This is a genomic window from Caulobacter sp. GW821-FHT10C03, from assembly GCF_059415485.1.
This window is the reverse complement of record NZ_JBWKNI010000007.1, coordinates 94,883-150,599: the sequence shown is the minus strand read 5'-3', so window position 1 is coordinate 150,599 and position 55,717 is coordinate 94,883. Positions and strand designations below refer to the sequence as shown.

55 protein-coding genes and 2 tRNA genes (1 of these 57 only partly in view) are annotated in these 55,717 nt (G+C 68.0%); 23 read left to right on the top strand and 34 right to left on the bottom strand.

From position 1 onward, the window contains the following. Window positions 1-311 carry the final stretch of a FecR family protein gene (locus AC07NG_RS11705; RefSeq protein ID WP_494594217.1) on the top strand. It extends 727 nt beyond the left edge of the window, so only the last 311 of its 1,038 coding nucleotides appear in the window; its start codon lies beyond the left edge, outside the window; the stop codon is at window positions 309-311. 61 nt (window positions 312-372) lie between these two features. On the opposite strand, the gene AC07NG_RS11700 is transcribed toward AC07NG_RS11705, so the two are convergent. The 4 genes from AC07NG_RS11700 to AC07NG_RS11685 all read right to left on the bottom strand — a co-directional run bounded on the left by AC07NG_RS11700 (window position 373) and on the right by AC07NG_RS11685 (window position 6,872). Beyond that, window positions 373-864 (bottom strand): cupin domain-containing protein, encoded by a 492-nt coding sequence (locus AC07NG_RS11700; RefSeq protein WP_494594216.1) that lies wholly within the window; start codon window positions 862-864, stop codon window positions 373-375. Continuing rightward, on the bottom strand, window positions 861-1,727 hold the full coding sequence (locus AC07NG_RS11695) for an alpha/beta fold hydrolase (protein WP_494594215.1): 867 nt from the start codon (window positions 1,725-1,727) through the stop codon (window positions 861-863). Before AC07NG_RS11695 ends, AC07NG_RS11700 begins: the two co-directional genes overlap by 4 nt. Before the next feature lie 169 nt (window positions 1,728-1,896). After that, window positions 1,897-5,046 (bottom strand): TonB-dependent receptor domain-containing protein, encoded by a 3,150-nt coding sequence (locus AC07NG_RS11690; protein WP_494594214.1) that lies wholly within the window; start codon window positions 5,044-5,046, stop codon window positions 1,897-1,899. A 143-nt stretch (window positions 5,047-5,189) separates the two neighbouring features. Beyond that, entirely contained in the window at window positions 5,190-6,872 is a 1,683-nt protein-coding gene (locus tag AC07NG_RS11685) for a thiamine pyrophosphate-binding protein (protein WP_494594213.1), read from the bottom strand. Between the two features lie 188 nt (window positions 6,873-7,060). Here AC07NG_RS11685 and AC07NG_RS11680 point away from each other — a divergent pair, with 188 nt between their 5' ends. The 3 genes from AC07NG_RS11680 (at window position 7,061) to AC07NG_RS11670 (ending at window position 12,797) form a co-directional block, all read left to right on the top strand. Next, window positions 7,061-8,305 (top strand): MFS transporter, encoded by a 1,245-nt coding sequence (locus AC07NG_RS11680; RefSeq protein WP_494594212.1) that lies wholly within the window; start codon window positions 7,061-7,063, stop codon window positions 8,303-8,305. A 153-nt stretch (window positions 8,306-8,458) separates the two neighbouring features. Further along, on the top strand, window positions 8,459-10,324 hold the full coding sequence (locus tag AC07NG_RS11675; protein ID WP_494594211.1) for a hypothetical protein: 1,866 nt from the start codon (window positions 8,459-8,461) through the stop codon (window positions 10,322-10,324). A 352-nt stretch (window positions 10,325-10,676) separates the two neighbouring features. Continuing rightward, window positions 10,677-12,797, top strand: a complete 2,121-nt coding sequence (locus AC07NG_RS11670; protein ID WP_494594210.1) for a TonB-dependent receptor — start codon at window positions 10,677-10,679, stop codon at window positions 12,795-12,797. 227 nt (window positions 12,798-13,024) lie between these two features. Here AC07NG_RS11670 and AC07NG_RS11665 read toward each other — a convergent pair whose 3' ends face one another. From AC07NG_RS11665 to AC07NG_RS11650, 4 genes are all read right to left on the bottom strand, one after another. Beyond that, window positions 13,025-14,035 (bottom strand): aldo/keto reductase, encoded by a 1,011-nt coding sequence (locus AC07NG_RS11665; RefSeq protein ID WP_494594209.1) that lies wholly within the window; start codon window positions 14,033-14,035, stop codon window positions 13,025-13,027. Window positions 14,036-14,059: 24 nt separating this feature from the next. Continuing rightward, window positions 14,060-15,223 (bottom strand): lactonase family protein, encoded by a 1,164-nt coding sequence (locus AC07NG_RS11660; protein ID WP_494594208.1) that lies wholly within the window; start codon window positions 15,221-15,223, stop codon window positions 14,060-14,062. Between the two features lie 69 nt (window positions 15,224-15,292). After that, complete coding sequence (locus AC07NG_RS11655; protein WP_494594207.1) at window positions 15,293-15,742, bottom strand: hypothetical protein; 450 nt, start codon at window positions 15,740-15,742, stop codon at window positions 15,293-15,295. Between the two features lie 84 nt (window positions 15,743-15,826). Further along, entirely contained in the window at window positions 15,827-17,050 is a 1,224-nt protein-coding gene (locus AC07NG_RS11650) for a LysR family transcriptional regulator (RefSeq protein WP_494594206.1), read from the bottom strand. A gap of 500 nt (window positions 17,051-17,550) precedes the next feature. On the opposite strand from AC07NG_RS11650, the gene AC07NG_RS11645 reads away from it, so the two are divergent. The 6 genes from AC07NG_RS11645 to AC07NG_RS11620 all read left to right on the top strand — a co-directional run bounded on the left by AC07NG_RS11645 (window position 17,551) and on the right by AC07NG_RS11620 (window position 24,075). Then, window positions 17,551-18,522 carry an ABC transporter substrate-binding protein gene (locus AC07NG_RS11645; protein WP_494594205.1) on the top strand — a complete coding sequence of 324 codons (972 nt, stop codon included), beginning with the start codon at window positions 17,551-17,553 and terminating at the stop codon, window positions 18,520-18,522. 20 nt (window positions 18,523-18,542) lie between these two features. Further along, complete coding sequence (locus AC07NG_RS11640; RefSeq protein ID WP_110118528.1) at window positions 18,543-19,568, top strand: amidohydrolase family protein; 1,026 nt, start codon at window positions 18,543-18,545, stop codon at window positions 19,566-19,568. Between the two features lie 201 nt (window positions 19,569-19,769). Continuing rightward, on the top strand, window positions 19,770-20,621 hold the full coding sequence (locus AC07NG_RS11635) for an amidohydrolase family protein (RefSeq protein WP_494594204.1): 852 nt from the start codon (window positions 19,770-19,772) through the stop codon (window positions 20,619-20,621). A gap of 25 nt (window positions 20,622-20,646) precedes the next feature. Further along, complete coding sequence (locus AC07NG_RS11630) at window positions 20,647-21,948, top strand: MFS transporter (RefSeq protein ID WP_494594202.1); 1,302 nt, start codon at window positions 20,647-20,649, stop codon at window positions 21,946-21,948. A gap of 96 nt (window positions 21,949-22,044) precedes the next feature. Then, window positions 22,045-23,058 (top strand): DODA-type extradiol aromatic ring-opening family dioxygenase, encoded by a 1,014-nt coding sequence (locus AC07NG_RS11625; protein WP_494594200.1) that lies wholly within the window; start codon window positions 22,045-22,047, stop codon window positions 23,056-23,058. Between the two features lie 159 nt (window positions 23,059-23,217). Beyond that, window positions 23,218-24,075: an HpcH/HpaI aldolase family protein gene (locus AC07NG_RS11620; protein WP_494594198.1), complete on the top strand. Its 858-nt coding sequence runs from the start codon at window positions 23,218-23,220 to the stop codon at window positions 24,073-24,075. A 72-nt stretch (window positions 24,076-24,147) separates the two neighbouring features. On the opposite strand, the gene AC07NG_RS11615 is transcribed toward AC07NG_RS11620, so the two are convergent. Continuing rightward, complete coding sequence (locus AC07NG_RS11615; RefSeq protein WP_494594196.1) at window positions 24,148-24,555, bottom strand: hypothetical protein; 408 nt, start codon at window positions 24,553-24,555, stop codon at window positions 24,148-24,150. 223 nt (window positions 24,556-24,778) lie between these two features. Between AC07NG_RS11615 and AC07NG_RS11610 the strand changes: the two genes are divergently transcribed. The 3 genes from AC07NG_RS11610 to AC07NG_RS11600 all read left to right on the top strand — a co-directional run bounded on the left by AC07NG_RS11610 (window position 24,779) and on the right by AC07NG_RS11600 (window position 30,356). Further along, window positions 24,779-26,320 carry an acetolactate synthase large subunit gene (locus tag AC07NG_RS11610; RefSeq protein ID WP_494594194.1) on the top strand — a complete coding sequence of 514 codons (1,542 nt, stop codon included), beginning with the start codon at window positions 24,779-24,781 and terminating at the stop codon, window positions 26,318-26,320. A 24-nt stretch (window positions 26,321-26,344) separates the two neighbouring features. Further along, window positions 26,345-27,244, top strand: a complete 900-nt coding sequence (locus AC07NG_RS11605; protein ID WP_494594192.1) for a substrate-binding domain-containing protein — start codon at window positions 26,345-26,347, stop codon at window positions 27,242-27,244. Window positions 27,245-27,503: 259 nt separating this feature from the next. Further along, window positions 27,504-30,356 carry a TonB-dependent receptor plug domain-containing protein gene (locus AC07NG_RS11600; protein ID WP_494594190.1) on the top strand — a complete coding sequence of 951 codons (2,853 nt, stop codon included), beginning with the start codon at window positions 27,504-27,506 and terminating at the stop codon, window positions 30,354-30,356. A gap of 519 nt (window positions 30,357-30,875) precedes the next feature. On the opposite strand, the gene AC07NG_RS11595 is transcribed toward AC07NG_RS11600, so the two are convergent. Together AC07NG_RS11595 and gph are read right to left on the bottom strand one after the other, a co-directional pair. Next, a tRNA-Val gene (locus AC07NG_RS11595) sits at window positions 30,876-30,950 on the bottom strand. 51 nt (window positions 30,951-31,001) lie between these two features. Beyond that, window positions 31,002-31,727 carry a phosphoglycolate phosphatase gene (gene gph, locus AC07NG_RS11590; protein WP_494594188.1) on the bottom strand — a complete coding sequence of 242 codons (726 nt, stop codon included), beginning with the start codon at window positions 31,725-31,727 and terminating at the stop codon, window positions 31,002-31,004. Window positions 31,728-31,792: 65 nt separating this feature from the next. Between gph and glmU the strand changes: the two genes are divergently transcribed. The 9 genes from glmU (at window position 31,793) to AC07NG_RS11545 (ending at window position 41,904) form a co-directional block, all read left to right on the top strand. After that, complete coding sequence (gene glmU / locus AC07NG_RS11585) at window positions 31,793-33,175, top strand: bifunctional UDP-N-acetylglucosamine diphosphorylase/glucosamine-1-phosphate N-acetyltransferase GlmU (protein WP_494594186.1); 1,383 nt, start codon at window positions 31,793-31,795, stop codon at window positions 33,173-33,175. Then, a complete protein-coding gene (gene rpiA, locus AC07NG_RS11580; protein WP_492854753.1) occupies window positions 33,172-33,852 on the top strand; it encodes a ribose-5-phosphate isomerase RpiA in 681 nt (226 codons plus the stop codon). The genes glmU and rpiA overlap by 4 nt, the downstream gene beginning before the upstream one ends. A gap of 51 nt (window positions 33,853-33,903) precedes the next feature. Further along, window positions 33,904-35,301 (top strand): glutathione-disulfide reductase, encoded by a 1,398-nt coding sequence (gene gor, locus AC07NG_RS11575; RefSeq protein ID WP_494594184.1) that lies wholly within the window; start codon window positions 33,904-33,906, stop codon window positions 35,299-35,301. After that, window positions 35,298-36,542: an O-antigen ligase family protein gene (locus AC07NG_RS11570; protein WP_494594182.1), complete on the top strand. Its 1,245-nt coding sequence runs from the start codon at window positions 35,298-35,300 to the stop codon at window positions 36,540-36,542. Before gor ends, AC07NG_RS11570 begins: the two co-directional genes overlap by 4 nt. Window positions 36,543-36,625: 83 nt before the next feature. Further along, window positions 36,626-38,005 carry a class II 3-deoxy-7-phosphoheptulonate synthase gene (locus AC07NG_RS11565; protein WP_487291551.1) on the top strand — a complete coding sequence of 460 codons (1,380 nt, stop codon included), beginning with the start codon at window positions 36,626-36,628 and terminating at the stop codon, window positions 38,003-38,005. A gap of 216 nt (window positions 38,006-38,221) precedes the next feature. After that, window positions 38,222-40,012, top strand: a complete 1,791-nt coding sequence (locus AC07NG_RS11560; protein WP_494594180.1) for a long-chain-acyl-CoA synthetase — start codon at window positions 38,222-38,224, stop codon at window positions 40,010-40,012. 73 nt (window positions 40,013-40,085) lie between these two features. Then, window positions 40,086-40,940 carry an alpha/beta hydrolase gene (locus AC07NG_RS11555; protein WP_494594178.1) on the top strand — a complete coding sequence of 285 codons (855 nt, stop codon included), beginning with the start codon at window positions 40,086-40,088 and terminating at the stop codon, window positions 40,938-40,940. 146 nt (window positions 40,941-41,086) lie between these two features. After that, window positions 41,087-41,443 carry an aspartate 1-decarboxylase gene (panD, locus tag AC07NG_RS11550; protein ID WP_110118544.1) on the top strand — a complete coding sequence of 119 codons (357 nt, stop codon included), beginning with the start codon at window positions 41,087-41,089 and terminating at the stop codon, window positions 41,441-41,443. Then, window positions 41,443-41,904, top strand: coding sequence for a hypothetical protein (locus tag AC07NG_RS11545; protein WP_494594176.1), 462 nt, complete (start codon window positions 41,443-41,445; stop codon window positions 41,902-41,904). The genes panD and AC07NG_RS11545 overlap by 1 nt, the downstream gene beginning before the upstream one ends. Before the next feature lie 22 nt (window positions 41,905-41,926). Here AC07NG_RS11545 and AC07NG_RS11540 read toward each other — a convergent pair whose 3' ends face one another. Beyond that, window positions 41,927-42,667, bottom strand: coding sequence for an SIMPL domain-containing protein (locus AC07NG_RS11540; protein WP_492854760.1), 741 nt, complete (start codon window positions 42,665-42,667; stop codon window positions 41,927-41,929). Between the two features lie 160 nt (window positions 42,668-42,827). On the opposite strand from AC07NG_RS11540, the gene AC07NG_RS11535 reads away from it, so the two are divergent. Next, window positions 42,828-42,903 (top strand) — tRNA-Ile (locus AC07NG_RS11535). Window positions 42,904-42,973: 70 nt separating this feature from the next. On the opposite strand, the gene AC07NG_RS11530 is transcribed toward AC07NG_RS11535, so the two are convergent. From AC07NG_RS11530 to AC07NG_RS11425, 22 genes are all read right to left on the bottom strand, one after another. Then, entirely contained in the window at window positions 42,974-44,035 is a 1,062-nt protein-coding gene (locus AC07NG_RS11530; RefSeq protein WP_494594174.1) for a tyrosine-type recombinase/integrase, read from the bottom strand. Continuing rightward, window positions 44,035-44,328: a hypothetical protein gene (locus AC07NG_RS11525; protein ID WP_494594172.1), complete on the bottom strand. Its 294-nt coding sequence runs from the start codon at window positions 44,326-44,328 to the stop codon at window positions 44,035-44,037. The genes AC07NG_RS11530 and AC07NG_RS11525 overlap by 1 nt, the downstream gene beginning before the upstream one ends. 165 nt (window positions 44,329-44,493) lie before the next feature. Next, entirely contained in the window at window positions 44,494-44,685 is a 192-nt protein-coding gene (locus tag AC07NG_RS11520; protein WP_494594170.1) for a hypothetical protein, read from the bottom strand. A gap of 476 nt (window positions 44,686-45,161) precedes the next feature. Then, complete coding sequence (locus AC07NG_RS11515; RefSeq protein ID WP_494594168.1) at window positions 45,162-46,301, bottom strand: hypothetical protein; 1,140 nt, start codon at window positions 46,299-46,301, stop codon at window positions 45,162-45,164. Further along, the gene (locus AC07NG_RS11510) at window positions 46,301-46,450 is read right to left on the bottom strand and encodes a hypothetical protein (protein WP_494594166.1); all 150 of its coding nucleotides are present in this window, start codon (window positions 46,448-46,450) and stop codon (window positions 46,301-46,303) included. Before AC07NG_RS11510 ends, AC07NG_RS11515 begins: the two co-directional genes overlap by 1 nt. Next, window positions 46,447-47,697, bottom strand: a complete 1,251-nt coding sequence (locus tag AC07NG_RS11505; protein WP_494594164.1) for an RNA-guided endonuclease InsQ/TnpB family protein — start codon at window positions 47,695-47,697, stop codon at window positions 46,447-46,449. The genes AC07NG_RS11510 and AC07NG_RS11505 overlap by 4 nt, the downstream gene beginning before the upstream one ends. Further along, window positions 47,690-47,986 carry a hypothetical protein gene (locus AC07NG_RS11500; RefSeq protein ID WP_494594162.1) on the bottom strand — a complete coding sequence of 99 codons (297 nt, stop codon included), beginning with the start codon at window positions 47,984-47,986 and terminating at the stop codon, window positions 47,690-47,692. The genes AC07NG_RS11505 and AC07NG_RS11500 overlap by 8 nt, the downstream gene beginning before the upstream one ends. A gap of 2 nt (window positions 47,987-47,988) precedes the next feature. Further along, window positions 47,989-48,174, bottom strand: coding sequence for a hypothetical protein (locus AC07NG_RS11495; RefSeq protein ID WP_494594160.1), 186 nt, complete (start codon window positions 48,172-48,174; stop codon window positions 47,989-47,991). Window positions 48,175-48,176: 2 nt separating this feature from the next. Then, on the bottom strand, window positions 48,177-48,986 hold the full coding sequence (locus AC07NG_RS11490; protein WP_494594159.1) for an NUMOD4 motif-containing HNH endonuclease: 810 nt from the start codon (window positions 48,984-48,986) through the stop codon (window positions 48,177-48,179). Next, window positions 48,983-49,645: a hypothetical protein gene (locus AC07NG_RS11485; protein WP_494594157.1), complete on the bottom strand. Its 663-nt coding sequence runs from the start codon at window positions 49,643-49,645 to the stop codon at window positions 48,983-48,985. Before AC07NG_RS11485 ends, AC07NG_RS11490 begins: the two co-directional genes overlap by 4 nt. Next, window positions 49,642-50,184: a hypothetical protein gene (locus tag AC07NG_RS11480; RefSeq protein WP_494594155.1), complete on the bottom strand. Its 543-nt coding sequence runs from the start codon at window positions 50,182-50,184 to the stop codon at window positions 49,642-49,644. Before AC07NG_RS11480 ends, AC07NG_RS11485 begins: the two co-directional genes overlap by 4 nt. Continuing rightward, window positions 50,181-50,765, bottom strand: coding sequence for a hypothetical protein (locus AC07NG_RS11475; RefSeq protein ID WP_494594153.1), 585 nt, complete (start codon window positions 50,763-50,765; stop codon window positions 50,181-50,183). Before AC07NG_RS11475 ends, AC07NG_RS11480 begins: the two co-directional genes overlap by 4 nt. Then, window positions 50,756-51,307, bottom strand: a complete 552-nt coding sequence (locus AC07NG_RS11470; RefSeq protein ID WP_494594151.1) for a hypothetical protein — start codon at window positions 51,305-51,307, stop codon at window positions 50,756-50,758. Before AC07NG_RS11470 ends, AC07NG_RS11475 begins: the two co-directional genes overlap by 10 nt. Continuing rightward, window positions 51,304-51,816 (bottom strand): hypothetical protein, encoded by a 513-nt coding sequence (locus tag AC07NG_RS11465; protein ID WP_494594149.1) that lies wholly within the window; start codon window positions 51,814-51,816, stop codon window positions 51,304-51,306. The genes AC07NG_RS11470 and AC07NG_RS11465 overlap by 4 nt, the downstream gene beginning before the upstream one ends. After that, on the bottom strand, window positions 51,813-52,145 hold the full coding sequence (locus AC07NG_RS11460; protein ID WP_494594147.1) for a hypothetical protein: 333 nt from the start codon (window positions 52,143-52,145) through the stop codon (window positions 51,813-51,815). The genes AC07NG_RS11465 and AC07NG_RS11460 overlap by 4 nt, the downstream gene beginning before the upstream one ends. After that, window positions 52,145-52,777, bottom strand: a complete 633-nt coding sequence (locus AC07NG_RS11455; RefSeq protein ID WP_494594145.1) for a lambda exonuclease family protein — start codon at window positions 52,775-52,777, stop codon at window positions 52,145-52,147. The genes AC07NG_RS11460 and AC07NG_RS11455 overlap by 1 nt, the downstream gene beginning before the upstream one ends. 2 nt (window positions 52,778-52,779) lie before the next feature. Beyond that, window positions 52,780-53,562: an ERF family protein gene (locus tag AC07NG_RS11450; protein WP_494594143.1), complete on the bottom strand. Its 783-nt coding sequence runs from the start codon at window positions 53,560-53,562 to the stop codon at window positions 52,780-52,782. A gap of 11 nt (window positions 53,563-53,573) precedes the next feature. Then, window positions 53,574-54,593, bottom strand: coding sequence for a hypothetical protein (locus AC07NG_RS11445; RefSeq protein ID WP_494594141.1), 1,020 nt, complete (start codon window positions 54,591-54,593; stop codon window positions 53,574-53,576). Then, window positions 54,590-54,763, bottom strand: coding sequence for a hypothetical protein (locus AC07NG_RS11440; RefSeq protein ID WP_494594139.1), 174 nt, complete (start codon window positions 54,761-54,763; stop codon window positions 54,590-54,592). Before AC07NG_RS11440 ends, AC07NG_RS11445 begins: the two co-directional genes overlap by 4 nt. Before the next feature lie 14 nt (window positions 54,764-54,777). Then, entirely contained in the window at window positions 54,778-55,122 is a 345-nt protein-coding gene (locus AC07NG_RS11435) for a hypothetical protein (RefSeq protein ID WP_494594137.1), read from the bottom strand. Further along, window positions 55,119-55,322 carry a hypothetical protein gene (locus tag AC07NG_RS11430; protein ID WP_494594136.1) on the bottom strand — a complete coding sequence of 68 codons (204 nt, stop codon included), beginning with the start codon at window positions 55,320-55,322 and terminating at the stop codon, window positions 55,119-55,121. The genes AC07NG_RS11435 and AC07NG_RS11430 overlap by 4 nt, the downstream gene beginning before the upstream one ends. Continuing rightward, the coding region (locus AC07NG_RS11425) for a hypothetical protein (RefSeq protein WP_494594134.1) at window positions 55,298-55,717 on the bottom strand (420 nt) is incomplete at its 5' end. The genes AC07NG_RS11430 and AC07NG_RS11425, both read right to left, overlap by 25 nt.

Sequence of the window (55,717 nt, the reverse complement as noted above, 5' to 3'; positions counted from 1 at the left end):
GCCAGGCCTTCACCGCCAGGAACGGCGCGCAGGGCACGGTGGCGCCGGTCGATCTCGACGAGGCTCTCGGCTGGAAGCAGGGCGTTCTGGAGTTTCATGACCAGCCGCTTTCCGAAGCCGTCGGCCTGCTGAACCGCTACACGCGAGCCAAGATCGTCATCCGCGATCCGAAGGTCGCGGCCCTGCGCATCACCGGCGTCTTCAGGACGGGCGACGCCAGGCGGTTCGGACGCTCGGTGTCGCAGGTGCTGCCGGTCCGGATGGTCGCCCGCGACGCCGACACCTACGAGCTCGTCTCCACGCGGCGCTGAACCTCGTTCCGATCGAACTCCGGGGGCAAGGCGTCGGCCTTGCCCCCCAAGGTCGATGTCGTCACGGCTTGGGTGCGTCGGCCGCCTCGACATAGTTGGTGCTGGTCGGGCCGAAGCCGGAGATGTAGACGCTGGCACCCTCCGGTCCGGTCATGGCGAAATGCTCCACCCCGGCCGGCTCGCTGTAGAAGCTGCCCGGCGGCAGGATCTTGACCAGGGTCTCGTCGGCCTTGCGCCCATAGCCGAAGCGCCAGACGCCGGCGACGACCACGGCGGTGCGGTCGTCGCGGTGCCCGTGGGCGGCGATGCGGGTGTTGGGCGGGACTTGCAGCGCGATCGTGTAGGGGCCGGCCTTGGTCGGGTCGCCGTACAGGACCGTCGTGCGGATGCCCGATACGCCCGAGGTGCCGGCCGTGGCGCCGCCCTTGGCCAGGCCGTCGATCTCGGACGGCGTCAGGCGAACCAGGGGCTCCGCGGCCCAAGCGCCGCCCGCGATGGCGAAGGTCGCCAGCAGGATCGCGGCGCCGGCCGATATCGCGACGGGGCGGCTCACGGCTTGGCGTCCAGGAAGTCGCGCACCATCGCCACGGTGGCCTTGGGGTTTTCCTCCATGATCCAGTGGCCGGAGTCCGGAACGACGCCCTCGGTCACGTTGCTGGCCGCGAAGCGCATCACCGTCGCCATCATCGGCCCGAACGACTTCTCGCCGCCCAGCGCGAGCACCGGCACGGTCAGCTTGCCCTCGGCGACGAAGGCCTTGTTGTCGATGGCGTCCTGGTCGAAGGCGGCGAACTGCGAGAAGCCGCCGTGCATGGCGCCAGGTTGGGCGTAGAGCTTGGCGTAGTGCTGGCGCGAAGCCTCGGTGAACCGGGAGGGATTGGCCGAGAACTCGTTCCAGAAGCGATCGAGATAGATGCGCTCGCGGCCGGCGACCAGGCGCTCCATGTCGGGACCGCCGAACCGGAAATGCCACAGCAGCGGGTTCTTCAGGATCTCGTCCCACGGCCCGACGCCGGGCAGCGGCGCGTCGATCAGCACGAAACGGCCGACGCGATCGCGATGCTCGGCGGCGAAGGCGTAGCCGACCATGTTGCCGATGTCGTGGGTGACCAGATCGGCCTTGGTGATCTTCAGGGCGTCGAGCACGCCGGCCACGTCCTGGCCCTGGTTCTTCTTGTCGTAGCCGCCGGAGGCGGGCTTGGACGACAGGCCAAGGCCCCGCAGGTCGGGCACGACGACGGTGTGATCCTTGGCCAGTTCGACGGCCAGCGGCTCCCACATGTCGCCGGTCTCGCCATAGCCGTGCAGCAGCACGACGGCCGGTCCCGAACCGCCGACGCGGACGTGGATCGTCGCGCCGTTGGTGGCGATTTCCTGGATCTTGAAGCTGGCCGGGAACGGCTTGACCTGCGCCATGGCGGGGGTCGCGAGAAGTAGGGTCGCCAAGGCGATTGGCGCGAGCTTGAACACTTGCTGTCCTCCAGGGATGAGGCGCGGCGCAGGGCCGCGTCCGGACGTCCAGGCGGACGCCTTCAGCGGGGGGAACGCAGGTTTTCCAGGAACCCTCATCCTGGCTTGCCCAGCCCTAGAAATGACCGACCAGGCCGAACTCGAAACGCCGCCCGCGCGGGTCGCCATAGGGGCTGTAGGGCAGGGAGCGGTCTGACGGGCTCGACTGCGCGATCAGGGGCGGATCGTGATCGAGGACGTTCTGTACGCCGAAGCGCAGCTGTACTTCCCGCAGGCCGCCGGCCGTGGTTTCGAGCGCCACGCGACGGGTCGCGTAGAGATCGACATAGGCCTGCGGCGGAACCCGGCTCGCGCCCTGCTGCAACACCTTCCTCGCAACCGTGTCAGCGCTGTCGGTGCTGTCGAACACGCGATAGCCGTCGTAGAAGGCGATGTTCACCCCGAGCGTCGTGGCCCCTTTCGCCCAGTCCAGGCCGCCGTTCGCGCGCCAGACCAGCGGACCGTCGGCGTAGCCCGCCGCTTCGACCGCCTCGCTCCGCGGATCGGCCCGCCGTCTCAGATGCGGCTGCCAGGTCGCCGCCGCGCGCAGCTTGAAGTCCCCCAGGCGCGCGGTCGGGATCAGGTAGTCGCCCTGCAGGTCGATCGCTTCGACCAGCGTCCTGCCGATGTTCAGGGCCGTGGTGTCCACGGCGGTGACGACCCCGGCGGTAAAGCCCTTGGCGCGATCGGCGTCGCTGAGCGGCGCGCGCGTCACGCGTCCCGGAAACAGCGCCTCGTTGTCGAGGAAGTAGTCCACGTCATGGGCGCTGGCGCTGACGATCTCCCGCCGCTTGTCGATCCGGGTGTAGTCGATGGAGACCCGCAGCCGCTCCAGCCAGGTCGGCGTCAGCACCACCCCCGCCGACAGGCTGCGCGCGCGCTCCGGCAGCAGGTTCGTCGATCCGCCCTCGACGATGTCATAGCCGCCCGCGAGGCCCAGGGCCTCACCGCCACGCTGGGGGTCCTTCGGGGCGAACGAGGCCGGCAGGTAGAGATAGCGCGACGAGTTCGCGAACGTGTCGGGGTCCGAGGTGTAGGCGCCGGTCGTCGACCACAGCTGGTCGGTCCGAGGCGGCAGGAAGCCCGACGCCGCGCTGGCTCGGATCATCACGCCGGTGACGGGAAGGAACTTGAAACCCGCGGTGTAGACCGTGGTGGTCTGGGCGGCCTCCTTCGTCGTGGCGTAGCGTGGGTCCTCGGAGGCGAGGTTGGCGGCCAGGCGTTCCCGGTTGCGCTCGCGGCTGAGGGCCAGCTGGAACTCCAGTCCCTTCAATCCGGTCGGGCCGTCGCGTCGGTCCGTCAGCGGCGCGCGGAGCTCTGCGTAGTAGTGGCGCGCCGATTGGGTCAGGCTCGTCATCGGCGTCTCGGTGGCGAGGCCGGTCAGCGGGTCCCATCGACGATAGATGGAGCTTGGGACATGGTCGCGCCGGTCCTCCGCCGTCAGCGACAGGGTCAATGGACCGCCGCCCAGGTCGAGGATCGGTCCCGCCAGCCGGATCGACCGGTCCTGGAAGCGGTCGACCTGCGAAAACGCATAGCCGGCGTCGACGGTATGACTGGCCAGCGCGCCGAGCAGCGCCTCCAGCCCGCCCAGGGGACTGAGCGCCGCGCCGCCATCAAGGCCTCGGCCCTGCATGACCGCGGTGGAGACGATCGGCCCCGGCGGTCTGGCGGTCAGGGCGACGTCGATCCGCGCGCTGCCGGCGCTGTAGTCGGCGCTGAGCTTCCAGCCGCGCGACAGCTCCGCGATCACCCCGACCGTTCCTCTCGTCGTCCGGCTGCGGTTGCGGACGACCGGGTCGAAGCCGGGCGCCGGAAAGGTGACGTAGATGTCCTGCTGGAACGGATTGGTCGGCGCGCCCGCGACGATGCGGACGGCTTGTGACGTGTTCCATGGGATCACCGCCTCGCCGTCGTTCTGCAGGACCAGCAGGTCGGCATAGGCCTCGATCGCCTCGCTGAACCGGCGGCGGACGCTGCCGATCAGGGACGAGGTCTCGCGCTTGCTCAGGAGCGTCTGGCGCTCGCCGCTGACGTCCGGCGACAGGCTGAGGTCCAGCCGTCCGGCGTTGGCCAGCAGCAGGGCGGCGCCGTCGGTCGTCGCGCCGCCGTAGGACGCTGGCGCGAAGGTCGTCGCCGCGCCCAGGCTGGCGCCGCCATAGGCGGGATCGAGCACCAGGGCGGCGCCGGAGGCGCTGAAGATGTTGATCGACCGGCTGACCGGGTAGTCGGCGAGGGCCGAGGCCGGATCGTTCGCGAAACGTCTCGTGCGGGCCCTGGCGCTGTAGGCGCGGTCTCCGGCGCTCAGGGCGTCGGCGCGCAGCAGGCCGAACGCGACCATCACTTCCGTGCGGCCGTCGTCAGGGGAAAAGCCGACGCGCCCGTCGAGCCGGCGGGTCGCGGCGTCGCCGCCGTCGGTGATCCCGTAGGCGCCGGAGAGGTCGGCGCCCTGATAGTCGCGTTTGAGCACGACGTTGATCGCGCCGGCGGTCGCTCCCGACCCATAGACGCCGCCGGCCGTGGAATTCAGGACCTCGATCCGCTCGACCGCCGCGAGCGGCAGGCCGTTGAGGTCCGATTGCAGGATGGAGGCGGATGCGCCCGAGGGCAGGGCGGGCATCCGCCGGCCGTCCACCAGGACGAGCGTCTGGTTGGAGCCCAGACCCCGCAGGTCGACCTCGGAGCGGTTGCTGGCGTTGGTGTCGGCCGGGGTCTGCAGCGCCGACGCGATCTGGGCGTTGGCGGTCGTCGTCACGCGCAGGAAGTCGTTGATGTCGGTCGAGCCGGTCTGCTCGATGCCGCGACTGGTCCAGACCTTGTAGGGCTGGATGTCGTTCTCTGTGCGCTGGATGTCGCTGTTCTGGGTGCGCGCGGTCACGAGCAGTTCGGGCAAGGCGACCGGAACCTCTGGCGCTGGCGGCGGCAGCCTCGGCGCGACCTCGATGATGTAGACGCCATCGGCGGAGCGGCGGTGGCCAAGGCCCGATCCGGCCAGCAGCAGCGGCAGTGCCTGGTCGAGCGTGTAGCGGCCCTTGAGGCGGGGCGCGTCCCGCCCGCCGATCGTCGGCGCGGCCAGCAGCAATTCGCGTCCCGATCGCCGGGCGATGTCGGTCAGGGCCGTGGCCAGCGACTGGCCCGTCGTGTCGATCTGCAGGGCGCGCGCGCTCTGCGCCTGCGCCTGCGCCGGCGACACCGTGCTCGCCGCCGCGGCAATGCCCAAGGCCAACAGCGCTGCGTATGCACCGTTCCTGCGCATTAGGGATCCCCTCACGCGCCGCCCACTAGCAGGTAGAGTAACGACGATCAATCAACCGCGCCGCAAGAAAGCTGCGACCATGGGATCCGGCGTCCTAGGTGCGGCGCAGCCGGTCAGCCCATCCAGCGGCTGACCGGAACGGCGGCTTCTTCCAGCGGTTGGGAGATCACGTCGATCAGGGTCGGGCCGTCATGGGCCAGGGCTTGGCGGACCACGTCGTCCAGCTGAGCCGGATCGCTCACCGACCAGGCCTTCAGCCCGAAGGCCTCGGCGATGCGGGCATGGTCGGAGCGGCCGAAATCGACCGAGAAGTAGCGCTCGCCATAGCCGCTCTTCTGGCTGGCCTTGATCCAGCCGTACGAGGAGTTGGAGAACACGATCAGGGTGATCGGCAGTCGCTTGCGGACGATGGTCTCCAGCTCGCCCACGGCAAAGCCGAAGCTGCCGTCGCCCATCACCGCCACCACCTTGGAATTGGGCGCGCCATAGGCCGCGCCGATCGAGGCGGGGAGGGAGAAGCCCAGCGCCCCATGCGCCCGGTTGGTGATGAACCGCCGGCCGGTGACGTTGAAGTCGAAATAGCCCGAGAAGTAGGGGCAGGGCGTGCCTGGGTCGGCGACGATGATCCCGTCGCGGGGCAGGGCGGCTTGCAGCGCCGCCAGCGCGCGCTCGGGGCGGATCGGGCGATCCGTGGACCGGGCCAGGTCTTCGAACCGGGCGCGCTTGGCCAGACGCATGGCCTTCAGGCGTTCGGCCGAGCCCGTGTCACGCGCCTCGCCGTCCAGCCGGCGGGCGATGACCGCGCCTAAGGCGGCCAGGCACAGCCGGGCGTCGCCGACCAGACCGGCCTCGACGCGATAGTTGGCCCCGACCACCATCGGATCGACGTCGATATGGACGATCGGCACGTCGCGCCCCGGGACCTCGCCATGCTCGGTGGTGGTCGAGCCGGCGCGGCAGCCGACGAAGATCACGGTGTCGGCGTTCGCCACGATCTCGCGGGTCTGGTCCACCCCGCCATTGGCCCCCACCACGCCGACAGCGAGCGGATGGTCGTCGGCGATCGCGCCATGGCCGCTGACGGTCGAGGCGACCGGCGCGTCGAGCAAGGTCGCCAGGGCCGCCAGCTCGGCGCTGGCGCCCGAGATGATCACGCCGCCGCCGACCACGAACACCGGCCGCTTCGCCGCAAGGATCACCTCGGCCGCCGCCGCCACCAGATCGGGCGACGGCCCGGTCCGGAAAGCGGGAAAGGACCCATGCTCGGCCTGGGCCCAGAGGTCGAAGTCCGCCGTCTGCTTCTGCAGGTCGTAGGGCAGGCCGATATGGGTCGCGCCGGGGCGGCCGGTGGTCGCCGCGCGGAAGGCGGTGCGGAAGACGTGCGGGATCTGGCCGACGTGATCGACCACGGTGTTCCACTTGGTCAGCGGCCGAAACAGGGCCTTCTGGTCCAGCTCGGTCAGCGGGTAGCGGCCGCGCGCGGTCACCGGCACGTCCGAGGTGATGGAAAGCAGAGCGATCGAAGACTCGTTGGCCTCGACCACCCCGGGCAGGATGTAGGTCGCCCCGCCGCCGCTGGGGCCTTCGCAGACCCCGACCTTGCCGGTCACGCGAGCATAGGCGTCGGCCATGTAGGCGGCGCTGCGCTCGTCGCGGGTAAGCACGTGCTCCATGCCATGATCCAGGCGCGCCAGCGCGTCGTAGAACGGCAGGCTGGTGTCGCCGCACAGGCCGAAGATGTGCTTCACGCCGTGATGCTGCAGCATCCGCACGGCGGCTTCCGCGCCCGTGGTCATGGTCCTGGCTCCTACCGTAGCCGTCCTTGGTACGGGGGCGCGCCATACGCCGGCCATTCAAGACGGGCCGGCGGCTATCGGTTCTGTGCGAAAGAACGCGCCCCAAGGACGCGCCTGGCGTGACTGTCCCGTCCGGGCGGCGCTAAAGGTGCGCGCCGCCGCCGTCCGATCGCGGCCAGGAGTATTCGATGGCCCAGCCGCGCCACCCCTTCGCGTTCGCCAGCTTCCGCTATTTCTGGACGGCGCGGATGTGTTCGGTCCTGGCCCAGAACATCCTGGTCATCGTCGTCGGATGGCAGGTCTACGACCTGGCGCGCGCCACCATGGACACCAAGGACGCCGCGCTTCAGCTCGGCTTCGTCGGCCTGGCCCAGTTCGCGCCGCTGTTCGCCCTGACCCTGGTGACCGGCTGGGCGGCCGACCGCTACGATCGCCGGCTGATCGTCTGCCTCACCACCTCGCTGCAACTGCTGTGCGCCGTCGCCCTGGGCTGGCTGACCTGGTCGGGGGGAGCGACGATTCCGGCCCTGTTGGGCGTGGCGGTGTTTCTCGGCGTGGCGCGGGCCTTCTCGATGCCGGCGTTGAACGCTCTGGGCCCCAACATCGTACCGCCCGAGGTGCTGCCCCTGGCCATAGCCACCAACGCCATCGCCGGCCGTGTCGGCTCGATCCTCGGCCCGGCCGCCGGCGGTTATCTCTACGCCTGGTCGCCGCCGGTTCCCTACGTTGTCAGCGCCTTGCTGTTCGCCCTGTCGCTACTGTGCATGCTGCTGGTGCGCCCGGCCGCCCGTACGATCGGCCCGCCGCGCAAGCCCTGGAAGCTGATGATCGAGGGCCTGTCCTACGTCCGGGCCAACAAGCTGGTGCTGGGGGCGATCTCGCTCGACCTCTTCGCCGTGCTGCTGGGCGGGGCCACGGCCATGCTGCCGATCTTCGCGCGCGACATCCTGCATGTCGGGCCGGAGGGACTGGGCCACCTGCGCGCCGCCCCGGCCGCCGGCGCCATGGCCACGGCGCTGCTGTTCTCCTGGCGGCCGCTGAAGCACGATGTGGGCGTGAAGATGCTGGTCTCGGTCGCCGTCTTCGGCGTCGCCACCGTGGTCTTCGGCCTGTCGCGCTGGCTGCCGCTGTCTCTGGCCTGCCTGGCCGTGCTGGGCGCGGCCGACATGTTGTCGGTCTATGTCCGCCAGTCGCTGATCCAGCTGTCGACGCCGGACGCGATGCGGGGACGCGTGGCGGCGGTCTCGTCGCTGTTCATCTCGGCTTCCAACGAACTGGGCGAGGCGGAGTCCGGCTTCCTCGCCGCCGCCATCGGACCGGTGCCGGCGGTGGTGTTCGGCGGCGTTGGCGCGATCATCGTCACCGGCCTCTGGGCCTGGTGGTTCCCGGCCCTGCGCCGGGCGCGGACCTTCGAATCCGCCCAGGTCGAGTAGGCTCCGCGCCGAAATGGATAGGGCCGGACGCAATTGTGATCGACACGCCGGGCCTTCCTCCGGCTTAGCCTAGAAGAACAAGAAGACGGAGCCGACGCCGTCCGACGAACACCAAGCCGCCGCGTGACAGGCGGCGCGTACCAGGAGGAATACATGGACCGCCGACACTTCCTCGCCGCTGTCCCGGCCGCGTTGATGGCGGGCAAGGCGATGGCCGCGGCGCCCGCATCGTCTCCGGCGAGGGGCAAAGGCGTGATGCTGATGAACCGCATCGGCCCGTCGTCGTCCGAGCTCTACATCGCCAATGCCGACGGCTCCAACGAGCGCAAGCTGCTGTCGAACTCGGTGTTCGACTATCACGCCAGCTTCAGCGCCGACGGCAAGTCGGTGGTCTTCACCTCCGAGCGCAACGGCGACGGCCAGTCGGACCTGTTCCGCGCCAATCTCGACGGCTCCAACATCCAGCCGCTGGTCGTCGGCTCGGCGGTCGATGACTCCGGCGAGCTGTCGCCGGACGGCTCGCGCCTGGCCTTCGTCTCGACCCGCCAGGGCTATGTCGCTAACGTCTGGATCCTGGACCTGAAGACCAAGCGCCTGACCAACCTGACCGGCGCGCCAGAGGTGCAGGGCGATCCCAGCCTGCCCAACGGCTTCTTCCGCCCGTCCTGGTCGCCCGACGGCAAATGGATCGCCTTCTCGTCCGACCGCAACACCGACTGGCGCGGCCACCACGAGGGCAAGGGCTGGGAGCACACCCAGGAGCTGTCGATCTACGTCATCGGCGTGGACGGCAAGGGCTTCCGCCGTATCGCCTCCAAGCCCGGCTACTGCCTGGGCTCGCCCAAGTGGTCGCCGGACGGCAAGCGCTTGGCCTTCTACGAACTGACCACGGAAGACACCTGGTTCACCCGCCGGCCCGACACCGTCGGCGGCGTCACCTCGCAGATCGTCTCGGTCGACGTGACCACCGGCGCGCGCACCGAACTGACCTCGGGCCCAGGCTTCAAGCTCTTCCCGCAGTTCCTGAGCGCCGACGTCGTCGCCTACCAGCTGAAGGGCGGGTCGGAGGAGGGGCTCTACACCACCGATGGCAAGCCCCCGGTGAAGCGCGTGGTGCGTTCGCCCGTCTGGTCGCCCGACGGCAAGAGCGTCATCTACGAGAAGGTCGGCTTCAAGGCCCGTGGGCAGTTCAAGCCGCTCTACAGCTGGGACTCGAAGTTCGACTACCTGCACACCGACGTCTTCCCGGTCGTCTCCAAGGACGGCGTCCTGGCGATCACCGAGAAGCAGCAGGGCAATTCCTCGCTGGTGACCATGAACCGCGACGGCTCCAACCGCCGCGTGGTGTTCGACGTCGAGGGCAAGGGGCTGGACCCGGTGCTGCTCAAGAAGGGCCTGGCCGGCGCCTTCATGCCGGGCTGGTCGCCCGACGGCCAGTGGCTGACTTTCGGCATGGGCGTCTGGTTCCAGGAACGCGCCAAGGGCAAGGCCACGCTGATGCGCGTGCGCGCCGACGGGACCGACTACGAGCCGCTGACCGACGGCACGATCCATTCGGGCTTCCCCAGCTACTCGGCCGACGGCAAGGAGATCGTCTTCCGGGTCTGGGGCGAGAGCGAGAAGGGCCTGCGGGTCATCAATCTCGACACCCGCCAGATCCGGGTGCTGACTACCGGCTATGACAACCTTCCGTTCTGGTCGCCGGACGGCAAGCGCATCGTCTTCACCCGAAAAGTGGACGCGGTGAACTTCGACGTCTTCACGATCCGGCCGGACGGCTCGGATTTGCAGCGCCTGACCACCAACCGGGGCAACGACGGCCACGCCGTCTGGAGCGCCGACGGCCGCATCCTGTTCAGCACCGGCATGTACGGCTTCCGCGAGGAGGCCGCGCTCTATGACAACACCTTCCAGCCCTACGGCCAGATCATGGTCATGAACGCCGACGGCACGGGCAAGCGCCTGCTGACCGACAGCCTGTGGGAGGACTCCATGCCCATGTACCTGCCGGCCGGGTAAGGGAAACGGCGTTCGGTAAAGCTATCGGGCGCTGCGGGTTTTCGATCCCTCTCTTCCGCCTTCCGCCTGATCTACTTCAACTCGGAGATCAGCGGGGGCGGGAGAGACCTCAGAGGATCGTCAGCAGGACATCGAGAGCGCGTCTCGGCGCAGGGCTCCGTCGCTTGTCGCGGCGGGCGTGCGAGGCTTCGCGTCTTGATCTCTGGCGATCCTCCGGGGGCTCGGACCCCGCGAAATTCAGGTCGGCGACCGGTCGTGTGCGGGGCCGTCGATCCAAGAACCAATCAACGACCCCAGTCCAAAGAGGCGGGGCGATGACATATGAGGGAGGTTACGAATGAGGGGTCAAACCATGCCCGGACGTCGCCCGCTGAAGGCCGCGCTGCTCGCCGGGGCCGGCATCGCGATCGGCTGGAGCGCCGTCGCCAACGCCCAGGCCGCCGGCCAGGCGCCGGTCGAGCCCGCCGCGCTTGAAGAGGTGGTCGTCACCGCCCAGAAGCGCAGCGAAAATGTCCAGAACATCCCCGTGGCCGTCACGGCCATCAGCGCCGACAGCCTGGAAAAGCAGGCCGCGCCGAACCTGCAGGCGCTGCAAGGCTCGGCTCCCAACGTCGAGATCAATTCCAGCAACGCCGCCACCGGCGTCGCCATCCGTGGCATCTTCAGCACCAATGACGGCCCGCAGGGCGACCCGGCCGTCGCCTATCACATCGACGGCGTCTATCTGGGCCGGCCGCAATCGACCGGCGGGCTGATCTACGACATCCAGCAGGTCGAGGTGCTGCGCGGTCCGCAAGGCACGCTCTACGGCCGCAACGCCACCGCCGGCGCCATCAACGTGATCTCGGCCCGTCCGCGCTTCGACTTCGAGGCCGCCCTGGGCGCCGAATACGGCTCTTACAACCAAGTCGGCGTCAGCGGCATGGCCAACCTGCCGCTCAGCGACAAGGTCGCCGCCCGGGTCGCCATGCGCACCCTGAAGCGCGACGGCTACGCCGCCGACGGCAAGAGCGAGGACCAGGATTCCCGCGCCTTCCGCGGCCAACTGCTGGTCAAGCCGACCGACGACCTGTCGATCCTGCTGGGCGCCGACTACGACCTGCGCACGGGCGTGGGGCCGGCCGCCTACAAGCTGAACGTGGCCGGCGTGGATCCGCGCTCGACCAACACCACCAACCCCGGCGCCCACATCGACAACCGCAACTGGGGCGTCCACGGCGAGATCACCTGGGACTTCGGCCCGGCGACCCTGACGGTGCTGCCGGCCTATCACGAGATGAAGCTGGACAACCTCTACGCCAGCGACCGCCGCATCCAGCTGAACCAGGAAGCCAAGCAGCAGTCGGTGGAAGTGCGCCTGGCCTCGCCCGGCGACCAGACCGTTTCGTGGATCCTCGGCGCCTACTACTGGGGCGAGGCCCAGAGCTCCTACCAAGTGTTGCTGGCGCCGCCGACCCAGGTCACCTTCGGCTATCCGGACATCGACGCCTTCTCGCGCGCCCTGTTCGGCCAGGCCACCTGGCATGTCACCGACAAGCTGCGCCTGACCGGCGGCCTGCGCTACACCAACGACCAGAAGAAGCAGACCGGCAGCACTCAGGTGCGCAACGCCGCGGGCGTACTGCTGTCCAACATCACCAACTCCGCCAGCGCCGAGTGGAAGGCCACCAACTGGAAGGCCTCGGCCGAGTACCAGCTGGCCGAGCGCTCGCTGATCTATGTCACCGCCGCGACCGGCTACAAGGCCGGCGGCAACTACGACGGCCTGCCGCCCAACTCCTACGAGCCCGAGAAGGTGCTGTCGTTCGAGGCGGGGTCGAAGAACCGTCTGTTCAGCAACGCGCTGCAGCTGAACCTGACGGCCTTCCACTACGGCTACAAGAACTACCAGGCCAGCCAGCTGGGCTGCCTGAACCTGCCGTCCAACCTGGCGGCCTGCACCGCCTCGGGTCGGATCACCTACAACGCCGACAAGGCGACGGTGTACGGCCTGGAGCTGGAATCGCAGTGGGCCATCAGTTCCGCCGACCGTCTCGGCGTGGTCGCGGCCCTGACCCATTCGGAGTTCAACGACTTCGTGCTGCCGGTCACGCCCTATTCGTCGGGCGGGAACTTCTCGGGCAATCCGCTGCCCAAGTCGCCGAAGTCGACGGTGACGGTGGACTACTCGCACCGTTTCGACCTGCCCAACGGCGGCAGCCTGACGGCGGCGGCCCGGGCCCGGTTCGTCAGCAAGCAGTACCTGCTGTTCGACATCCGCAGCCCGATCATCCGCCAGGACGCCTACACCACGGGCGACCTGAACCTGAGCTACGACTCGCCGGAAGGCGTGTGGTCGGTCACGGCCTACGCCAACAACGTCACCGACGAACTGGTGAAGTCCTACGCCTTCGCCACCTCGACCGCCGGCGTCTACTACGGCTCCTACCTGCCGCCCCGCACCTACGGCCTGCGGGTGGGCGCGAAGTTCTAGCGCAAGGCCTGGCCGGAGGCGCCTGGGCGCTTCCGGCCGCTTTTTCGAGAATGCAGAAAGGGCGAAGCCGGCAAGGCTTCGCCCTTTTCTCATTCCGCTTCCACCAACCGCCGAGCATCCCCGCGAAGGCGGGGATCCAAGCCGAGTCCATGAGCGGCAGGGCGTCTGCAGATCATCCTGAGAGCCTGCTTGGACCCCCGCCTTCGCGGGGGACTATCGGTAAAAAGCTAAGCCAGCACCTCGTCCGGAAGCAGCTCGGTGTCGATCTGCGCCTGGGCCTCGGCCGGATAGCGCGGGCCCCGCACGGCGTCGCCGGAAAACAGCGCGTCGATGCGCGCAATCACCTCGACCGAAAGCTCGACTTCAGCCGCGCCGAGGTTCTCCTCCAGGTGCGCCAGGCTCGTCGTTCCCGGGATCGGGATCACATGCTCGCCGCGCGCCAGGGTCCAGGCCAGCGACAGCTGCGCCGGCGTCAGGCCAAGCTCGCCGGCCAGGGCGTCGAAAGCCCGCACGGCGACCAGGTTGTGGGCCAGGTTCGGCTCGACGAAGCGCGGCATCCAGGCGCGGATGTCGCCCTTGGCGTAGGCGGCGCTGGTGACGCCGCCGGCCAGCAGGCCCCGCGCCACCGGAGAGAAGGCCACGAAAGCGACGCCCAGCCGCTCGCAGGCCTCCAGCACAGCCACCTCGGGATTGCGCACCATCGGCGAATATTCGCTCTGCATGGCGGCGACCGGATGGATGGCGTGGGCCCGCTCCAGCGTGGCGGCCGACATCTCCGACAGGCCGATCGCCCGGATCTTCCCGGCTTCGACCGCGCGCGACAGGGCGCCGATCGAGTCTTCGATCGGCACGTTCCGGTCCAGGCGGTGCAGGTAGAAGAGGTCGATATGGTCGACGCCCAGCCGCTGCAGCGAGCGGTCCAGGCTGGCGGTGATCGCCTCGGGCGAGCCGTCCAGCACCCGTCTGGCGCCGTCCATGTCGAGCACGCACTTGCTGGCCAGCACATACTCGTCGCGGCGATGGCCGACCGCGCGGCCGACCAGCTTCTCGTTGTTCCCGCCGCCGTAGAGGGCGGCGGTGTCCAGCAGGGTGACGCCCAGGTCCAGCGCCCGGTTCAGCAGCCGCTCGCCATCCTCGGCCGGCGGCGGCGCGCCGTAGGCGTGGCTGAGGTTCATGCAGCCCAGGCCGATCGGGGCGACCTCGAACGGGCCGAGCTTGCGGGGTGGGGAAGCTTTCACAGGATGTCCGTCGATGGGCGCGATCTAGCGGGCGGCCAGGAACGCGATGCTGATGGGCTTGCCGACCGCCAGGGACTGGTCGGTGGCGGCGAGGCAGCCGGTCGCCGGATCCCGCGCCAGGACGGTCACCGTATTCGAGCCCTGGTTGGCCGCCAACAGCCAGCGGCCGGTCTGGTCGATTCCGAAGCTCCACGGCGTTTGACCGCCCGAGACTATGCGTTGAATCTCGGTCAGGGCGCCGGTGCGCTGATCGACAGCGAAGGCGACGATGACGTTCTCCACCCGCACCGAGGCGTAGATGAAGCGGCCGTCGCGGCTGATCGCGATCTCGGCGCCGCTGGCCTTGGGCGTCTCGGACAGCGGCGGCGTCGCATGCGTCGGCGTCAGGCGGCCCTTGTGGGCGTCCCAGGCGTAGGTGCGAAGTTGCGGGACCAGTTCGGTGATCAGAAAGACGAAACGGCCGCCCGGATGGAAGGCCAGGTGACGCGGTCCCGAGCCCGGCGGCAGGGCGAGGCTGCCGGCGCTCGCCGGTCCCAGCCGCCGCGCGCGGCGATCGTAGGGATAGACGAACACCCGGTCGGCCCCGAGGTCGGCGACCAGCGCGAAGCGGCCCGACGGATCGACGACCGAGCCATGGGCGTGCGGACCCTTCTGGCGCGGCGAGGGGCCGGAGCCCTGGTCGGCCTGCACCGACGCTGGCGGCTCCAGCCCGCCATCGGCGCGGACGGGCAGGGCGGCGACATGGCCCGAGGCGTAGTTGGCGACCAGCAGGCCCTTGGCCGCCGCATCGAGCGCCAGGTGGGTCGGCCCGCCGCCGCCCGAGTCCACGGTCGAGATCGGGCTCAGCCGACCCGTGGCCGGATCGGCGCGCAGGGCGTGGGCCTTGCCCTGCACCTGGCCGTCGGCGGCGCCGGTCTCGCTGACGGCGTAGAGCACCGGACGCGAGGGATGGGCCAGCACCCAGGTCGGGCGGGCGATCTCGGCCACGACGCCGAGCGGCGTCAGCCGGCCGGTCTTCGCGTCCAGCCGCGCGGCGACCACGCCCTGGCCGGCCTCGTTGGCCTGGGTCCCGACATAGACCAGCGTCTCGGTCGGCGGCGCGGCGCGCGCGGCCCCGGCCGTCAGCAGCGACAGGGCGCCGGCGCCGACTGCTCGGCGGGTCGGCGTGCGATGTGGGGAACCGGTCATGCTTTTCCTTCGTCCGGCTTTAACGGGGCGGGTCGCGCCGGGCTTTGCGAACCGGCGCGCTTTTCGGGATCAGGGGTCGACCCGCAGTTCGACGCCGGCTTCCACCAGCGCCTCTTGCAGGCGGGCCGTCTGGTCGCCCGCGCCATGGACGGCGGCCTTGCCGTCCTTCAGGTGCAGGAAGGGAACCTCCCCGGTAGACGGATCCAAGACGTTGTTCAGCAGCCCGACGCCGATCATCGCCGCGTTGTAGAGCTGGCCAAGCCAAGCGCCGCCCTGACTTTGCAACGCGGCGGGGCTGGACCACACGAACGGTTGGGCGGCGTTCGTCGCCGGTTCCGGCGTCAGCACCGCATATCCGGACGACGCCAGTCGTTCGGCGATCTCCTGCGCTCGGGGCGCGCCGTCCGGCTCGTCCACGTGGAGGAACACCCCGGGCCAAGGGCCTTCGCCGGCGGGCGTGTGGAGGAAGGCTGGGTGCGGGCCGTCGGCCGTTTCGAGTTCCACGGTCTGGATGGGCATGTTCGAAGTGTCCCGGATTACCTGTGCGGGCGTCGATGCTAGCCGCCTTCAGTCAAGCTGGCGACGAAAGGGGCGGAAGGACCGTCAGCCGGCGTGCCGCACCAGGGTCGGTGTCGTGGTGTCGGCGGTGTGACGGCGCAGCAGGTCGATGAACTCCTGGTGCAGGGCCGTCGGCAGCCAGCCGGCGCGCATGGTCACGCCGATGGCCGGCGCCGGTCCGGCGGGGCCGAAGGGCAGGGCGGTCAGGTCGCTTTCGTGCATCACCTCGTACGAGGTCATCAGCGCCAGGCGGTCGCTGCGTAGCAAGAGGTGGCGGACGATCGGCAGGGCGCTGGTGGCGATCGAGGTCTTGGGCCCCGGGCCGCCCTCGAACATCCGCTCGAAACAGGCCCGGCGGCTGGAGCCGGGCGTGCCGACCACCCAGTCGTATTGCAGCAGGTCCTCGAGCCTGATCTCGCCCTGCCGCGCCAGCTTGTGGCCGCGGCGGGCGACGACGGTGTAGGGCGTGCGGGCCAGGGCCTCGTTGACCAGATCGTCGGCCGTGGTCTCCTGCACCAGGCCGATGACGAAATCGACCTCGCCGTCTCTCAAGCGCTTCAGCATCTCCGAAGCGCTTTCGTTGACGATCTTGACATCGACCTTGGGGTTGGCCTGCACGAAGGCGTCGAGCACCGAGGCCAGCAGCATGCTGCCGCCGAACGGCATGGCCCCGATGGCGATCTGGCTGGCGACGCTGCCGCGCGCGGCCTCGATCTCCTGGATGCCCCACTCGATCTCCTGGGTGGCCAGCTTGATGCGGCGGCCGAACTCGACCCCGGCCGGCGTCACCATCACGCCGGCGGCGGTGCGGTAGTAGATCGACTTCTTGAGGTTGCCCTCCAGGTCGCGCGCCGCCCGTTGCAGCGAGGCCTGCGACAACTCCAGAGACTGCGCCGCCTGGGCGAACGAGCCGCTCTCGACGATGGCGATCAGGCTGCGGGCCTGGGAGCGGGAGATGCGCTTGGCGATCACCGGCGCGGTGTCTTCTGGCACGCCCAGGATCGTCAGCGCCTGCTCGAACTGCTCGAACAGGCGGGTGGTGCGGCGGTGGAAAATCTCGCCCAGCTCGTTGAGGTAGCTGCCGCTGGCGCGGCGCTCCAGCAGGACGGCGCCGATCTGCTGCTCCAGCTTGGCCAGGGCCTGGGTCACGGCGGGCTGGGAGAGATTGCACTCCTCCGACGCCCTGCGGACGCTGCAAAGCCGCCCCACGCTTTCGAACAGCTTCAGCTGGCGAAAGCTCAGCGACGCGGCCCTGTGTTCAGGATCCATGTCGATCATTTTTCTTCCTCCGATCGCCAACGGGTAACAGGAATCAATCGGGGTGCAAGTCGGGCGGGAAGGGGCCGAATACGGTCGGTTCGGGTGCCGATCCGGCCATAACGACGCCTTTGAAGGCCTCCATCTCAAGAGCGAAAACAGCGAAAAACATCGGGAATTCCACAATCATTCCGGGCTCTTGGCCAGGGTGTTTTGTTGCGGTCGAAACGCGTGCGTTTGCGCTGAAGTGGATCTCCGGGGTGATAAGAAACCCGTCTCCAGGCGCACGATCTATGACGCCGCGAGGCGCAAAACTTATCACCCGTCGCGCCGAACCTATCGCGGGCCTCGCACGCCGCCGATAGGAAATGGAGCGCGCCCTCAAGGTTTCGCGGTGCGTCGGTTGCGATCGTTCGAGCGTCAACGCCTCTGTCGGTGCGAACGGGGACGACGCCTTGGTCCGATGACCGCCGGCCATTCCCCGGATACAGACAGATCCAAGGAGAGGAACTTTGGCCGGGAAGAAGGTGCCCCTTAAGATCGCCGTGGCGGAACATCCGCACACGTCGGCCATCCGCGACGGCTCGATCCCCATCGAGGGCGTCGAGGCCGAGATCATTACCGTCAAGCCGCAGATCGGGGCGTTCCGGCGGATGGTGCGCGACGTCGAGTTCGACGTCTGCGAGATCGCGCCCACGACCTACATCATCGCGCGGGCCTATGGCGCGCCGTTCAAGGCGCTGCCGATCTTCGTGGTCCGCCGCTTCCACCACTCGGGGATGCTGATCCGCCCCGACGCCGGCATCGTCACGGCCAAGGACCTGGAAGGCAAGAAGGTCGGGGTGCGCGCCTACTCCGTCACCACCGGCGTCTGGCTGCGCCAGGCCCTGATGGACGACTGCGGCCTGGATCCCTCGAAGGTCACCTGGGTGGTCGACGACGAGGAGCACGTTCGCGAGCTGAAACTCCCGGGCAACGTCATCCACGCCACCCGCCCGCTGGCCGACATGATGGCCGATGGCGAGCTGTCGGCGGGCGTCGAGGGCGCGGCCGGCATCGGTCGCACCGGCGCCCCGACCGGCGGCTGGCAGGAGGTCGAGGCCGACTATCCGGACCTGCTGCCCAACGCCGCCGAGCTCGAGGCCGACTACTTCCGCCGCACCGGCGTCTATCCGATGCACGGCACCATCGTGGTCAAGGACTCGGTGCTGGAAGAGCATCCGTGGGTGGCCCAGTCGCTGTACAAGGCCTTCAAGCAGGCCAAGGACGAGTGGCTGGAACGCGTGCGCGCCGATGGTCCGCAGAACGCCACCGAGAAGAAGTACGTCAAGCTGACCGAGATCGTCGGTCCCGACCCGCTGCCCTACGGCGTCGAGGCCAATCGTCCGACCATCGAGGCGCTCGAGCGCACGGCCTTCGCCCAGGGACTCACTCCCAAGCGGATGAGCATCGACGACCTGTTCGTCGATCCGGACAAGCAGTGAGCGTTGGGGAAGACACGACCATGATCATCGATTGCCACGGCCACTTCACCACCGTTCCGAAGTCGTTCCGCGACTGGCGCCAGCGCCAGGTCGACGCCGCCGACAGCCCTTCCACCGCGCCGCCCGTCTCCGAGGCTCACGTCAGCGACGACGAGATCCGCGAAGGCGTCGGCAACGGCCAGCTGAAGCTCCAGCAGGAGCGGGGATCCGACGTCACCCTGTTCTCGCCGATCGCCGGCCTGATGAGCCACCACCTGGGCAACGAGCGCACCAGCCTGCAATGGGCCGAGGTCTCCAACAACCTGGTCAAGCGGGTGACCGAGATCTATCCGGACAACTTCGTGCCGGTCTGCCAGCTGCCGCAGTCGCCCGGCGCGCCGCCGGCCAACTCGATCCCCGAGCTGCGCCGCTGCGTTGAGGAACTGGGCTTCGTCGGCGCCAACGTGAACCCCGACCCGACCGGCGGCTACTGGACCGGCAAGCCGCTGACCGACCGCGAGTGGTATCCGCTGTTCGAGGCCCTGTGCGATCTGGACGTGCCGGCCATGGTGCACGTGGCCGCCTCGTGCAATCCGAACTTCCACGGCACCGGCGCCCACTACCTGAACGCCGACACCTCGGTGTTCATGCAGATCCTGCAGAGCGACCTCTTCAAGGATTTCCCGACCCTGCGCCTCGTCATCCCGCACGGCGGCGGCGCGGTGCCCTACCACTGGGGCCGCTATCGCGGCATGTCGCTGGAGATGGCCAACCGGCCGCTGGAAGGTCTGCTGGACAACATCTTCTTCGACAGCTGCGTCTATCACCACCCGGGGGTGGACCTGCTCACCAAGGTCATCCCGTCGAAGAACGTGCTGTTCGGTTCGGAGATGATCGGCGCCGTCCGCGGCAAGGATCCGGACACCGGCCACTACTTCGACGACACCAAGCGCTATGTCGACGCCTGCGTGGGCCTGACCGACGAGGACCGCTTCAACATCTATGAAGGTAACGCCCGACGGGTCTATCCGCGCCTCGACGCCCACCTGAAGGCGCAGGGGAAATAGGCTAGCATATCAAGGTGCTAGGAGGGCGTGGCGCGGGTGATCCGCGCCGCGCCCTTTGTCGTTCCGGCGGGCTTTCGGAGCGGCCCGAAACTTATACCTCGCCGCATAGCTTCGACTGCTCCCAGCCTGCGATCTCGCGTTCCATGGCCCTCGAAACAACGGCGGCGAACAACCCGCCGGAGGCCAGTCTAGGGAGCGCTTATGTCCTCGGTGATCGACATCCATCCGCACGTGATTTCGGATGACGAGGGCCGCTATCCGCCGGCGCCGCTGTTCGGCAAGCGCTCGGACTGGTCGCAGGAGCGGCCCTGCGTCGTCGAGACCCTGATCGCGGCCATGGACGAGGCGGGCGTGGCCAAGGCGGCCGTCGTGCACTCCTCCACCACCTACGGCTTCGACAACAGCTACGTCGTCGACGCCTGCAATCGGTACGCGGACCGCCTGATCGCCGTCGGCTCGGTCGACGTGCGAGCGCCCGACGCGGTCGAGACCATCAAGGCCTGGACCGGCAAGGGCCTGGCCGGCCTGCGCATCTTCACTGGCGGCAGCACCAAGGACTTCGACCCCACCGAGCTCGAGGACGAAAGCGCCTATCCGGCCTGGGAGCTGCTGGGGGAACTGGGCCTGACCATGTGCATCCAGACCGGTCCCGTCGGCCTGCCGCAGGTGCGGGCCCTGGCCGAACGCTTTCCGAACGTGCCGATCATCCTCGACCACCTGGGCCGGCCGGAGGTCGCCGACGGCCCTCCCTACGCCGCCGCCCGGAGCCTGTTCGACCTGGCAGATCTGCCGTCGATCTACATGAAGCTCACCCCGCGGATCATGGGCGACAGCACCAAGGGCTCGGCCACGCCGGAGACCTGGTTCCCCAAGCTGGTCGAAGTGTTCGGCGCCCAGCGCCTGGCCTGGGGCTCCAATTTCCCCACCTCGCCGGGGACGCTGTCGGAGATCCTCGACACCGCCCGCCAGCGCCTGGCCCAGCTTTCGCCAGCCGACCAGGAATGGGTCTTCGGCAAAACCGCCCAGACGCTGTATCCGAAGCTGGGCGAATAAGATGACAAACGCTCGGGAGGAAAACATGGCCAGCATCGATCCGGCCGCGACGGCCGCCCCCGCCGGGGTCACGGCGGTCGAGAACGCCGCCTGGAAGCGGTGGGCGATCCTCGCGCTGCTGGCCGCCGGAGCGCTGATCGCCTTCGTCGACCGCACCAGCATCTCGTCGGCCTTGGCGGTGCCTTCGTTCAAGGCGCACTTCCACCTCTCCAACCTCGACCGTGGCTGGATCAACTCGGCGTTCTTCTGGTCGTACGCGGCCCTGCAGATCCCGATGGGCTGGGTGGTCGACCGCTACGGCGTCAAGGTGCCCTACACGATCTGCTTCGTGCTCTGGTGCCTGGCCTCGGCCCTGACCGGCCTGACGACCACCCTGGCGGCCCTGATCGTCATGCGCCTGATCGTCGGCGCGGCCGAGGCGGTGGTGGTGCCGGCCAGCTACCGCTGGATCCGCAACAACTTCCATGAGGGGCAGAGCGGCACGGCCGTCGGCCTCTACATGCTGGGCAACAAGTTCGGCCCGGCCATCGGCGCGCCGGTCGCCGCCTGGCTGATCGTCGCCTACGACTGGCGCGCCATGTTCGTGATCACCGGCGCGGTCGGCCTGTTGTGGCTCGTGCCGTGGCTGTTCGGGGTCAAGAACGACCTGCCGGCCAAGAGCGACATGGTCGCCGTGCGGGCCAAGGCCTCGGCCGTGCCGCTGAAGAACATCCTGGCCAGTCCGCTCGTCTGGGGCACGCTGGTGGTCAACTTCTGCTACAACTACTTCACCTTCTACTGCATGACCTGGATGCCGGCCTATCTGGTCGAGCATCGCGGCCTGACGCTGGAGAAGATGGGCCTCTATTCCTTCTTCAGTTTCGCGGGCATCGCCATCGTCGCGCTGGTCGCCGGCTGGACGGCCGACAAGCTGATCGCCAGGGGCGGCGACGCCGTGGTGGTGCGCAAGAGCTTCGTGGTCGCCGGCTTCTTGGTCGCCTCGACGGTGATCCTGGGCGCCAAGACCGAGAACACGGCCCTGGCCCTGTTCTGGAACGTGTTCTCGCTGTCGGGTCTGGGCCTGGCCACCGCCAACAATCTGGCCCTCTGCCGCCTGACCCTGATCCCCAAGCCCGCCGTCGGCGTGGTCACGGGCATCCAGCAGGTGGCCGTCAGCCTGGCCGGCATGGTCGCGCCGATCCTGTCGGGCTGGCTGCTCGACGTCAGCGGCGGCTACGCCGTGCCGATGTACGTGATCTTCGCCTTCCTGCTGCTGGGCGCCCTGACGACCCTGTTCGTCCTGCGCCGCGACTGGGCCCCGAAGGTGCCCGAGGGCGTGATGGTCTGATCTGAATATCCCGGCGTGAAGCGATCACGCCGGGCCTGAAACGAATTGGCGGGTCCGGGGCGGCAGCCCTAGGCCTCGCCGATCAAGGAGACGCGTATGGCCAAGATCGTATTTGGCATGGCTGTGCCGCACAGCGGCATGCTGGGGCAGGCGCCCGAGGACTGGCTGACCAACGGCGAGCGGGACCGCAAGAACCCCGAGCTGTGGTTCCGCAACCGCACCTGGACCTATCCTGAACTGGAGGCTCATCGCGGGGCGGTCTTCGAGCCCTTCCTGACCATCGAGGAGCGCACCGAGCGCGCCGGCCGCTGCCGCGCCGCGCTCGACAAGATGGCGCAGGCCTATGGCCGCGCGAAGATCGACGTGGCCATCGTGCTGGGCAAGGACCAGAAGGAGATCTGGCCCGACCAGTCGCCGTCGATCACGATCTACACCGGCGAAGACGTCCACAACGGCCCGCCCCAGCGTCCCGTCTACGCGCCCGACCATCACGTCGTGCACAAGGCCTATCCGGAGCTGGCGACCTATCTGATCAAGGCCTTCCAGAAGGAGGGCTTCGATCTTAACGATCTGCAGGCCTGGCCCGACAACGTCTGGATGGAGCAGCGCCAGGGCATGAAGCCGGACTATCCGGTCGTGCCGCACGCCTACAGCTTCGTCTATCACCAGATCATGGGCGACCAGCCGCCGCCGCACGTGCCGGTGCTGTTCAACCTGTTCTATCCGCCGACCCAGCCGTCGATGAGCCGCTGCATCGAGTTTGGCCGCGTGCTGCGCGAGGCGATCGAGGCTTGGCCAGCCGACGTGCGCGTGGCGATCATCGCTTCGGGCGGGCTGTCGCACTTCGTCAACGACGAGGAATTCGATCGCGACGTCATGGGCAAGCTGGCGGCCTACGACTACGACGGCCTGGCCGCGATCCCCGACGGCTACTACCAGTCGGGCACCTCCGAGGTGAAGATCTACAGCATCGTCATGATGGCCCTGCAGCAGACCGGCGCGCAGATGACCCTGGTCGACTACGTGCCCTGCTGGCGCACCGCCGCCGGCACGGGCGAGGGCATGGGCTTCATGTACTGGAACCCCGAGGAGACCGCCGTCTCCGCCTGATCTCTCCCGATCCTCTTCTCGAAGCGCATGAGGACGACTCGCGCGCGGGGGCTTGACCGGCTCCCGCGCGCTTTTTCTATCGGCGGGGAAGGTTCATCGATCAGGGCGAGACGGCCGCGCGGGTCTAGCTCAGTCGGACAGAAACCACGGGGAAGAACCATGACCGACACCCGCCTGAACGGCGTCATCCGCGCCTGGGAAGCCGGCAAGCCCGCCTTCACCTGCTTCGCCAAGGCCGACAAGCAGAGCGCCATCGACCTCTCGGACTCGCCCTATGACGGCCTGGTGTTCGAGATGGAGCACAATCCCTGGGACATGGCCGCCCTCGGCGATTCCCTGCAGTACCTGCTGAACCGCAAGCAGATCCATTCGGCCGCCACTCTGGCGCCGCAGGTCACCCCGATCGTCCGCGTGCCGGCCAACGGCGTCGAGATGAACCAGGCCTACGCCAAGCAGGCGCTCGACCGCGGCGTCTACGGCGTGATCTGGCCGCACATCAACGACGTGGCCCAGGCCTACAACGCCGTCGCCTCGTGCCGCTACGCCCGCCCCAAGAACGCCTCGCTGTACGAACCGCGCGGCGTGCGCGGCGATGGTCCCGCCACCGCCGCCCGCTACTGGGGTCTGTCGATGGCCGACTACTACGCCAAGGCCGACGTCTGGCCGCTGGCCCCGCAGGGCGAGCTGCTGGTCGGGCTGATGATCGAGAGCGTCAAGGGCGTCGAGAACCTCGACGAGATCCTGAAAGAGGTGCCCGGCATCGGCTTCGTGCTGATCGGGGAGGGCGACCTTTCCCAGGAAATGGGCTTCCCGCGCCAGTACGACCATCCCGACGTGCGCGACGCCATGAAGAAGGTCGCCGAGACCTGCGTGCGCCACGGCGTGCCGGTCGGCAATCCGCACACCAACGCGGGCAATCTCGAACGCCTGCTGTCGGAAGGCTATCGCTGGCTGATGGCCGCCCCGCAGCGCTCCTACGGCGTGGTCGGCAAGGGCAAGGAGCTGGCGGGGTATTAGGCGTAGGCAGCGCGTCCAGGGCCCGGCTTCTCGTCATTTTCGATGTGGAATGACGAGAAGCGGGCGGCGACGCTAATAGCCGCCGGTATCGAGAACGCGTCCTTCATACTCGGGGCGGCGGCGCCATGCCCAAGGAAAGGTTGGCGTGCGCTCCCATGCTTCGAGGACCTCAAGCTGGATCGCGCCCATTGTCTCGCCGGCGCATCGGCTTCCATCGGGATGATCGTGCCGGGGCGGATCGCCGACGTTCAGGTCGCCGGAATACAGTTCAGCGAGCGCCTCGCTTTCGAAATGGCCGCCTTCGACGCCGATTAGAAATTCGGTGCGGCAATCCTGGCAGGCGATCCGAGCCAGAGCCCTCCGTTCGTGGCCAACACCAAGAGCGTCGGGCTCGAATTTCTTATATCGCGGCACGCCATTGAACCACCACGTCGGCGGCTCGGGTATTCGGGAAATGATGTCGTCGTAAAGCGTGTGCATGGCTTCATTCTGGCCTGATGGCGGCTTGGCGCAAGTATCAGCCATCCCCTGCACGCTTTGAGCGCCGACACCATCCGGACGCTGGGGCGCATCGCTGAGAACGCCCGGAAATCTATCGCTTTCCGGCCCGATTGGATTGGAGGCCGCCCCCTTCGCCGTGGTCTCAACTTCCCATGATCGAACAACACCCGGCCGCGTAATCGCCGGGGAACGGGGAGTGACCATGAACGGCGCCGAAAGCCTTGTGAACACGCTGGCCGACCAGGGCGTCGAGGTCTGTTTCGCCAATCCCGGCACCTCGGAAATGCACTTCCTGGCGGCGCTGGAAAATCCCCGCATCCGCAGCGTCCTGTGCCTGTTCGAGGGCGTGGCCACCGGCGCCGCCGACGGCTGGGCCCGGATGAAGGACAAGCCGGCTTCCACCCTGCTGCATCTGGGTCCAGGCCTCGCCAACGGCCTGGCCAACATCCACAACGCCAAGCGCGCCGGCGTCGGCATGGTCAACATCATCGGCGAGCACGCCGCCTCGCACCTGAAGTACGACGCGCCGCTGACCTCCGACATCCAGGGGCTGGCCAGGCCGCTGTGCCACTGGGTGCGCACCACCGACAGCTCGGAGTCCATCGCCACCGACACCGCCGCCGCCGTCGCCAAGGCCAACGAGGGCCTGGTCTCGGCCCTGATCCTGCCCGGCGACGCCAGCTGGGGCGAGGCGGGCGAGGTTCCCAAGCTTCCCAAGCGCGAGCCGACCCGCCGCGCGCCGCCGGCCGACAAGGTCGAGCACATCGCCAAGGTCCTGCGCTCGGGCGAGCCGACCCTGATCATCTTCGGCGGCAAGTCCATGCGGGGTCGTTCGCTGCATCTGGCCGGCCGCGTCGCCGCCAACACGGGCTGCCGCATCGCCACCCAGTTCTTCAGCGTCCGCATCGAGCGTGGCGCGGGCCGCACGCCGCTGGAGCGCATCCCCTACGCCGTGAACCAGGCCGTGACCTTCCTCAGCGGCTTCAAGCACATCGTCACGGTCGAGACCGGCGAGCCGATCGCCTTCTTCAGCTATCCTGATAAGCCCAGCGTGCTGAAGCCCGCCGGTTGCCAGGTGCACGAACTGGTCGCCAAGGACGAGGACAGCATCCTCGGGCTCGAAATGCTGGCCGAGGCCTTGGGTGCGCTGAAGACCGACCCGGTGCTGCAAGCGCGCTCGGAGCAGGCGGCCCCGCAGGGCGCGCTGAACCCGGTCAGCATCGCTCATGCGCTCAGCTACGCCATGCCCGAAAACTGCATCCTGGTGGACGAGTCCCTGACCACCGGCCGGGAGTCGATGGGCCTGACCGCCGGAGCGCGGCCGCACGACACCATCCAGAACATGGGCGGCTCGATCGGCTACGGCACGCCGGTGGCGACGGGGGCGGCCATGGCCTGCCCGGACCGCCGGACCTTCTGCATGGTGGGCGACGGCAGCGCCATGTACACGATCCAGTCGCTGTGGACCCAGGCCCGCGAAGGCCTGCCGGTCACGACGATCATCTTCGCCAACAACAGCTACGCCATCCTCAAGGCCGAATACTCGAACATGGGCGCGGGCGCCGCGCCGGGGCCGCGCGCCCTGTCGATGATCGACATCGGCAATCCGACCATCGACTGGGTCGCCATGGCCAAGAGCATGGGCGTGCCGGCGGTCAGCGTCGAGACGGCGGAAGACTTCACCCAGGCCATGATCAACTCCACCCGCGAGGCGGGCCCGGTGCTGATCGAAGTCAAACTCTAAGAACGAACCGGGAGGGACCGCGTCATGAGCGACGTTGCGGCCGAAGTGCTGACTCTGAAGACCAACCTGGCCGACTATCCGGTGACCAAGGCCATGAAGGACGGCCGGGTGACGTCCGAAATCGTCACCCTGGATTTCTGTGGCCCCGAACAGGCCCACAACGGCTTCAAGGACATGGTCCGCCGCAACCAGTACGACGCCGGCGAGCTGGCGATCGTCACCTACCTGCAGGCCAAGTGCTACGGGAAGCCCTACTTGCTGCTGCCGGCCCCGATCTCGGGCCGCTTCCAGCACCACTGCGCCGGCTTCAACAAGGAGCTCGGCCACCTCGACCCCAAGGACATCGAGGGCAGGGAAGTGGGCGTGCGCACCTACGCCCAGACCACCGGCCTGTGGATCCGCGGCGTGCTCCAGCACGAATACGGCGTCGATCTCGACAAGGTCACCTGGCGCACCACCGGCGACGGCCACCTGGAGGAATACAGCGATCCCGCCAACTGCGTGCGCCTGCCCAAGGGCTCGGACATCGGTCAGATGATGCTGGACGGGCAGTTGGCCGCCACCCTGCAAGGCGTCGACCTGCCCAAGGATCCGCGCGTGCAGTACCTGGTGCCGGACCCGTTCAACGCCGCCAAGGCCTGGTTCGAGCGCGAGCAGGTCGTGCCGATCAACCACATCTTCGTGGTCCACGAGGATGTCGCCAAGCAGCGCCCTGACGTGGTTCGCGAGATCTACCGGATGATCGTCGAGAGCCGCGCCCTGACCGAGGGCGGCCCGCCGGCCGTCTATCCGCCGTTCGGTCTGGAGGCCAACCGCAAGGGCCTGCAATTGGCCATCGACTGGGCCTTCGACCAGAAGATCATCCCGCGCAAGCTGTCGGTCGACGAACTGTTCGACGACCTCACCGCCAGCCTCGGCGCCTGATCCAGATCATCTCGGTTGCTTCGACGCCGGCGCGCCCGGACCTCGCGGCCCGGACGCGTCGGCGTTCGTCGTTGTGAAGTCGTCACAGAATATTTCTTGAGATTCCGGCCGGTCGCGGCGGTGAAAAATGAATAGGCCTGTCCGGTAAAGCAATCATCGGGCGAGGCGAAGGCGCGTCATCCTCCTGACGCTGCGTCAATGAACGCGGCGAACCATAAGAACAGGCCGACCGGGCAGCGGATACGGCGTGGAGGGAACGATGAAGAACCTCGGAAGGACCGCCGTCTTTCTGGCCGGGGCCAGCGCGCTTGCGCTCGCCACTTCGGCCTTCGCCCAGACCAATCCGCCCGAAACGCCGCCCGCCGGCGAAACCGTGGAGACCACGGTCGACGCCGTGGTCGTCACCGGCTCGCGCGTCATCCGCAACGGCGACGCCAGCCCGTCGCCCGTCACCGTCGTCCAGACCGACGACGTCCTGCGCGCAGCCCCCGGCAGTCTGGCCGAGGCTCTGAACGTCCTGCCGGTGTTCGCCGGTTCGCGCGGGGCGGGGGTCAATCCGACTTCGACCGGCAGCGTCGGGGCCGGCAACGCCTCGGCCAACCAGCTGAACCTGCGCAACATCGGCGCCAACCGCACCCTGATCCTGCTGGACGGCCTGCGCGTGCCGCCGACCTTGCTGAACGGCGTCGTCGACGTGGATCTGATCCCGCAGATGCTGGTGCAGCGGGTCGACACCGTCACCGGCGGCGTCTCGGCGGTCTATGGCTCCGACGCCGTCACCGGCGTCGTGAACTACATCGTCGACAAGAAGTTCGAGGGCCTGAAGATGCTGGCCCAGGCCGGCGTCTCCCAGCAGGGCGACGGCGAGAAGGTCGATGTCGGCGTCGCCGCCGGAACCCGCTTCGCCGGCGGTCGTGGCCATGTCGAGGCCAGCTACGAGTATCGCGACGAGAAGGGCATCGCCTACCGCTCCGACCGCGACTGGATGAACGTCTGGGGCGTGGCCGGAGCCGGCACGGCGGCCAATCCCTATGTGCTCTACAGCGATCTGCGTCAGGCTGGCTTCCCGTTCGGCGGCCTGATCACCAGCGGCGCGCTGTCGGGTCAGACCTTCGCCACGAACGGGACCCTGCGGGCCTTCGTCCCGGGGACCGCCACCGGCTCGTCCGCCCTCCAGGTCGGCGGCGACGGCGGCTACTACGACTCCTCGCTGCTGGCGCCGATGAAGGGCCACCAGCTGTTCGGCCGCGTCGACTACGACCTCACCGACAACGTCCACGGCTATCTGCAGGTCGGCGGCAACCTCAAGACCAACGCCAACTATTCCGACTACGTCCGGCTGACCAACGTCACGCTCAGCTCGACCAACGCCTTCCTGTCGCCGACCTACCAGGCGCAGTTGGCCGGCGCGAACCAGTCGACCTTCCGGCTTAGCGAACTGATGAGCAGCGGCGGCAGGTTGGAAGCGCGCTCGAAGTCACGGCAGTGGATCTACATGGGCGGGCTGAACGGTTCGCTCGGCGACTACAAGTGGGGCGTCGACTTCACCCATGGCCAGACGCGCCTGGGCACGACCCTGGCCAACAACCTCAACAACCAGCGCCTGGCCGCCGCTCTGGACGCCGTCGTCGACCCGTCCAGCGGCAAGATCGTCTGCAACATCGCCCTGACCAATCCTAGCCTGGCCCAGGGTTGCGCGCCGCTGAACGTCTTCGGCCCCACCGCCGCCAGCGCCGAGGCCATCGACTACGTCTTCCAGGAGACCCACTATACCGCGCGCACGGTGATGGACTCGGTGTCGGGCCACATCGACGGCTCGCCGTTCAGCACCTGGGCCGGCCCCGTGGGCCTGGCCTTGTCGGGCGAGTGGCGCAAGCTGAGCTTCGAGTCCTCCAGCGACGCTCTGCCGTCCGACGTCGTGAACTGCACGGGCATCCGCTACAATTGCACCGCCGGTTCGGCCCTGTGGACCCAGACCTTCGCCAGCAGCCCCAAGGTCAGCCAGACCGTCAAGGAGGCCGCGCTCGAAGCCGACGTGCCGTTGGTCAAGGACCTGCCCCTGATGCGCGCGCTCAGCATCAACGGTGCGGCCCGCTTCACCAGCTACGACACCAGCGGCGACTACTGGACCTGGAAGCTGGGCCTCGACTGGCGTCTGAACGACACCGTGCGCCTACGCGGTACCCGTTCGCGCGACATCCGTGCGCCGACGCTCTACGAGCTGTTCGCCCCGGTCAATTCGGTGCCCGTCAGCACCCAGGATCTGCTGACGACGCTCAGCCCGACGGTGGCCTCGGTCGATCTGTCCAACCCCGACCTCAAGGCCGAGATCGGCGACACCGCCACGCTCGGCGTGGTCTGGAGCCCGATCCCGCGCTTCTCGGTGGCGCTGGACGCCTACCACATCACCGTCAAGGACGCGGTCACCCAGGTGAACGGCGCCACGGCCGCCTATCAGCGGGCCTGCTACGACAGCGGCGGGACCTCGCCGTTCTGCGCCTTGCAGGACCGCCTCAACGGCTATGCCGACAAGAGCGCCTCCAACGTCGTGCAGCGCTGGTACACCAAGTACTACAACATCGCCCAGGTCGAGACCTGGGGCGCGGACCTGGAGGTCAACTACGCCACGACGGCTTTCGAGCGGCCCGCCTCGCTGCGCTTCCTGGCGGCCTTCCAGCCGCACGTCTACTACCGCCAGCCGGGGGTCACGACCACCGACCAGGGCGGGGTCGCCTTCGGCCCGCTGGGGGCCGCCGCCGGCCCATCGCTGCGCCTGACGGCGCTGGCCCGCTTCCAGCCGCTGGAGAACCTGACGGTCGACGTCATGCAGCGCTGGCGCGACGACATGAAGCTGGGCGGCGACCCGTCGCAGATCTGGGCGAACAACAAGATCGCCTCCTTCGCCACCACAAGCCTGACCCTGACCTATCAGGCCGACACCCGAGCCGGGCGGACGGACTTCTTCTTCAACGTCCAGAACCTGTTCGACGCCGATCCGCCGCCCGGGGCCTACGCCCTCAACGGCACGCGGGCGGGCCTGCGCGACGGCTACGCCATCGGCGACGACGTCATGGGCCGCTATTTCACGATCGGCGCGCGGCTGAAGATGTAGCGACAAGCGGAAACGGCCGGAGAGCGTCTCCGGCCGTTTCACGTCGTGGTCTATGGCGAGAGGTCAGCCGACCGGATGGCCCTCGAACCAGAAGGCGGCCGAGGCCAGCATGAGCGTCCAGGCGGACGCCGGGCGCGCGGCTTGCGGGCGAGGGGGCTTCTGCGCCGGCGAACGCGTGGAAACCGAGGCGCGCGGCGCCGTCGCGGCAATTGACCTGGACACTTCCAACCCTCGTATTTTTCGCGAGTAGGCGCGGAAGGCGCTGGCGAAGCAACGGGGCGGGGCGGCGAGGACCCCGGCCGTGCGCGAAACTTATCGCGCCGAACGACAAACTAATATGCGGGCCGCGTCACGGCGGTGCGGGCGCCCATCCATGCGAGGGCGCGGCCAGGGCGCCGTCCTCGGGTTTCGTTCAGCGCGCCGGCAGGGGACGCGTTGAAGCCGTGCGGAGCATCTTACGCAGAGCTGGCCGAATGGCCGGCCGGCGTTTGCTACCGCATTGGATTTAAAGAAGGAAAATGGTGGATGCTGCAGGGATTGAACCTGCGACCCCCTCGGTGTGAACGAGGTGCTCTCCCGCTGAGCTAAGCATCCGCCGGGTGGGCTGGGCCTTCCGAAGAAGTCCCCGCCGCGAGAGGAAGGGGGCTATAGACCGCTCTTTTCCGCGCCGCAAGAGCCCAAAAGCGAGATTGCGGCCTCGGGGACCTCGGAAAAGCGATCTATCAACAGATCTCCGCCGAGGGTCTCGACCGGGGCCTCGGTGTAGCCGAACGAGACCAGCAGGGCCGGCACGTTCGCGGCCTTGGCGCTCAGGACGTCGTTGATGCTGTCGCCGACCATCACCGCCCGAGTGGGATCGCCGCCGACCGCGGCGATGGCTGCCAGCACGTGGCGTGGGTCGGGCTTGGGGGCGGGGGCGTCGTCGGCGCCGACCACGGCGTCGAAGAATCGGGTCAGGTCGACGGCGTCCAGCAGGGCGACCGACAGGTGGGTCAGCTTGTTGGTGCAGACCACCAGGCGCGCGCCGGCGGCCTTCAGGTCGGTGAGCACCTCGACCACGCCCTCGAACGGCGCGCTCTCGTGGGCGATGCGGCCCAGATAGATGGCGATGAAGCGCTCGACCAGCCGGGGCGCGCGCTCGGCGTCCAGCGGCGCGCCGGCGGCGGCGAAGCCTCGTTCCAGCAGCGCCTTGGCCCCGCGGCCGACCATCTTGCGCACGTCGTCGAAGGGCAGGGCGGGCAGGCCCTCCTCGGCGAGGATGGTGTTCAGCGCGCCCACCAGGTCCGGCGCGGTGTCGACCAGGGTGCCGTCGAGGTCGAAGGCGATGGTTGCGTCCCGAAGGGCGGTTTCGTGGGCGTGCGGAAGAGACATGCTCTGGCCTTTCGGCTAAAGGCGCGGCTAATGCAACTTTGGTTCGCTTCGGAGTCGCTCTGGTCATGACTACGACCACCTCATCCCACGGCAGTGGCCGTCCGCGCGCGGCGGTGATCCTGGCCGCCGGCCAGGGCACCCGGATGAAGTCGCCGACGCCCAAGGTGCTGCACAAGGTCGGCGGCCGGCCGATGCTCGACCACGCCATCGACGCCGCGCAGGCCCTGGGCTGCGAGCGCATCGTGGTGGTCGTGGGCGCGCACAGCCCACAGGTCGGCGAGCACGCCCGCAAGCGCCTTGGCCCGAACGCCACCGTCGTGCAGGATCCGCCGCTGGGCACTGGCCACGCCGTACTGGCGGCCAAGGACGCCCTGGCAGATTTCGACGGCGACGTGGTCGTCACCTATGCCGACTGCCCGCTGCTGAACGCCCCGGTGATCGCGCCGCTGTTCGACCTGCGCGCCGCCGGGACCGACGTCGCCGTGCTGGGCTTCGAGGCCGCCGATCCCGGCGCCTACGGCCGCCTGGTGCTGGCCCCGGGCCACGTGCTGTTGCGCATCGTCGAGGCCAAGGACGCCGAGCCGGCCGTCCTGGCCCTCAAGCACTGCAATTCCGGCGTGCTGGCCGCCGACCGCGCCCAGCTGTTCGACCTGCTGGCAGCCGTCGGCAACGACAACGCCAAGGGCGAATACTATCTGACCGACATCGTCGGCATCGCCCATGACCGCAAGCTGGCCACCCGCGCCGCCTTCGCGCCCGAGGCCGCCGTGCAGGGCGTCAATTCCCAGGCCGAGTTGGCCGCCGCCGAGGCCGTCTGGCAGGCCGGCCGCCGCGCCGTCCTGATGGCCGAGGGCGTGACCATGCCCGCGCCCGAGACCGTCCACCTGTCGTGGGACACGGCGATCGCCGCCGGCGTCACGGTCGAACAGTTCGTGGTGTTCGGCGCGGGCGTCAGCGTCGCTTCCGGCGCGGTGATCAAGGCTTTCAGCCACCTGGAAGGCGCGTCGGTCGGGGAGGGCGCCCTGATCGGTCCCTACGCCCGCCTGCGGCCGGGAGCCGAGATCGGCCCCGAGGCCCACATCGGCAACTTCGTCGAGGTCAAGAAGGTCAAGGTCGGGGCCGGCGCCAAGGCCAACCATCTGACTTATCTGGGCGACGGCTCGGTTGGCCCGAAGGCCAACATCGGGGCCGGCACGATCTTCTGCAACTACGACGGCTTCGAGAAGTTCGAGACCCATGTCGGCGCGGGCGCCTTCATCGGCTCCAACTCGGCCCTCGTCGCGCCGGTGCGGATCGGCGACGGGGCCATGACCGGCTCGGGCTCGGTGATCACCGCCGACGTTCCCGCCGGCGACCTGGCGCTCAGCCGCGCCCCGCAAGCCAACAAGACCGGGTGGGCGGCCAGGTTCCGCGCCCTGAAACAGGCCAAGAAGGACAAGAAGGCATGAGCGCCGACGACCAGAAGAGAATTTCGGGCGAAGCGGCCGCGCAGCTGGTTGAATCCGGCATGGTCGTGGGCCTGGGCACCGGCTCGACCGCCGCTTGGTTCGTCAAGGCCCTGGCCGCCCGCAAGCTCGACATCCGCGGCGTGCCGACCTCGGAAGCCACCGCCAGCCTCGCCCGCGAGCTCGGCATCACGCTGGTGGCGCTGGACGACGTCAAGACGATCGACCTCACCGTCGACGGCGCCGACGAGATCGGCCCGGGCCTGTCCCTGATCAAGGGCGGCGGCGCGGCCCTGCTGCGCGAGAAGCTGGTCTGGGAAGCCTCCAGCCGCTGCGTCGTCATCGCCGACGCCGCCAAGCACGTGAAGGTGCTGGGCAAGTTCCCGCTGCCGATCGAGGTGGTGCGCTTCGGCCATCCTCACACCGGTTACCGACTGGCCGACATCGCCGCCGAGTTCGACCTGCCGCCCCCGCGTCTGCGCATGGCCGACCGCGGCGTCGTCGCCACCGACGGCGGCAACGTGATCTACGACATGGCCTCGGGCGCGATCCCCGACCCGGCCGCCCTGGCGGCGGCGCTGAAGACCGTCACCGGCGTCGTCGACCACGGCCTGTTCCTCGACTTGGCCGACGAGGCCCTGATCGGGACCGACGAAGGGGTGGTCAAGCTTCTGCCTTGATCCCATATCCCGATCCCGCTGTTTCCAGTTCGCTTTGATCCGGAGCCGATGATGGCTGAGTACGACTTCGACCTCTTCGTCATCGGCGCCGGTTCGGGCGGCGTGCGCGCCGCGCGGCTGGCGGCCCTGTCGGGCGCCAAGGTGGCCGTGGCCGAGGAATACCGGGTCGGCGGCACCTGCGTGGTGCGCGGCTGCGTGCCCAAGAAGTTCATGGTCTACGCCAGCGAGGTCTCCAGCCAGCTGAAGACCGCCAAGGGCTACGGCTGGACGGTCGGGCAGGCCAGCTTCGACTGGAAGACCTTCCTGCACGACAAGGACGTCGAGATCGCGCGGCTGTCGGGCATCTACGTCACCAACCTGCGCAAGGCCGGCGCCCACCTGCTGCACGGCAAGGCCCGCATCCTCGACGCCCACACCGTCGAGGTGCTGCCCAAGGAAGGCTCCGAAGGCGACGCCGGCCGCTACACCGCCAGGCGGATCCTGGTGGCCACGGGCGGCCGCCCGGTGCGTCCGGCGTTCGAGGGGGCCGAGCACGGCATCACCTCGGACGAGGCTTTCCACCTGCCGACCCTGCCCAAGCGGGTGCTGGTGGTCGGCGGCGGTTACATCGCCGTCGAGTTCGCCGGCATCTATGCCGGCCTCGGTGTCGAGACCACGCTCTGCTACCGCGGCTCCAACATCCTGCGCGGCTTCGACGACGACGTTCGCGCCCATCTCGCCGACGAGATGGAGAAGCGCGGCGTCAAGGTGGTGCTGGGCTGCTCGCACAAGTCGATCGAAAAGACCGACGCCGGCCTCGTCAGCACCTTCAACAACAACCTGACCTTCGAGAGCGACGTGGTGCTCTTCGCCACCGGCCGCGACCCCTATGTCGAGGGGCTGGGCCTCGAGAACGCCGGGGTGAAGCTGAACGACAAGGGCGCCATCGCCGTCGACGCCCATTCGAAGACCAATGTCGACAGCATCTGGGCCGTCGGCGACGTCACCGACCGCATCAACCTGACGCCGGTGGCGATCCGCGAAGGCGCGGCCTTCGCCCAGACCGAGTTCTACGGCAATCCGACCACCTTCGACCACGACCTCGTCGCCTCGGCCGTGTTCTCGCAACCGCCGATCGGCGCGGTGGGCATGAGCGAGGCCGAGGCCCGCCACGCCTTCGGCAAGGTCGACATCTATCGCGCCGTCTTCCGGCCGATGAAGCTGACCTTCTACGGCGGCCAGGAGCGCTGCCTGATGAAGCTGGTCGTCCGCCAGGACAACGAGCAGGTCGTCGGCGTCCACGTGGTCGGTCCCGACGCGCCCGAGATCATCCAGATGGCCGCCATCGCCGTGAAGATGGGCGTGACCAAGCCGCAGTGGGACAGCACCTGCGCTGTCCACCCGACCCTGGCCGAGGAACTGGTGACCATGCGCGAGAAGTACGTTCCGGCCGAGGTGGGCGGCGTATGAACCAGACGGCCGTGACCGAGAAGCCGACGCCGTGGCTGGGCGGCGTCATGATCTTCCTGTTCGTGATGACCCCGTTGCTGGGCTATCTCGCGCAGCTCGGTTTCGCGCCTCTGCTGTCCCTGGTCGGTCTATTGGCCCTGCCGGTGATCGGCCGTCCGCGCGCCCCGATCGCTCCGGCCTTCATCCTGCTGTTGCTGGCCCTGTGGGGCGTGTGGAGCATGGCCTGGAGCCCGGCCGCCCCACCGCCCGGTTCGCTGAAGGCGTATGGCGACATCGAGAAGCTGACGGCCGCCAAGCTCGTCCTGCAGCTTGTGCTCTATGGCGCGGCGGTGGGCGCGGCCTTCCGCCTGTCGGGCCGCGCGGCCGACCGCGCCGCGACCGTCATGGGGTTCGGCGTCCTGGCCCTGGCGATCGTCATCGGCGTAGATGCGCTGACCGGCGCGGCGATCTTCCAGAAGTTTCGCGTCCTGACCGGCGATCCGGTGCGCCCGGACGTCGCCAAGGTGAAGATCAGCATCGGCTGCTACGTGCTGGCGGTGATGTTCTGGCCGGCCGCCGCGGCGCTGGCGCGGCGCGGCAAGGCGGCGGCCGTGCTGCTGCTGCTGGCCGGCGCGGTCGTCACCTCGGTGCTGTCGAGCGCGGACTCCTGCCTCGTCGCGCTCGCGGCGGGACTGGTGACCTGGGCGCTGATCAAGTTCGGCGGCAAGTTCGGCGGGCGGGCGCTGACCCTGTTCGTGGCGTTGCCGTTCGTGGTGGCCCCGATCGCCGTGCTCTGGGCCATCCAGAGCGGCTTCTGGGCCTGGCTGCACGTCCTGGTGCCGCCGTCCTGGGACGCGCGCCTGAACATCTGGGCCTTCGCCGCCGACCACGTGCAGACCCATCCGTTCCGGGGATGGGGTCTGGACGCCAGCCGCACCTTCGGCGACGCCATCCCGCTGCACACCCACAACGCCCAGCTCCAGCTGTGGCTCGAGCTCGGCGCGATCGGCGCGGCCCTGGCCGGCGCCTTCTTCTGCTGGCTGGCCTATGGCGTGACGCGCACGGCCGAGACCGATCGCGGCGCGGCGGCGACGGCGGGCGCGGCCCTGGTCAGCTACCTGGTCATCGGCGCGCTCAGCTTCGGGGTCTGGCAGGAGTGGTGGATCGCCGTCGGCGCCCTGGCCATCATCGCCTGCGTCGCCCTGCGTCGTTCGAGCAGCGAATACAGCGACGGGTTGGTTGAAATTTCCCCGCTGGGCTAAAATATACAGCTTCGCCGCATGATTTTTGCTTTTACCCTCGTGGTGCGCTATCAGCGCTCCCCTTTAGAACGTTTGAGAACATCATGACCGCCCGGTGGACCCCCGCGACCTGGAGAGCCAAACCCGCCAAGCACGTGCCGACGGATTATCCGGACGCCGGCGCTGTCGAGCGGGTCGAGCAGACCCTCCGCCAGATGCCGCCGCTGGTCTTCGCCGGCGAGGCGCGCCGTCTGAAGAGCCTGCTGGGCGACGTGGCCGAAGGCCGGGCCTTCCTGCTGCAGGGCGGCGACTGCGCCGAGAGCTTCAAGGAATTCCACGCCGACAACATCCGCGACACCTTCCGCCTGATCCTGCAGATGGCGGTGGTGCTGACCTTCGCCGGCGGCAAGCCGGTGGTGAAGGTGGGCCGCATCGCCGGCCAGTTCGCCAAGCCGCGCTCCGAGCCGATCGAGACGATCGACGATGTGACCCTGCCGTCCTATCGCGGCGACATCATCAACGGCATGGACTTCAACGAGGCCGAGCGCGTTCCCGACCCGGATCGCCTGCTGAAGGCCTACGGCCAGTCGGCGGCGACCCTGAACCTGCTGCGCGCCTTCGCCAGCGGCGGCTATGCCGACCTCTACAACATCCACCGCTGGACCCTGGGCTTCGTCGGCGACAGCCCGCAGGGCGCGCGCTACCGCGAACTGTCGGAGAAGATCTCCGAGGCCCTGACCTTCATGTCGGCCGTCGGCGTCACGCCCGACACCCAGCCGGACCTGAAGCGCGTCGAGTTCTTCACCAGCCATGAGGCCCTGCTGCTGGGCTTCGAGGAAGCCATGACCCGCGTCGATAGCACTTCGGGCGACTGGTACGACACCAGCGCCCACCTGCTGTGGATCGGCGAGCGCACCCGCCAGCTGGACGGCGCCCACATCGAGTTCATGCGCGGCGTGAAGAACCCGATCGGCCTGAAGTGCGGCCCGACCATGGAGGGCGACGACCTCCTGCGCCTGATCGACGTGCTGAACCCCAACAACGAGCCGGGCCGTCTGACCCTCTACGGCCGTTTCGGTTCGGACAAGATCGCCGACCGCCTGCCGCGCCTGATGAAGGCCACCAAGGCCGACGGCCGCGCGGTGGTCTGGGCCACCGACCCGATGCACGGCAACACGCTGAAGGCCTCGACCGGCTACAAGACCCGTCCGTTCGACCGCATCCTCTCCGAAGTGAAGAGCTTCGTGGAAGTGGCCCATTCGGAAGGCGTCCACCCCGGCGGGGTGCACCTGGAGATGACCGGCCAGAACGTCACCGAATGCCTGGGCGGCGCCCGTGCGGTGTCGGAGACCGATCTGGCCGACCGCTACCACACCCACTGCGACCCGCGTCTGAATGGCGAGCAGGCGCTGGAGCTGGCGTTCCTGGTGGCTGAAAAGCTGAAGGCCGCCCGCGACGACCAACGCAAGGCCGCCAACGGCTAAGCACAGTTCAAGCTGACCCTAAGGGAAAGCTCGAATCCGAGACCAAAGGGGCCGCGTGGATCAGTTCCACGCGGCCCTTTCAATAGTGCCCTTACGGCATGTGAGACGATTTCGCCGCTGCGAGCGATTGCGTTTCGCAGATGCACACGCAAGACCTTCCAACGACTTGACCGCTAGCCCGGCGCTCTCCAATGGTTGTTTGAAGGGAGTGAATTTATGCGTCTGCAGGCCAAGTTGAAGCGGGAGTGGCGGTTCCTCAAGGGGCTGACTCGCACTCTGAAGCGCGTGAACTCGATAGCGCCGGACAGCGACAACCTGATCTGCGACGACCTCGAGGCCGCCGTCGACAAGTGGAAGTCCAGCCCCGCGATCACCTTCGAGGGCAAGACGATCACCTATGGCGAGCTCGACGCCATCGCCAACCGCTACGCTCACTGGGCGAAGGGGCAGGGGATCACGCGAGGCCAGACCGTGGCCCTCTTCATGCCCAACCGCATCGAGTACCTGGCGATCTGGTACGGCCTTTCGAAGGTCGGCGTCGCCACCGCTCTCATCAATAACCAACTGACGGGCGCCGCCCTGGCGCACTGCCTCAACATCTCCCAGGCGCTGCACTGCATAGTCGACCCGGAGACCTCGCCCTGCTTCGAGCAGGTGAAGGACCAGCTGGGCCGTCACATCCAGCAGTGGGTGCTGGGCCCGGTCCACGGCGACCAGCGCGACCTCGTCAACGCGCTCAAGAGCTGCAGCCAGCTGCGCCCGGACCGCGAGACCGCTCGCGGCGGCCTGACCGCCAAGGACACCGCCCTTTACATCTTCACCAGCGGCACCACAGGCCTGCCCAAGGCCGCGCGCATCACCCACATGCGCGCCCAGCTCTACATGCGCGGCTTCGCCGGCTCGACGGACTCGCGGGCGAGCGACCGCATCTACGTCACCCTGCCGCTCTATCACGCCACCGGCGGCCTCTGCGCCATGGGCGCTGGCCTGCTGAACGGCGGCAGCATCGTGCTGCGCAAGAAGTTCTCGGCCACCCACTTCTGGAGCGACATCGTCGCCGAGAAGTGCACCATGTTCGTCTATATCGGCGAGCTGTGCCGCTACCTCGCAAACCAGCCCGAGAACGAGTACGAGCGCGCCCACAAGATCCGCCTGATCTTCGGCAACGGCCTGCGCCCCGACGTCTGGGACGACATGCTCGACCGCTTCAAGGTCGGCGGCGTGCTCGAGTTCTACGGCGCGACCGAAGGCAACGTCTCGCTGTTCAACTTCGACGGCCGCCGCGGCGCCATCGGCCGGGTGCCGGGCTATCTGCGCAAGAAGTTCAACATCCGCATCGTCAAGTTCGACGTCGAGACCGAGACCCCGGTGCGTGGCCCCAACGGCTGCTGCGTCGAGGTAAAACCCGGCGAGATCGGCGAGTGCATCGGCCACATCGCCAGCGACGCCCGCTCCAACTTCACTGGCTACGCCGACAAGGCCGCCACCGAGAAGAAGGTGCTGCACGACGTCTTCGAAAAGGGCGACGCCTGGTTCCGCACCGGCGACCTGATGCGCCAGGACAGCGACGGCTACATCTACTTCGTCGACCGCATCGGCGACACCTTCCGCTGGAAGGGCGAGAACGTCGCCACCAGCGAAGTGTCCGAGCGCCTGGCCGGCTTCCCGGGCGTCAAGGAGATCAACGTCTACGGCGTTCCGGTGGGCGACCTCGACGGCAAGGCCGGCATGGCCTCGCTGGTCGTCGGCCCGGAGTTCGAGATCGAAAACCTGGCCGAATATGTCGACCGCGAGATGCCGGCCTACGCCCGTCCGGTGTTCGTGCGCCTGCAGCCCGAGATCGAGACCACCGGCACCTTCAAGTACCGCAAGATCGACCTTGTCCAGGAAGGCTTCGACCCGGCCAAGATCAAGGATCCGCTGTACTTCCGCGAGCCCGGCAAGGGCTATGTGAAGATCACCAAGGCGGTGCACGCCAAGATCGTCGCGGGCGGATTCAAGCTGTAGCCTTGCCTCCGATCGCCTCCCGCTTCCGTATCTCTTGCGAACGCGAGGGACGGATGCGGGCATGGATCTTCGAATGACGCGCCGGACGGGCCTTGCGACCCTGGCGGCGAGTTTGGCTTCGGCCTGCTCGCCGCTGTCGCTGTTCGCCACCCTGACGCCCAAGGACGCGGCCACGTCTCCTCTGCGCGGGACTGCCTATGGCGCGCATCCCCGCCAGCGGCTGGACGTCTACGCCCCGCCGGGCGGGATCCAGGGCGCGCCGGTGCTGGTGTTCTTCTACGGCGGCGGCTGGAACTCCGGCCGGCGCGCGGAATACGGCTGGGTCGGACGGGCGCTGGCGGCCCAGGGCTTCCTCGTCGTCGTGCCCGACTACCGGCTCTATCCCGAGGTGCGGTTCCCCAGCTTCCTGGAGGACGCGGCCCTGGCCGTGCGCTGGACCGTCGACCACGCCGCCGGTCTGGGCGGGGATCCGTCCCGCGTGCTGTTCGCCGGTCATTCGGCCGGCGCCTATATCGCCGCCATGCTGGCGCTGGACGTCCGATACCTTCAGGCCGCCGGCGTCGATCCCGGCGCGGTGAGGGCCTTCGCGGGCCTTTCGGGGCCCTACGCCTTCCTGCCGCTGGACGGGGAAATCTCCACCCGCACCTTCGGCGGGGCGCCCGATCTGCCGGCCACCCAACCGATCAGCTTCGTCCGCGCCGATGCCCCGGCCGCTTTCCTGGCCACCGGCGAGGCCGACACCACCGTCCGCCCGCGCAACACCCGCAAGCTGGCCAAGGCCCTGCGCGAGGCGGGCGTCGTCGTGGAAGAGCAGGTCTATCCCGGCCTCGACCACGCCGCCCCGCTGCTGGCCCTGTCGCGGCCGTTGCGAAACAAGGCGCCGGTGCTGGCGGGAATGACGGCGTTCCTGAAGGCGGCGGCGGCCTGATCGGCAGCAGCCATCCACCGCGCCGTGCTGCGCTGCGATTGAACGCGCGGCCCATCCTGTCTATATGGCCCTGACTGAACGCGGGTCATGTGTGTGGCGACCTCGCGAAATCCCAGTGACTCAAAGAGATAAGAAGGGGCGTCGCCATGCTTCTGACCATGATGAAGGCCAAGCTGCACCGCGCCACGGTGACCCAGGCCGATCTCGACTACGAAGGCTCGATCGCCATCGACCGCGACCTGCTGGACGCGTCGGGCATCCTGCCCAACGAACAGGTCGACGTGCTCAACATCACCACCGGCGCGCGCTTCACCACCTACGCCATCGAGGCCCCGCGCGGCTCGAAGGTGATCGGCGTCAACGGCGCCGCCGCCCGCCTGGTGCAGAAGAACGACACCGTTATCGTCGTCACCTACTGCCAGATGCCGGCCGAAGAGGCGCGCAACTACGCCCCGACCGTCGTGCTGCTCGACGAAGGCAACCTCATCAAGAAGGCCGCCTGATGCGGTCCGGCGCCGTCCTGGTTCTCCTGGCCGGCGCCTTGGCGCTCGCCGGCTGCGCGCCGAAGCTGCCCAAGACCGTCGACGAGGACGCGCTGACCCAGTACGTCGGCCGCGCCATCGGTTCAGCCTCGACCTGTGTGCTGGTCGCCGACTCCAGGGGCAAGACCGTCTGGACCGGCGGCGGCTACGTCACCTGCGCCCGCAACCTGCCGACCTGCGAAGGCAAGGTGACGACGGCGCAAGAGGTTCTGAAGGCCAATCTGTCCGGCGAGGCCCGCTTCCTCAGCTGCGACAGCGCCGGCGCCAACACCGTCGGCTGGGCCATGGGCCCGGTCCCGGCCGGCAAGGGCCGTCAGCCCTCCGGCCTGCGCTACCTCGCCGTCATGGAAGGCGAGCGCGCCCTGCCGGGCATCGAGATCCAGGACCGCGTCGAACGGGCCTTCGTCCGCGCTGGCTTCTGACCAGCGCGGACTTCGCGTTCGCTTACTGGCGCGCCTCGTAGGTCGCGCTGACTTCGATCCGCACCTTCAGTTCGCCGCCGGAGATCGCCGTCGAGTCGGCCATCTCGCGCTTGGCCATGGCGAACATCGGCACGGGCTGCGGGGAGGGCGTGTAGCCGCCGGCCTCGTTCAGGCTGACCAGGCGCACCACCTTGTAGCCGGTGGCCCGGGCATAGAGGTCGGACTTGGCCTTCAGGGCCTCGACCGCCTTCACGCGCGCGGCGTCCTCGGCCTTCTGCGGGTCTTGCAGGCCGAAGCTGATGCCGCCCACGGTGTTGGCCCCGGCCGAGGCGGCCGCGTCGATCGTCTGGCCCAGCTTGGAAAGGTCGCGCGCCAGGATCGTCACCTGGTTGCTGGCCTGGTAGCCGGTCAGGCGCGGCGGCTGGTTCTGCTCGTAGACGTACTGCGGATTGACGTTGAGGTTCGAGGTCTGGATGTCGCGCTCGGCGACGCCGGCCTTCTTCAGCGCCGCGAGCACCTTGTTCATCGCCGTCCCGTTGGCCGACAGGGCCGCCTGGGCGCTGGCGCCTTCGGTTTGGACGCCCAGGGTGATGGTCGCCATGTCCGGCGCGATCACCGTCTCGCCCGAGGCCGACAGGTTGAAGGTGGTGGCGCGGAACGCCGCGTCGTTGGCGCTTTGGGCGCTCGCGGGCAGGGCCGACAGGGCCAGGGCGGCGGCGCCGAAAGAGGCGATGGCCAGGGCGGTCGTGCGGGTGCGGGTCATGCTCGTTCTCCAGCGAAGGGCAGGACGCCACAGTGCGTCGCCCCTCGGTTGGTTCCCGTGTCGCAAACTCAACCTGAACCGCACCTTTAAGCCGCGTGCAGCCCATGCTAATCGACCCGTCCTGGCCCGCGCCGACTCTACTGTTCCGCGCGGTCCTCGGGGGCCTGTAGCTCAATGGTTAGAGCCGACCGCTCATAACGGTCTGGTTGGGGGTTCGAGTCCCTCCAGGCCTACCACCCACCTATGCAAACCGTTGCCTTGAAACGATCTCCGCTCGGTTTGACAGTCAGGTTTGACGCTGTCGGTTCACCCTTCGTCCAGTTTCGCGATCGCCGAGCGGGCCAAGTGCTCCTGGCGAACGCTGCGCGTATACCGCTCCACCTCCTTCAGGGACCGGTGGCCGGTGACGGCCGCGATTTGGTGAGGCGTGCAGTTTGCCTCAGCAAGGCGGCGGCTTCCGGCCTTGCGCAGGCCGTGCGGCGTCGAGTCCTCAGGAAGCCCGGCGGCGATCGCCTTTTCCCTGAACCATTTGGTGAAGCCGGCGGCTGAGAACGGCTTGCCGTATTCGGTGACAATGAAGGTCAGGTTGTCAGAGGGGAGGGCGTCAAGGCCGGCCTTTAGCTCGGGGTGCAGGGGAATGACGAGTTGCACCGCCTCGTCGAGCTTGCGGGCGCCGGCACCCTTTAGCTGGGTGAAGATCAGTGCATCACCTTTCCGGTGCTGCCGGCCCATCAGGACCACGTCCGAGCGGCGCTGGACGGTGTAGAGCAGCAGTTGGAGCGCTAGGCGCGGCTTCGATCCGATCGGCCACTTTTTCTCGAACATGGCGATGTCGTCGTCGGACCAAGGTCGAAAACCCTTGCCCTCGCGCGGAAGCTCGACGTCTTCGAAAGGGTTATGCGGCACCAGGTCTCGCGCCTTCCCGACGTCGTAGACCTTGCGCAGGCGCTTGATCAGGTTGCGCGTCGCGCCCGGTGTATCCTGGCCGCGGTCTATGATCTGCAGAGCGTGACGACGCTGAAGTCCGCGCGCGGGTAGGTCTCCGTACTTGATCCCCTTGGCGCCGACGGTCTCTCGGAAGCGGTCCAGGGCATGGCGGTACGTTCGCTGGGTGTCGGCGCCCAGCTGCCGCCAGTCGCTCGATTGGTAATAGGCCACGATCAGGGCGGAGATCGAACCGGCCTTGGTCTTCCCTTCGCCAGCGCCGGCCTTGCTCTCGTGCGCGGCGGCATAGGCCGCCATGAACTCCTCCGACCCCGGGTCGCCGGGCAACGCTATCCGGGTGAAGCCTGGGCGCCGGTAATAGTGCCGCACCCGGCCGTGCCGGTCCTTGAACCGCTGGACGAACTTCAGCGTCAGCTTGGTCATCAGTCGAAGGCTTCATCCCACGCGACGGCCGCGTCGCCCTCAGAAGGCGCGTTGGCAGGCGCCGGCGTCAAGGCTTCAGGAAGAGCGCCAGCAACGTGGATCGAGCCATCTTTGGCGATCCAGACGTGCGGATTCAGGCCGGCGGCCTGGGCGGCGCGCAGGGCGCGGGTGACGTCAGTCTGGCGGAAGGCTCTAGGGTGTCCCATGGCTCTCCTCGTCGCGGGCATGATGAAGAGAGCATTTTGCACTTTCTGCAAACTGATCCCTGGCCGAATTACTTGCAGATTTTGCAAGTATCTCGCGCTCACTCAGCGCCATTGCTGGGGCCTTTCGATTGGAGGGCTTCAGACCGCCACGGCCGCATGTCGCGGATGACGATGGTGTGCGCGACGGCGAGGTGGTTGCGGAGCGCGTGCGCTTGGTGGAAGCCGCGCCCGCACGACGGGCAGATGAACGCCTCAGGCTTCCACATCGCACGCCTCCTCAGCCAGGACTTGGCGGCCGGCGGCTTCGATGATCCGATTGGCCTCGCGCTCAAGGCGCTGCGCCTCTCTGGCGTGCTGGTTGGACATTTCGGTCTCTTGGCGTGCCTTCTCGCGAAGCTGGGTCACACGGAGCCGCTGCGCTTTGGTCAGCTTCTCTCTAGCCATTAGTAGGGCCTCCGGTGAGACAGTTGCAGCCCGAACATATCGCGAGAGCGGCCTTGAGGGCGTCAGCGGCGCGGCGGTTGTAGTCGCGCAGGTCTGTCGGACCTTCGCGGCTCTGGCGGTCCCAGAGGAGGAACTTGTCCTCCAAAAGCTCCCGCTGGGCGCCAGTCAGTTCAAGCACCTTCCGTCCCCTCCCTACCAAGGGAGGAGGCCTGGGCGTCTTCGGCCAAAACGTCAGGCATCTGGAACCTCTTGCGAGGCTTCCAGAAATGACCGCACTTCGAGCACTGGCAGAAGATGCCCTGGATGCTACCGAACTCGCTCACGCCCAAGCTAAGGTCCGCCTGCCCGTCAACAACGGCCCAAATCATCGACGCTTCGGTCGTCTCGCTGAGCGTAAAGGAACGCGAGCGGCATGCAGGACAGCGCAGACGGGTTGTCGCCGGCCGGGGTGTCGGGTTGAAGGCCAGGTGCACGGCTCAGCCCTCCGCTTTCTGTGCGGCGAGAGCGGCGGTCAGAGCTTCGCAATGCCCGAGACGATCATTCCGTTCGTCCGCGTTATTCTTCGCAGCGTCGTGTGTCGCGTGGCGAGCAACTACTCGTATGCTTTCATTCGAAATGGGGCCGTTAGGGTCGCTATCTTCAACGACCTCCCAACAGGATTTGTCCAGCGCGCGACGGTTTATGTAGACTTTGCTCGGGCTGTTGAAGGCCTCAATCGCCTCCTCGACCATCTCGTCGGTGACCACCAGAGCCCCCGTAACCGGAGAGACGTTCGACCTATCGACCGTGGCGAACAGGTAGCAGTTGTAGGTGGGGCTGAAGCGGTTCCAGGCCTCGATCGCGTCCTTGCGGGCGTTCTCGTCGGTCCAGATCATCGTGCGCAGATCCGGGTCGCTGAAGCGCAGCATCCAGACCTGGTGCGGCTCGTCGCCGGGCTGGCAGAACGGGTGCACGTCGTGGCCTTCCGGCGTAACCGGAGAGGCGTCGTCCTCGTATTTGGCGGTCAGCAGCACTCGGCGGCCGTTGTGTATGGTTCCCCACTGGCCCATGGTCGCGCCCTTCAGCAGGTAATCCACGGCGGCGCGCAGCGGGTCGGCTTCCGGCATAACCGGAGAGGCGGCGGGAGGGGTGGCGGAGGGCTTGTAGAACCCAGTTCCGACCACCTCTTCATGAAGCTGACGCATCGTCGTGATGGTGGCTTCCAGTCTCCGCGCATGGCCGATGCCGTCGCCGCCGAAAATGGGGCTGTCGTAGTAGCCGGGAACGCCCAGGCCGTGGTCGTAGCGGACGGCCATGGAGTGCAGCAGTTCCGGTGACGGCTCGACCGGCACCAGTTTCCACCCCTCAGCCGTGACCGTAGAGGGCTGGGCGGGGGTGGCGAGGGCTTCCATGATCTCATCGACCAGGGAGACCATTTGCATTTCGCCGGTCGCGATGGTCTCGGGCGCGGGATTGCTCATCAGATCGACGAGCGGATAGCCGCCGCCGTCCTCGTCCGTCATGTTGGATAGGCGGAAGCTGCGCACGGCATCGAACACGGTTGACCACTGCGGACCTCGATCGGCCTTGTAGCCGTCGATCTCGGCGCGCTCGCTGAGGGTGGTGTTCTGGGTCATCACCAAAAATCTCCATCGTCTTCGATCTCATCGTTCAGATCGAGAAGTTCGACACCCGCGCCGTCACAGGCCGGGCAGGGTTCATCGCGGCTGTCGCGACCGTCGCCTTCGCAGCTTCGGCACAGCCGATCGGCAAGCATGGGATTCATGCGGAGGGCTCCGTAGTCAGCATCCCCGCTTGCGCGGTTTTCGGCCCGTAGGCCTCAGGTTGACGCTTCGCGGGGTCAACAACTCGACCCTCCACGTCCAGCCACGAGCTGCTTGCCCGCAGGATGTTCTTCGCCGCGTTGGTGTCGGCGTTCTCTTCATGACCGCAGGCGACACAGGCGAAGCGCGCTTGGCTCTTGCGGCTGGCCTTGTCGATGGTTCCACAGTCGGAACAGGTTTGGCTGGTGTAGGCCGGGTTCACCTTGATCAGGTGGCCGCCACGGTGTTCGAGCTTGTAGGAGAGGAAGACCTCAAACTGGCTCCATCCCTGGTTCAGGATAGAGCGATTGAGGCCGCGCTTCTTGCTCACGCCCGTGCCTGGCGCATCGGCGGTTCCGCTTGCGCTGGCCGTCATGCCCCTGACCTTCAAGTCCTCAATGGCAACAAGCCCAAAGCGGCCCGATATTGACGACGTGAGCTTGTGGTTGAAGTCCTTGCGGACGCGCGCCGCCCTAGCAGCGATCGACGCTACGCGAGCTTTCCGCTTGGCCTGACGTTCGGAGCCACGCTTGCAGCGCGCCAGCGCCTTCTGTGCACGACGACGCTTAGCGTCCAACCGCGCCAGGGAGTGAGGCAGGGCGTGCGCCTCTCCCGTCGATAGCGCAACGGCTAGGGCGACGCCACGATCGATGCCGACGCTTCCTGAGGCCTGTGGCCGCGCCTCTACGCGGCAAGCCACTGCGACTTTCCAGCTATCACCGTCTCGCGACACGGTGACCGTGCGCATGTCGGTCGGGAGATCGCGCGTGGCGCGGTACTTGACCCAGCCGATGCCCGGAAGGCGCATTTCCGACCACTTGGCATTCAGCTTGCGAATGGAGACGTAGCTCCCTCTGAAGCGAAAGCTGTCTGCGACTCCCTTGCGCCGGGGCGACGGGTAGCCGGATCGGCCGGAAAAGAATGCGGCGTACGCAGCGTCGAGATCGCGCAGGCAGAAGGAGGTGACGTCTGTGTGGACGTCGCGGATCCAATCCACCTCAGCTCTCAGCAGGGTTACCTCTCGGCACTGCGAGAAGAACGAAATGGATTTGCCCTCGACCCGCCGATACTGGCGCCAGAAATCACGGCGCTGTTCGAGGGCCAGATTGTAGACAACACGCGCCACACCGGCGAACCGGCTAAAGCGATCGGCCTGCGCCTCGGTCGGCTTAAGGCCGAAGGCGAATGACTTGAAAAGCGCCTCACCCATTCTCCCGCTCCCCAGGGGTGGCCAGAAGGGCGTCGATGCGGATCTGAACCTGGCCGGCCACGAAGTCGCCGTCACAATCGCAGAATGACGAGCACGTGCCTTTGAGGGCGCAGAGGCCTTCTTCCAGCAGCCGCACCCTCTCCTCTAGGGAGGCGCGGCCTTGGGCGCGGGCGGCGTCCAGAAGTTTGGCGAGGTTCGACCATTCGGCGTCGCTGCCGGTCATGGTGTTACCCGTGACCTGAAGCACGAGCGCCACGTTTTCAGGCGATAGCTTTGGTGACAGGGCCATGGTTACGCCTCCGCCGCCAGAGTTTCGGCCATGAAGAAGATTAGCGCTTCGGCCGTCTGCTCCATGCCCGTGATCTGGAAGTCCTCGCACCCAAGGTGATCGCCGAGGATGCCGATGATCGCCTTGCGCAGATCAGTGAAGACTACGGCTGCGCGCACCACGTCGGCCGGATTGATCTTGTTCGCCATGGTCAGCCCTCGCCTTGGGTGGTGAGATGGAGGCGGGCCTTTTCGGCGACACCGGGCCACGAGCGGCCGCTCATAATTTCCTTCGGCATGGTTCTTGAGATCCCGTACTTGTCGGAAATCTCCTTGTTGGTTAGGCCGCGCAGCTTGTCGCAAGCGACATTGAAGGCCTCACGCTCGCCGAGCTTGAACCACGCTTCGCCACTCTCGCCGCCGCGATCCGCGCCTTCGCTTGAGTCTCGCCAAACGCGTCCCCGCAGCACGTCCCTGACCGTCGTTGTCGAGACGCCGTACTTTTTGGCCAGCGCCTTGGTTTTCAGAGAGCCAGTTTTCAGGATGTCCGCCACGGCTTCTTCGCTTAGCTTGGCGCTGAGGCATCTTTCCCCGAAGAGACGAGTGCCATGCTCAGCCTTGTGGGCCGCGTTCTCTTTGGCCGTCCCGTACATCAGGTTTCTAAGACGATCGTCGTGGCTGTTGCCGTTCCTGTGGCAAACCTGCTCCCCGTCTGGTCGCGGGCCGATAAAGGCTGCGCAAACCAGATGACTGACCTGTCGGTTTTTCCCGGCGAGCGAAACGCGGCGGTACTGCCCAGAAGAGGCGGCCTTTAAGATTTTGCAGCCACCGCCCAGCAAGCTGCGAACATTTCCCAAGCTGGATACCTCGTAGCGCCCTTCAAGACCGACAACCGCGCGCCACTCTTCCAGGTCAGGAGTGGTGGTCTTGCTCATGTCCATCGAGGCGCTGGAGTTGCGGGCCGCGCTCTCGGGCGCGGAGACGGGCTGGCTCTGGGATGAGCCCTTGTTCTGCTCGCTCATGCGGCAGGCCTTTGCTGGGAGAGGTGGGCGCGGACCTGGTAGGCCGATCGAGCGATCTCGAGCAGCAGGTCCCGGAAGGGCTCCGGGGTGTGCCGGCGCAGTCGGTCTCGAACGCCATGGGCTGAGACTGAAGGTGTGCGACCCGCGGCCAGCCGGGTCTTCGACGGCTGCACCATCGAGGGCAGCTTGCGCGGGTCATACCCCCACTTCAGCGAGGGTAGTTCGCAACCGAAGGCGTACAGCCAGGTCGGCTTGCGGACCACATGACCATAGGCGACCTGCTCGACGCGGCAGGTCCATCCGCCGTCCCAGTCAGCCATGACCCAGCCGCCCGACCTGGGTGGGGCGAACAAGCCGAAATATTCCCAGGCGCGAGAGCCTTCCGGATGCTCCAGGACACCGTCATATCGGCGGACAGCCGCGAGCGCAGCGGCAAAGCACCCGCCATCGTCTCCGAGCTGCTTACGCTCGCCGGTGCGAGAAATGACCAGCGGCGATCCCATCCACATGTCGCCCCAGCGCTCGCATGGCGGATGCGCCACGACCGGATGAGGCCCGGCGTAGGTCCGGGCGTCGCGGACGATGTCCCACGGTTCGACGTCCGGCAGGCCGACATAGGCGCCATCGGTTTCGACGTAGAGGGCGGCGACGGTGCTCACTTCACCCCTCCGTCATTAGCCGTGGCGAACCGACGAACGACAGGCTCTCCAGGCTGGCCGGCGAGGAAGGCGGCGTGCAGCGACCGGCAGAGGTCGGCGACGCTGTCGCCCAGGCCGAGGCGGTCCCAGAACTTGCGCTGGCCGCCGGTGTCGCAGGAGTTGGGCGCGAGACGGTGATGCCAGGCGCACAGAGCCACGCACCGGGCGTCGGAGACGCGCGGGCCGAGGCCGCCGTTCGTCCAGCCCTTGGAGGCGATGGCGAGCTTCTGGTGGGCGGCTTCGATCTGGCGCGCCTCGGTGGGGCCGGGCCCTTCGATCAGACAGCCGATGCACGGGATGTCATGGTGGAGCCAGGACAGGAAGCGGTCGTCCTTCTCGCGGGGCTGGCGCTTTCCCGGCGCCTTGCTGGCCACCAGGGCGCGGATGTGCTCGCGCGCGGCCGCCTTCCGGGCCAGGCGCTTTTCCCGGTTCTCTCGGCGCTTGATCGCCGCGGCGGCGGTGAGGACTTCCCGGTCCTCGGCAGATCGGTTGAGGGTCATGCGGCCTCCGACAGGACGACACCGTCGGCCGTGCGAATGCGGAGACCGTGAAGCGGGCAGGTCAGAACGCCGTGCTCGTCAGCCTCTAGGCTTCCCATCGGGACGTGCTGATGCGGGCACACCCAGCCGCTACGGGCGCGCTTGCAGGTCTGCCCGGCGTAGTGCTTGCGGATCTCCGCGATGCCCGGCTTGTCCCCGTGCTGGTAAGCGGCGGCGAGGCGCTTGCAGGTCATCGGGCGCCAGATCACCTCCGGCAGCGGCTTGGCGAAGTCTCCACGGCGGTGCGGAGCGATGGGACGGCGCTGGCAGAGGTTGAGCGCCGCGTCATCGCCGCCGAGTGGCGTGGTGAAGCCTGGCCGGCTCATCGACCGCCATGCGTCGGCCCAGATGAACCGAGGATCCGGGTGGAAGTGCTCGTCGGCGAAGTTGAAGAACCGGGCGTCGGAGTGCTTCGGCAGAAACACCGGCCAGTGGCGCGGTGTGTCGCCTTCCCACAGCCAGTAGACGGTCGGCACGAGGTAGCGCTTGCCCACGACGGGCGGCGCCGAGAGATTGGTGATGCGATCGAGGTTCAGAACCATTTGTCGCTCCGCTCGCCGAACAGCTTCCGGCGGATCTGGAGGAGGCGCTTATGCTTGGCGCGGCGGCCCCGCTCGGCGGGGTAGCGCGCGTCCATGTGCGCGTTCATATCGGCGTCGGTCTCCATGCTGCTGAGCAGCCAGGACTCCGACTTACCGAGCGGCTTGCGGTGCGCACCGAAGGTGACGATCGGTGCGAACATGCTGCTGCGGAAGGCTCCGCACCGGCGGCACCAGCCGGCGCCGTTGGTGTAGGTGTTCCCGGCGCTACGAGCGCGCCCCCACCGGTGGTCGCAGTTGCGGTCCGCTTCCCACTTGGCGAAAGCCTGCCGCTCGGCCGCTTCGATGGTCTCGCCTTCGCCGCGGATGAAAGTGCCGGCCGGGAAAGCCTCGAAGAACGGCGTCGAGGGGATGATGCCGTGGCCCCACTGGACCATGCAGTCGTCCGGCCATCCGCACATCGGGTGATAGTCCACGTGCGTGCCGAGCGCGGCCGACAACGCCGCTTCCGGCGTTCCAGCGATATGGTGAGCGGCAATCTTCATGCCGCCCTCGCATGTTCGAGGGCCCGCAGCTCCACGCCGATCAGGTCGGCGAGGTAGTCGAGGACGCGGGACTTGGAGGCCTGGAACTCCGGCCCCTGCATCGAGCGCATGTCCTGGCTCTTGGCGGTCAGGCGGGTGACGACCTTGCCGTTGACGGTGACGATGGCGTATTCGCCTCCGGCCTGGGCCAGGGTCGCCGCTAGGCGCAGGGCCTCAGTCTTGAACTTGCAGACCGTGACTTGGGCGTCGCAGTAACCGACCGAGATGAGGGCGTGCTTGCGCAGCGTCTCCTCGTTGGGGAACTGGGCGGCCCGGTCCTCGGGCAGGTTGCGCCAGGCCTCGCGGACCATGGCGAAGAAATGCCGGTGCGAGACTGACGAGCGCTCCAGCACCTCCGACAGGGTGTAGACCTCGCCGATGGTAAAGGCCTCATCGGCCCGGCGCGCGAACTGGGGCAGCGGGCACATGGCCTCGCCATTCCAGAAAAACGGAAGGGGCGGGGTGCTCACGCGTCCTCCCAGACTTCATTCAGCAGGGGCTGGCGCGAGTCCTCGGCCATGAAGTCGGCGAGGTTGGACAGGAGCCGCTGGATCTCCGGCGACTTGGTGTCGACACCGGCGAGAAGGTAGGTTTCGCGCCAGCCGCCCGCGACACGGGTTTGGCCCGTCAGCGAGGCGACGGCGAAGTCCTCGACGTCCTCGGGCGAGCCTGGCGAGCCGCCGGACGCGTAAGATGGAGGGGTCTCGCGCTCGGCAGGGACGTAGGTCCCCGTCACCATGACGTCTAGGGTGACCTCCATGGCGGTGCTGATGGCGCGGGTGCGGCGATCGTAGGCCATTACGCAGCCTCCCGCGCAGGTCCGGTGCTGTAGCGACGGACGCGGTCCACGATCTCGTCCAGCTCTTCGTTGAAGAGGCGGACGGCGCGGCCCAGCTCGGCGATGTAGATTTCGTCGCGGTAGGCGCGCTTGATCACCGGCGGCATGCCCGGCCAGAAGATGGCGAGGTCCACCCACTCGCGCTGGGCGATCCAGAGCTGCCCCTGGCATTGGGCCTTGTGGTCGGTCGGGAACTCGTCCTGCTTGAGGATGCTCTCGACCACGAGGTGCGCCAGCTTGCTCTTGATTTCGAGCATGCCGCCCGCGCCGATCAGGGAGTCCGGGCTGCAGCCGACGCGATCGCCCCGGATGAAGCCGACTTGGACCGGATCGACGTCGCGCAGGAACGCGTACTGGCGCCGCGCGTCGTCTTCCATGACGTGGCCGCGCTTCATGTGATCGTTGGCGAAGTTCTTCATCGGCTGGCCGGTGATGATCTCGCCGGCCAGCTTGTGAAGGTAGGTCGCGCGGGTCTTGCTCTCGCCGCCGCCCTTGCCCTTGGCCAGGATGGTCGCGAACATCGACGCCGTCGGGATGCCGCGGCGGGCTTCGTGCCACTCGGGCGTGCCCTGTTCGAAGGTCAGGATTTCCATGGTCAGGCGCCCCGCTTGGCTTGCAGGGCCTGGAAGGCCTGATTGAACTTGGCGGCCGGGATGTGGGCCAGCGTGGTGACGCCCAGCATCTTGAGGAACCGCTCGCGGTCGGCGCCGGTCTCGTCGAGCAGGTCCACCAGCTCTTGCAACTGGTCGGTCGTGATCAGCTGCACAGCGGTCGCGCCGTTGCCGTCGTCGTCCTTGTTGACCGACAGGTTGAAGATCATCTCCAGCAGGCCCCGGCGACCGTAGGTCACTGCCGACTTGGCGGCGTGGATCTTGGTCAGGTCGTCGCCATAGGCGCTGACGCCATCGCAGGGCATGTCGAGTTGGTGGGGGCTCTCGTGGCCGTCCTTGTGGGCGACGCGGCAGACAACCCGGACGTGCTCGGCTAGGGGCGAGGTCTCGGTGTCGAAGCCCAGGGTGAAGCCGTGGCGGGTGTAGATCGGCTTGGCCGCCTCGTTCAGGGCGTCGAAGGTGGCATAGCGGCTGCCGGTGCGGTCGTTCTCGGCATTGGCCGAGATGGGCCGCATCTCAGTCTGGGCGGCCAGCATGGCGTGGGTGTAGGCCGACCGGCGCACGTTCTCCTCGCCGCGTTCGTGCAGGGCGATGAGTGACGAGAGCTTGGTAGCGTCGATGCGCGGATCCTGCGCCATGGCCGTGATGGCGGCGATCAGGGTGGCGGCTTCGGACTGGGCGGGCGCGGCGGCGGGCGCCGGCGCAATGGCCGGGGCGGGCGGAGCGTCACCGGCGGCGAACCGGTCCAGGGTGGCGGTGTCGAGCATGGCGGCGGACCTCAGTAGGTGATGGCGACGGCGGGGACTTGGCCCCGGGCGATGGCGAGGACGGCGACGCGGGCCTGCGGCTCGGTGATCCCGGCGGCGGCGATCAGCGCTTCCTTGGCGATGCGCAGCACGGACAGGACGTGGGCGTTGTCAGCCTCGCGCTGGGCCTGCGCCTGGCGCTCGGCTTCTTCCGCCTCTTCCTTCGCGCGGGCGGCGCGCTCGGCGGCGGCCGTCTTCTCCTGCTCGGCGGCCAGTTGGGCGGCGTGGGCCTCTTCCAGGGCGCGGCGTTCAGCGGCGGCCGCTTGTTCGGCGGCGAGGGCGATGCGAGCATTTTCGGCCTCCTCGGCGGCGGCCTTGGCGGCTTCAGCGTCTCGCGCGGCCTGGGCGGCGCGGTCGCGCTCCACCCGCTCGGCGGCCTCGCGGCGCAGGCGATCCAACTCGGCCCGTTCGGCCTCAGCTTTGGTCAGGTGCTCGATCGAGAGCGACAGGGCGGTCGTCGTCCGATCCCATGTGCTGCGCACCGCGTCGGTGAAGTCGCCGAAGGTCTCCTCGTCGATCTGGATCGCTTCGATTTCGGCCAGCTTTGCGGCCGCGCCAGCGGCGGTCTCGTCCAGGCCGACCACGGCGGCCGCCTTCAGGCGCTCGACAAGATCGGTCGCGGCGTCCTTCTTGGCCTGCTCGGCGGTCTCCCAGTCGGTCAGCGGCTTGCGGATGCGGGCGGCGATCTCCGCCACCTCCTCGACGATCCGGCCGCCCACCTCATTGATGGCCTTGACCTTGGCGCGATAGTCCTCGGTCAGCCCCTTTCGGGCGCCGTCGATGGCGGTCTTGGACTGGGCGACCTTGTAGGCGGCCGAGCGGATCGCATCGCGGCCCTTGGAGGTGCTGACGTCCGTCCCGGCCTTAGCGCTTTCCGCCTCGACCATGGCCTTCCAGCCCTCGTAGGCCTTGGGGTCGGTCAAAACGATCGCCGGGTTCTCGGCGATGGCGGCGATGAGGTCGGTCTTCGGTTCGGCGACGATATCGGTCACGAAGCGCTCCCTTGTTTGAAATCAGCCCGTCGCGCGGCGAAGCGGACTCGGATGGGGTGGAAGATCTGGTCGGGCTGGGCGTCGATCAGCGCCGCGTGATCGTGGCCCCACCGCTTCAGCGCGGCTTCATCCGCCGCCAGATCGATGCAGAGGGCGAACAGGGCGATCACGAAGGCCTCCTCGTTCACGCGGCCAGGGCAGCGGGCGGAGCCGCAGACAGGCGGAGGCGTTCGGCCGCCGCGCTGGCGTCCATGGCGGCGGCGTGAGCGATCCGCAGCTGGTCGGTCCGATACTTGGCGACCTGCCGCGCCACCTGCCGGCGCTCCTCGGCGTCTCGGCGGATGTCGTCGCGGGCCAGCTTGGCCAGGCGCCGGATGTCGCGCTTGGCCTTGTTGAGCTGGCCCAGGATGGCGTGAACATCGGCCAGGGGCGCGGTGGGGTGGGCCCAGCCAGCCAGGGACCGCAGGTCCTCGGCGAGGTTCTGGACGCCCATGGCGAAATCGGCGGAGATCTTGGGAGTCCAGCTCATCGGGCTTGCTCCGGATTGGTGGTGGAGAGGACCGCCTCGATCGCCTCGGTGGGCATCTGGCGGATGGCTTCGTCGATCTCCCGGCCAGGAAGGGCGATCAGGTCGAAGACCTCGAAGTCGCCACGGTCCCAGGCGCGGTTTGCGGCGCGGACGGAGTCGTGGCGCTCCGACACGGCTAGGCCGCCTTCGTCTTCAGCCAAGCGCGGGCCTCTTCGTCAGTGACGAAGAAATGCTGGGCCGCCTCGACGCCGAGGAGGATGGCGCCGGCGGCGGCAGAGCCAACCTTGCCCTCCAGCTTGTAGCCATCCTCGCCGGCCAGATGGACGCCCCAGCCGGCGATGCAGTGCGAGGTGCCGCAGCTATGCCACGCGTTCATCTTCAGCGCGTCGTCGGTCAGGAGCGCGGCGCCCGCGACATCGCGCAGGCGAGCGGCGACCGTTTCGGCATCGGGCAACTTGTGGCCCTTGATTTCGCTCAGCGCCGGCAGGCTGACCTTGCCGCCATCGCGCACTTCCAGGTAGCCGCCCACCGAGGTGAGCACCGGGGCCTGGAAGTCGGCGCTGACCCACAGGTCGCCGCCCACCGAGGTGAGCAC

Bases quoted from the DNA above. Each gene is read 5' to 3' on its own strand.
- AC07NG_RS11695 (WP_494594215.1), bottom strand. From the start codon at position 1,727: ATGGCGCAGGTCAAGCCGTTCCCGGCCAGCTTCAAGATCCAGGAAATC.
- AC07NG_RS11685 (WP_494594213.1), bottom strand. From the start codon at position 6,872: ATGACCACGGGCGCGGAAGCCGCCGTGCGGATGCTGCAGCATCACGGC.
- AC07NG_RS11680 (WP_494594212.1), top strand. From the start codon at position 7,061: ATGGCCCAGCCGCGCCACCCCTTCGCGTTCGCCAGCTTCCGCTATTTC.
- AC07NG_RS11675 (WP_494594211.1), top strand. From the start codon at position 8,459: ATGGACCGCCGACACTTCCTCGCCGCTGTCCCGGCCGCGTTGATGGCG.
- AC07NG_RS11670 (WP_494594210.1), top strand. From the start codon at position 10,677: ATGCCCGGACGTCGCCCGCTGAAGGCCGCGCTGCTCGCCGGGGCCGGC.
- AC07NG_RS11660 (WP_494594208.1), bottom strand. From the start codon at position 15,223: ATGACCGGTTCCCCACATCGCACGCCGACCCGCCGAGCAGTCGGCGCC.
- AC07NG_RS11655 (WP_494594207.1), bottom strand. From the start codon at position 15,742: ATGCCCATCCAGACCGTGGAACTCGAAACGGCCGACGGCCCGCACCCA.
- AC07NG_RS11650 (WP_494594206.1), bottom strand. From the start codon at position 17,050: ATGGATCCTGAACACAGGGCCGCGTCGCTGAGCTTTCGCCAGCTGAAG.
- AC07NG_RS11640 (WP_110118528.1), top strand. From the start codon at position 18,543: ATGATCATCGATTGCCACGGCCACTTCACCACCGTTCCGAAGTCGTTC.
- AC07NG_RS11635 (WP_494594204.1), top strand. From the start codon at position 19,770: ATGTCCTCGGTGATCGACATCCATCCGCACGTGATTTCGGATGACGAG.
- AC07NG_RS11630 (WP_494594202.1), top strand. From the start codon at position 20,647: ATGGCCAGCATCGATCCGGCCGCGACGGCCGCCCCCGCCGGGGTCACG.
- AC07NG_RS11625 (WP_494594200.1), top strand. From the start codon at position 22,045: ATGGCCAAGATCGTATTTGGCATGGCTGTGCCGCACAGCGGCATGCTG.
- AC07NG_RS11620 (WP_494594198.1), top strand. From the start codon at position 23,218: ATGACCGACACCCGCCTGAACGGCGTCATCCGCGCCTGGGAAGCCGGC.
- AC07NG_RS11615 (WP_494594196.1), bottom strand. From the start codon at position 24,555: ATGCACACGCTTTACGACGACATCATTTCCCGAATACCCGAGCCGCCG.
- AC07NG_RS11610 (WP_494594194.1), top strand. From the start codon at position 24,779: ATGAACGGCGCCGAAAGCCTTGTGAACACGCTGGCCGACCAGGGCGTC.
- AC07NG_RS11605 (WP_494594192.1), top strand. From the start codon at position 26,345: ATGAGCGACGTTGCGGCCGAAGTGCTGACTCTGAAGACCAACCTGGCC.
- AC07NG_RS11600 (WP_494594190.1), top strand. From the start codon at position 27,504: ATGAAGAACCTCGGAAGGACCGCCGTCTTTCTGGCCGGGGCCAGCGCG.
- gph (WP_494594188.1), bottom strand. From the start codon at position 31,727: ATGTCTCTTCCGCACGCCCACGAAACCGCCCTTCGGGACGCAACCATC.
- glmU (WP_494594186.1), top strand. From the start codon at position 31,793: ATGACTACGACCACCTCATCCCACGGCAGTGGCCGTCCGCGCGCGGCG.
- rpiA (WP_492854753.1), top strand. From the start codon at position 33,172: ATGAGCGCCGACGACCAGAAGAGAATTTCGGGCGAAGCGGCCGCGCAG.
- gor (WP_494594184.1), top strand. From the start codon at position 33,904: ATGGCTGAGTACGACTTCGACCTCTTCGTCATCGGCGCCGGTTCGGGC.
- AC07NG_RS11570 (WP_494594182.1), top strand. From the start codon at position 35,298: ATGAACCAGACGGCCGTGACCGAGAAGCCGACGCCGTGGCTGGGCGGC.
- AC07NG_RS11565 (WP_487291551.1), top strand. From the start codon at position 36,626: ATGACCGCCCGGTGGACCCCCGCGACCTGGAGAGCCAAACCCGCCAAG.
- AC07NG_RS11560 (WP_494594180.1), top strand. From the start codon at position 38,222: ATGCGTCTGCAGGCCAAGTTGAAGCGGGAGTGGCGGTTCCTCAAGGGG.
- AC07NG_RS11555 (WP_494594178.1), top strand. From the start codon at position 40,086: ATGACGCGCCGGACGGGCCTTGCGACCCTGGCGGCGAGTTTGGCTTCG.
- panD (WP_110118544.1), top strand. From the start codon at position 41,087: ATGCTTCTGACCATGATGAAGGCCAAGCTGCACCGCGCCACGGTGACC.
- AC07NG_RS11545 (WP_494594176.1), top strand. From the start codon at position 41,443: ATGCGGTCCGGCGCCGTCCTGGTTCTCCTGGCCGGCGCCTTGGCGCTC.
- AC07NG_RS11540 (WP_492854760.1), bottom strand. From the start codon at position 42,667: ATGACCCGCACCCGCACGACCGCCCTGGCCATCGCCTCTTTCGGCGCC.
- AC07NG_RS11530 (WP_494594174.1), bottom strand. From the start codon at position 44,035: ATGACCAAGCTGACGCTGAAGTTCGTCCAGCGGTTCAAGGACCGGCAC.
- AC07NG_RS11520 (WP_494594170.1), bottom strand. From the start codon at position 44,685: ATGGCTAGAGAGAAGCTGACCAAAGCGCAGCGGCTCCGTGTGACCCAG.
- AC07NG_RS11515 (WP_494594168.1), bottom strand. From the start codon at position 46,301: ATGACCCAGAACACCACCCTCAGCGAGCGCGCCGAGATCGACGGCTAC.
- AC07NG_RS11510 (WP_494594166.1), bottom strand. From the start codon at position 46,450: ATGAATCCCATGCTTGCCGATCGGCTGTGCCGAAGCTGCGAAGGCGAC.
- AC07NG_RS11505 (WP_494594164.1), bottom strand. From the start codon at position 47,697: ATGGGTGAGGCGCTTTTCAAGTCATTCGCCTTCGGCCTTAAGCCGACC.
- AC07NG_RS11500 (WP_494594162.1), bottom strand. From the start codon at position 47,986: ATGGCCCTGTCACCAAAGCTATCGCCTGAAAACGTGGCGCTCGTGCTT.
- AC07NG_RS11495 (WP_494594160.1), bottom strand. From the start codon at position 48,174: ATGGCGAACAAGATCAATCCGGCCGACGTGGTGCGCGCAGCCGTAGTC.
- AC07NG_RS11490 (WP_494594159.1), bottom strand. From the start codon at position 48,986: ATGAGCGAGCAGAACAAGGGCTCATCCCAGAGCCAGCCCGTCTCCGCG.
- AC07NG_RS11480 (WP_494594155.1), bottom strand. From the start codon at position 50,184: ATGACCCTCAACCGATCTGCCGAGGACCGGGAAGTCCTCACCGCCGCC.
- AC07NG_RS11475 (WP_494594153.1), bottom strand. From the start codon at position 50,765: ATGGTTCTGAACCTCGATCGCATCACCAATCTCTCGGCGCCGCCCGTC.
- AC07NG_RS11470 (WP_494594151.1), bottom strand. From the start codon at position 51,307: ATGAAGATTGCCGCTCACCATATCGCTGGAACGCCGGAAGCGGCGTTG.
- AC07NG_RS11460 (WP_494594147.1), bottom strand. From the start codon at position 52,145: ATGGCCTACGATCGCCGCACCCGCGCCATCAGCACCGCCATGGAGGTC.
- AC07NG_RS11455 (WP_494594145.1), bottom strand. From the start codon at position 52,777: ATGGAAATCCTGACCTTCGAACAGGGCACGCCCGAGTGGCACGAAGCC.
- AC07NG_RS11450 (WP_494594143.1), bottom strand. From the start codon at position 53,562: ATGCTCGACACCGCCACCCTGGACCGGTTCGCCGCCGGTGACGCTCCG.
- AC07NG_RS11435 (WP_494594137.1), bottom strand. From the start codon at position 55,122: ATGAGCTGGACTCCCAAGATCTCCGCCGATTTCGCCATGGGCGTCCAG.